The following is a 52686-nucleotide window of genomic DNA, read 5'->3' as shown; positions in this document are numbered from 1 at the left end:
CCACCCGACGGCGTCCGCCGCGGGCAGCGACCACGGTCAGGGACTGGTCCAGTTCGTCCTCGCCGCGCACGAGGGCCAGCGCAACACCCGCCTGTTCTGGGCGGCCTGCCGCGCCTACGAGAACGGCCTCGGCCCCGCGCTCGTCGCGCCCCTGGTCGACGCGGCGGTGACCACCGGCCTGACCGAACACGAGGCCCGCGCGACGATCACCTCGGCGGCCCGCATGACGACCCACCGCCCTTCGCCGTAAGCCCGGTCCCCACCCCCGGACCGACGGCAGCAGCCGGTGCAGTTGTTGTTGTTCTTGCGGGCGTCGACGTCGAGGTCGTAGCCGAGGCTGCCGGCACGGATGCCCTCGCGGTCGCCGTCACGGTGGAAGATCACGGGGTTCGTCTCGTTGCCGTTGACGATCGTGCAGGACAGGTCCCACGACAAGGCCTGGGTCCCCGACCGGTAGGACGCGGACGGGGTGCCTCCCGGTGGGAGACACCCCGTGCGGCGCGCGGCTGTCCGCGCCCCTCAGCCGATGGCGTACGCCCGGTACACCGTCTCCACCGAGCGGTCCCCGGCGGAGTCGGTCACCTCGGAGCGCAGCGCGACGGCACCGGAGGCCGGGTTGTGGACGGACGCCTGCCAGCCGGTGCCGGAGCGCTTGACCGTCGCCGCCTTCCAGGTCCTGCCGCCGTCGGCGGAGGACCAGACCCGGACGGACTTGGCGGTCACCTTGGTGAACTTCACGTCGGGGCCCTGGGAGCCGCGCAGGGCGCTCACGTCGACCGTCGTGGTCGTGTTCGGCGCGGCCTGGTTGCGGCTGTTCAGCCCGGCGGGCAGGAAACGGGTCAGGAACACGGGCGCGACCGTGGACTTGGCCGGGTCGGCCTTGAAGTACCAGTCGAGGGTGGTGCGCGAGGACAGCATCCCGGCGGGGAAGGTGATGCCGGGACGGTAGCGGTGCGCGTCGACGGTCAGCCGGTACCAGCCGGCCGAGCGGATCCGGGCGGAGAACGCGTAGTCGGAGGAGCCCCAGTTGGTCAGGGTCTGCTTCTTGACGGTGGTGCTCCCCTTGGACAGGACCACCGTCTCCTTCGTCGGGTCGGACCCGCCGGTGCCGAAGTCGGGGTCCGCGATCAGGGCGTCCGGGACGAAGTCGACGGACTTCTGCCAGACCGTCGGCAGGTAGTGCGCCGGACCCCACACGGCCCGGCCGAAGGACTGGGTGACGCTCTGCCCCGCCGCCAGCGTCCTGACCTTCGCGAAAGCGCTACTGACGTCGTCGCCGTTGCTCGCGAAGATGTCGTCGCGCGGCTGCCAGGTCCCGGGAGTCACATGCGCGACGGCGACGTACGGCGCGTTGTCGTTGCGGACCTCGGCCATCAGGTCGGTGGTGCAGTCGTCGACCTTCGGGTGGGGCTGGAGCGCGGTGTCGTGCTGCGTGGCCATCTGCGTACCGCTGCGTACCGAGAAACGCATCGTCGCCAGGCTCGACCGCTTGAACGACCCGCCGGGCGCGGTCGGGATGCCCGTGGTGTTCTTCGTGACGACGTAGCTGTCGTTGCCGGACCAGTTCGCCAGGTACCCGAACTTGAGCAGCTTGGAGGAGTTCGGGATGACGTAGAGGTGCCCCGCCTCGTTCCAGCCGCTCACGCCGTAGGCGGAGGGCATGTCGGTGACGGCGGCGCACACCTGCGCGTCGAGCCGCGCCGGGCCGGTCACGTCGGCGGGCGTGTCGAGCGACACCTTGACGGCCTTGCCCTTGCGCGCGTCGAGGGTCACCGACGCGCTCCCCGACACCTGCACGACCTGCGCGCCGAGCGTGTCGGTGCCCAGACTGTCCGTGGCGCTCTCGTAGATGTCGGTCATCGCGATGTAGCGCCCCGTCGGCAGGCTGATCCGCTTGCCGGACTTGACGGTGTACCTCGTGCCGGACGGCACGGCGACGACGGTGACGGTCGTCGAGACCTTGCTGCCGTGCCGCCCCAGCGTGGTGACGGCCAGTGAACCCGACGCCGCCTGCGCGGAAGCCGCCGAGACGACCAGGGGCGCCAGTGCAGCCACCCCGACGAAAGCGAGCGCCCTGCGTCGCACCCTCATCAACTTCCCCCTCCAGCGCCGAAGTCGGCACATCCTAGCCATGTCACGGACATGGCAGATCAAGGGGGGTCACAGGGGGGACAGGGCATGCAGAAGGGGTGCCTCTCGGTGAGAGGCACCCCTTCTGACCTGCAACGCTTATGACCTGCGCGGAGGTGGTGGGATTTGAACCCACGGTGACATCGCTGCCACGACGGTTTTCAAGACCGTTCCCTTCGGCCGCTCGGGCACACCTCCCCGCGTCGCCGGTCACCGGCGGCGCGGGGACAAGAGTAACGGGTTGGCACGCGCGCGCGAGTCGACCCGACGCGGTCAGCTGTCGCCGCTCCGGGATCCCAGGGTGACCTCGGCGGTGTGGGTCTTGCCGTCGCGCTCGTAGGTGATCGTCACCTGGTCGCCCGGCTTGTGGGTCCAGATCTCGCCGATCAGGGTGGGACCGCTGTCGATCACGTGGTCGTCGAGCTTGGTGATGACGTCGCCCGACTTCAGGCCCGCCTTGTCGGCGGGGCCGCCGGACTCGACGGAGGAGGCACCGCCGGCGCCCTGGTCGGTGATCTTCGCGCCGTTGGCCGAGTCCTGGAGGGAGACGGAGGCGCCGATCTTCGCGTAGACCGGCTTGCCGGTCTTGATCAGCTGCTGGGCGACGTACTTGGCCTGGTTGATCGGGATGGCGAAGCCGAGGCCGATCGAGCCGGACTGGCTGGTGCCGCCCAGACCGCCGCTGCCGGTGGACTGGATCGCGGAGTTGATGCCGATGACGTTGCCCTGGGCGTCGAGCAGCGGACCGCCGGAGTTGCCCGGGTTGATCGAGGCGTCCGTCTGGAGCGCGCTCATGTAGGACGCCTGGCTGCCGGAGCCGTCGCTGGAGGCCACCGGGCGGTCCTTGGCGCTGATGATGCCCGTCGTCACCGTGTTGGACAGGCCGAAGGGGGCGCCGATGGCGATGGTGGAGTCGCCGACGGCCACGTCGTCGGAGTTGCCGAGGGTCAGCGGCTTCAGGTCCGAGGGGGCGTTCTTGAGCTTGATGACCGCCACGTCGTAACCCTGGGCGTGACCGACCACCTCGGCGTTGTACTTCTTGCCGTCGGGGAACGTGGCCGTGAGCTTGCCGCCGTCGACCGCGTCGGCGACGACGTGGTTGTTGGTGACGATGTGGCCCTGGGTGTCGAACACGAAGCCGGTGCCGGTGCCGCCCTCGCCGTTGGTGGACTCGGCCTCGATGGTGACGGTGCTCGGCAGCGCCTTGGAGGCCACCGCGGCGATGGTGCCCGGGTCGCGCTTGACGGCGCCGCCGCTGGTGGAGGCGGAGACGGTCGTGGAGCCGCTGTTGTCGTCGTTCTTCGCCAGCGTGTAGCCGAGCCCACCGCCGAGACCGCCGGCGACCAGCGCCGCCACCAGGACCGCCGCGACGAGACCGCCGCGACCGCCGCCGGACTTGGGCGCGGGCGGCTGGTACGAGGCACCCCAGCCGGAACCCGCACCGCCGCCGTCGGCGTACGCGGGCGTGACCGGCGGCGGGGGCGGCCAGCCGCCCTCGGGCGCGGATCCGGTGTGCTGGGCCCCGTCGTACGGGCCGGCCGAGGCGTACGCGGGCGCGGGCGCGGCGTGCTCCGGCATTCCGGGCGCGGCCGGCGCCACCGGCGGGACCGGCGTCGTGGGCATGCTGTCGGGCGTGGTGGCCTGCGGGGAAGCCACGGGAGATTCCACCGGCACAGGAGGTGCTGACGGGGCCTGGGGAACCTCGGTGCCCTCGTTCTCGGTGCTCACAGCTCTTCTCCTCGATCCACGGCTGTTTGTTCTCGGTCGCACTCGGTCACGCTCGCTCACGCTTGTCGTCGACCCGGCGCGCTGCAGCTGTGCATGTGCATTTGTATGCGGACAGCTTTTCCCACGGGCCGTCAGAGCACCATAAGCGGTGGCTGTGGGAACGGGGCCATTCTTTATATCCGACATTCTGCCCTGCGTGGGACAGTCTTTCGGATGCCTCCCGCCCGACGCCCACCCCGCGCCGGTGACACCATGACGCGGTGACCCAAGCACGACAGCACCACATCCAAGTCGTCGCGCATCGCGGAGCCTCCGAGGATGCTCCCGAGCACACCCTGGCCGCGTACAAGAAGGCGATCGAGGACGGTGCGGACGCACTCGAATGCGATGTCCGGCTGACCGCCGACGGCCATCTCGTCTGTGTGCACGACCGCCGCGTCAACCGTACGTCCAACGGCCGCGGGGCGGTGTCCGCCCTGGAACTGGCCGAGCTCGCGGCGCTGGACTTCGGTTCCTGGAAGAAGCGGGACCTGTGGCACCTGCGCGACGAGGAGCCCGACTGGGAGGTCCGCCCCGAGGACCCCGAGGACACCTCCGTCCTCACCCTGGAGCGGCTGCTCGGGCTCGTCGCCGACTCGGGACGGCGGGTGGAGCTGGCCATCGAGACCAAGCACCCCACCCGCTGGGCCGGGCAGGTCGAGGACCGGCTGCTGCTGCTCCTGGGACGGTTCGGCCTGGACGCCCCGCCCACGCCCGAGGAGTCGGCCGTGCGCGTCATGAGCTTCTCGGCACGCTCGCTGCACCGCGTACGGGCCGCCTCGCCGACCCTTCCCACGGTGTCCCTCATGCAGTTCGTCTCGCCGCGGCTGCGCGACGGACGGCTGCCGGCGGGTGTGCGGATCGCCGGTCCCTCGATCCGGATCGTGCGCAGCAACCCGGCATACATCGAGCGCCTGAAGGGCGCCGGCCACCAGGTCCACGTGTGGACCGTGAACGAGCCCGCGGACGTCGATCTCTGCGTCGGCCTGGGCGTCGACGCCATCATCACCAACCGGCCGCGCGCGGTTCTCCAACAATTGGGGCGCTGACTCGGCTGTCCCATGAAACAACCCTTGACCCAGCCGTTTCGGTGAAGCATCCTCCGATCTCGGCCATACCGACGAAATCCAGCCACTCCTCGTTGGAAGTGCTCCGGCGCGTTCGCTCCGTGTTCGATCGCCTCGAGTGCGTCACGACACGTGGATCAGCCGGTTTCCGGTACAGGCCAATGGGGCATCCACACCGTGGCGTGGGGCGAAGGAGGTCTCGGGGGTGGCGTTGGTGGTGGCACAGGAGGTGCCCACGTCGTCGAGCATGGCCGTACCCCATGGCCCTGCGGGCGTAGGGGCTGCAAGACACCGGATGCGCGATCAGTTGCGCAGCGGCGGCGTAGCGGAATCGGTCATCGACGATGCCGTACTGATCCTTTCCGAACTTTTGAGCAATGCGTGCAAGCACGGCAGGCCACTGGGGGACGCACCCGCCGGGGACGGCGACGTCCGGGCCGCGTGGCGCGTCGACCAGGGCGGCCGGCTGATCGTCGAGGTGACGGACGGCGGCGGACCGACCCGCCCGGCCCCGGCCACCCCCTCGGTCACGGCGCACGGCGGCCGCGGGCTGAACATCATCACGGCGCTGGCCGACGACTGGGGCGTCCGGGACGACGCCCGGGGCGAGGTCACGGTGTGGGTCGTCGTCCACGACGACGTCCATGATCCCGACGCCGGGTACGGCCGGGCCGGCTTCGCCGCCCGGGTCGCGGCACCCGTCGTGCCGGCGATGCGCGACCTCTCCTTCGCGGACGCGTTCGACGACCTGGGCTGAGCCCCTGACGGCAGCCCCGTCGGACACCGGTGCCCGCCGTACGGGTCGGCCGTGGCGGGACACCGCCGCATGCGTTGTCCACAGGTCCCGTGGGTTCCCGTACGAGCGGCTAGGCTCCCGCCCGTACAGACGAGCCGTAACCGGGAGACACCCACGATGGCCAAGAAGCGACCCCAGACGACGGCCAGGCGGCCGCAGCCCAGTGATGCGGAGATCCCGGTCGTCGGCGCCCGCGAACCCTGCCCCTGCGGCAGCGGCCGCCGCTACAAGGCGTGCCACGGCCGGGCCGCCGCCCAGGCCGCGGCCGAGCTGGTGCACCGTCCCTTCGAGGGGCTCGCGGGCGAGTGCGACTGGGTCGCGCTGCGCGAACTGGTGCCCGCGGCCACGGTCGAGCTGCCCCTGAAGGACGGCCTGCCCGAGGGCGTCCCCTCGGTCACCCTGGCCACGGTCCTGCCGATGGCCTGGCCCGCGCTGCGCCGCGACGACGGTTCGGTGCTGCTCGGTCTCCAGAACGACACGGCGTCGGGCGACATCAGCCGCGACCTCGCCGACACGCTGCTGCGCGCGCTGGAGGCCCGACCCGGCACCCCGGTCCAGGGCCGCCGCGCCCCGGCGGACGGTCCCCGGCTCCAGGACCTCCTCGACCCCGAAGGCGCCTTCGAGCCAGTTGTGCACGAGGGCTTCGAGTTCTGGGTCCCGGACGCGGAGCACGCCACCCCCGAGGTGACCGCCTCCCTGGAGCGGGCCAACGACGCGGCCATCCCGACCGTGAAGCTGACCGGCGTGGACTCCGCCTACTGGTGCGAGACCCCGGACAAGAACCATCTGCGGTGGGTCATGCCGCACGCCGAGGAGCGCCTTCTGGACGCTCTGGCACGACTGCACGCGGCGGGCCGCTCCAGCCTCGGCGAGGGCACCCGCCTGGTGGGCTCCTTCCGCGCGCACGGCCTGACCGTGCCGGTCTGGGACCTGCCGAGCGGTGTCGGCGCGGACGAGATCGAGAAGCCGGCGGCCGAGTTCGCCGAGCGGCTCGCCGCGGCGCTGGCCTCGGACGCCCCGCTCACCCCCGACGAGCGTCGTGCACGCGGCGGACTCACCAACCGACAGGTGACACTCAGCTGACGTGCCGGTGCCGTCTCCCCTCGGGCTGACCGGTCGGTCAGCCCGAGGAATCGTCCGGCTGCCGTGACTCCAGCCACAACTCCCGCCGCACACAGGCCAGTCGGTGTCCGAATAGCCCTGTCATGGCCTACTGGGCGGTGTCCGAATAGCCAAGGGAAACAAGAGATCGAATTTGCGTAGGGCCGATCTCTTGTTACCGTTCGAGTAGCCCGGTTGCTGGTGCATCCCCCGTCGCCAGCAACCGGGTCTTTCCATGCCCGGCGCCGACCGGTACGCCCCGCCCCGGCGGGCCGCGCACGCCGGCGCGCCGTCCCGGCCGGTCAACCGGCCCGACGGAAGCCCGAGTTCCCGCCCGCGTCCGGCCCGGAGCCGCTTCCCCCGGCGCTCCCGGCGGTGTTCCCGACGGAACCCTCCACGCTGCTCCCGGCGCGCAGCAGCAGCGGACCGCGCCCGGACGATCCCGCGAACTCCACCACCGCCGTGTAGGCGTCCGACACGTCCCGGGTGGGCTCGCGGGGCGTCTCGCAGATCCCCGGCTCGACATCGGCGCCCACCGCGCAGTCGACCTGCACCGTGCGCCCGCCGGGCCCCATGAGGCTCAGCGCGGCGTCCAGATCGTCGCCGGTCGCGTTGCGGTAGTAGGTGCGCGCCCAGGTGTCCTCGCCCTGGGTCATGACACAGGTCTGCGCCTCGATGCCGTCCGGCGAGGTGAGTTCGGGGCCACAGCGGGCGGCGGTGGCCAGGCCCAGGCCGAGCAGCAGCGGAGAACGGCCGGGATCCGGGGACGGCGCCTTCTCGTCCTCCGACGAGCCCGCGGAGCCGGAGTCGGCCGGCCCACCCGGGCCGCCCGAGTCCGTGGAGCCGGTCGAGTTCATCGAGCCCGGCACCCCGAAAGCACCCGGGACACCCGGGAAACCGGCCGCACCGGAGGAACCCGAACCGCCGGAGCGCGAAGCACCGGGAGCCGAACCACCTGAAGCCGAAGCGTCGGAAGCCGCGGCGCCGGCCGCCTCACCGTCCGTCGACGAACGTACGACCGACCGTCCCGTGCCCGTGAGCTCCGTCTGCCCCGCGGACGCCATGGCCAGTGGCAGCACCACCGCACCTGCCACGACGCCCGCGAGGGCGAGAAGACGAACGTTCATGAACCGGAAGATAACGACCCGCGGCAGGCGCCCGGCACCGCGCACGCCCGACACCCCTACAACTCGGGCGCGCTCACACCCGTACGAGTGAGGGCCTCGACGACCGCGTCCACCACGGCCTCGACGTCGGGCACCCACGGTGCGGCGGAGCCGGGCAGCGGCGCGCGCTCCCAGCGGATGGCGCCCGGCCCGGTCTCGGACGGCGGCAGGGCGAGATAGCCGCCCTCGCCGTGGAAGCGGAGGGAGCCGGGGACGAAGTCCTGGGCGTACAGCAGTTCGCCCAGCTGTTCCATCGAGTAGGGCCGCACCAACAGCGCCCACCGGGTGGGCGAGGCCACCACCGGGCCGAGGCGCATCCCCTTGCGGTCGAGCGCGGCCAGCGCGTGCGAGGCCGCGAGGGCGGGCAGGCTCACCGCGCAGGGGGCCCGGCCGCCGGTGGCGAGGACGATCGGTGCCGTCGGCCGGTTGGTCCACCACCAGCGCACCATGCGCGCGTCGGTCGTGGCCGCGAGGAGGCCGGGGTCGAACGGATGCGCACCGGGCACCGTGCACTCCGGGTCCGGGCAGCCGCAGCGGGCGCGCCCCTGCGGATCCGCCGCCACTCCCGGGAGCACCGGCCACTGCCATTCCGTCGCGAAACTCAGGGCCGCGCTGATCAACTCAGGCCCCCCGCCATTGCGCTGGGACAGGAGCCTGCGTCGCCTTCCGAGGATCTCGCGCATGAGCGCTCGTTCCTTTCCGTTGCACGCCTGGCAACACCGAGGACCACATCACAACATGTGTCGATCACTTCACTGTGCGTACCTGTTGGCGCATCACACCCCTGCCCGAGGCAAGGGGAACCCCGCTGGGCCGAACGTTGGCTGCGTCCGCGGCCGTTCCGTCCACACTGCGTCTGACAAAAGCATGGGGCATGGCGGGGGGTGGCGAAGTCTGGCGTTTGCCGTTCCGCGTACTTCTCTCCGCCTCCGCCACGGGAGGATGGGGTTAGGTCGTCGGTGGCTATGACGCCCGGGTCGGTCACCAGGTTCCGGGTGGTCTCCAACCGCCCCTGGCCCTTACCGAGTACGTACCCATCACGACCGCTGTGACGCTCCGTCGAGCAAGGCCAGTCGACCGCAATCGCCCGTTACCCGAGTCAGTTTTAGGCCAACTTTGCTTTCCCGCAAGGGCTGGAGGAGGGACTCGTGAAAAGTTCCCGGAAACCTCTCGGACACCAGGAATCCCGGCAGGACAATGCTGGACATCTCCTCACGAGTGCGTGTACATGTGGAGACACTGCTGGCGGCGCAGAATGACATGGGGGTTTGCGATGCTTTTGAGCAATACGCACCGGTCGGAAAGCCGGACGACATGAACGCCCCTCACCCTCCGAAAGTGGCTGGAATCGATTCAACGGTTCCCGCACCCGCACACACTGTCGCGCCCGCGCCTGCCGCACCGGACAGCTCGCCCGTCCCTCCCGACATCGCCTGCCGCACACCGCCCGGCACCGTGCTCCAGGATCGGCTCGCCGGCTGGGTCTCGGACCTCACGACGCTGCACGAACTCACCGAACGGCTGATCCGCACGGGCACCCTGTCCGACGCGCTCCAGGAACTGCTGCGGGCCGGTGCCGCCCTGGTGGGCGCCCGGCGCGGACTCGTCGTCCTGGAACCCGACGACGGGCTCGGCCCCGACACCACCATCGGTCTGGGCCTCGGCCGCGCCGATCTCGGCCACATCGAGACCGTGCCGCGCGGCGCCCTGCCCCAGGGCCCACTTCTGGACACCGACGCCGGACTGCCCGGCGGCACGGGCGAGATCGTGCGCCCCGACCTGTTCGCCGAGGACGGGCTCGACCCCCGCCACCGCGAGGTGGCCGCCCGTCTCGGCTACGCCGCCAGTTACGCGCTCCCGCTGTCCACCGAGGCCGCGGGCCGCCTCGGCGCCGCCGTGTGGCTCTACGACGAGCCCGCCGAGCCGGGCGAGCGCGGACGTCACCTGGCCGGCCTGTACATCCGCTACGCCACCGAACACCTCGCGCGGCTCGTCGAGGTCGAGCGCACGCGCGCGTGCATGGCGACCATGTCCGAGGAACTGCTGCCCTCACGGCTGCCCCGGGTCTGCGGGGTCCGGCTCGCCGTCCGGCACCGCACCGGGCCGCGCGGCGGCGGCGACTGGTACGACACTCTGCCGCTGCCCGACGCCGCCCTGGGCCTGGCGGTCGGGTCCGTCAGCGGGTCCGGGCCGAGCGCCGTCGCCGCGATGGGCCGACTGCGTGCCTCCCTGCGGGCGTACGCCGTGATGGAGGGCGAGGATCCCGTCGCCGTCCTGTCCGACCTGGAGCTGCTGCTGCGGCTCACCGAGCCCGCCCGCTCCGCCACCGCCCTGTTCGCCTACTGCGAACCCGCCCTGCGCAAGATCACTCTGGCCGGTGCCGGACACTGCCCGCCGCTGCTGGTCGGCGACGGGCGCACGGAGTTCGTGGAGACCTCCGTGTCGGCGCCGCTCGGGATGCTCGCCTGCTGGGAGGCGCCCAGCGTGGAGTTCGAGACGGAACCGGGCGAGACGGTCCTGCTCTACACCGACGGGCTGCTGCACCGTACCGGCGACTGCGGGGACCGGGCCTTCGCCCGGCTGCACGCGGCGGCGGCGAGCGTCCCCAGGGCGCTGCGGACCGACCCGGACACGGTCGTGGAGCATGTGCTGCGCACCGTGCTGCCGGACGGACTGGACGCGGCGGACAGCACGGAGGACGTGGTGCTGCTGGCGGCCCGCTTCGACTGACGCCCCGCGGTCACCTCCGACGGTGACGCCCCGCGGTGACCCCCTTCGGTCCTCCCGGTGGCCCCCTCGGCCCTCCCCCCGGTGACCGTTCCCCGGCTCCCGGTGGGGCTCTTCCGGGCCCCGGACGCAGGTCGCCGGGCAAGGACTAAGGTCCTTCGGCCCTGGCCACCCGGGCATACCACCGTACGATGGACACGGTCCAGTGCCGTATCAAGGAGGATGACCGTGGCCGACGAGCTCACCCCGGAAACCCCGGAGACTGAGTCGGAAGAGCCGATCAAGCAGCGCAAGAACGGCCTCTACCCGGGCGTGTCCGACGAGCTGGCCGAGAGCATGAAGTCCGGCTGGGCCGACACGGAGCTGCGCGGCCTAGAGCCGATCGCGCAGGCCGCCGAGACCGCCGCCCGCCGCGCCGCGCTGTCCGCACGCTTCCCCGGTGAGCGCCTGGTCGTTCCCGCGGGCAATCTGAAAACCCGCTCGAACGACACCGAGTACGCCTTCCGGGCGTCGACCGAGTACGTGTACCTGACCGGCAACCAGACCGAGGACGGCGTCCTGGTCCTGGAGCCGACCGCGGACGGCCACCGGGAGACGATCTACCTCCTGCCGCGCTCGAACCGTGAGAACGGCGAGTTCTGGCTCTCCGGGCAGGGCGAGCTGTGGGTCGGCCGCCGGCACTCTCTCACCGAGTCCGAGGCGCTGTACGGCATCCCCGCCGCCGACGTGCGCGAGCTGGCCGACAAGCTGCGCGAGGCCACCGGCCCGGTGCGCGTGGTGCGCGGTCACGACGCCGGCATCGAGGCGGCGCTGACCGACAAGGTCACCGCAGAGCGCGACGAGGAGCTGCGCGTCTTCCTCTCCGAGGCCCGTCTGGTCAAGGACGCCTTCGAGATCGGCGAGCTCCAGAAGGCCGTCGACTCGACCGTGCGCGGCTTCGAGGACGTCGTGAAGGTCCTCGACAGGGCCGAGGCGACCAGCGAGCGCTACATCGAGGGCACCTTCTTCCTGCGCGCCCGCGTGGAGGGCAACGACATCGGCTACGGCACCATCGCCGCCGCCGGCCCGCACGCCTGCACCCTGCACTGGGTGCGCAACGACGGCCCGGTCCGCTCCGGCGACCTGCTCCTGCTGGACGCCGGTGTGGAGACGCACACGCTCTACACGGCCGACGTCACGCGCACGCTGCCGGTCAACGGCCGCTTCAGCGAGATCCAGAAGAAGATCTACGACGCCGTGTACGAGGCCCAGGAGGCCGGTATCGAGGCGGTCCGGCCGGGCGGCAAGTACCGCGACTTCCACGACGCCGCACAGCGCGTGCTGACCGAGAAGCTCGTCGAGTGGGGTCTCGTCGAGGGCCCGGTCGAGCGGGTGCTCGAACTCGGTCTCCAGCGCCGCTGGACGCTGCACGGCACCGGCCACATGCTCGGCTTGGACGTCCACGACTGCGCGGCCGCCCGGGTCGAGTCGTACGTGGACGGCACGCTGGAGCCCGGCATGGTCCTCACCGTCGAGCCCGGTCTGTACTTCCAGGCCGACGACCTGACGGTGCCCGAGGAGTACCGCGGCATCGGCGTGCGCATCGAGGACGACATCCTGGTCACCGAGGACGGCAACCGGAACCTGTCGGACGGCCTGCCGCGCCGCTCCGACGAGGTCGAGTCCTGGATGGCCTCGCTCAAGGGCTGACCCACGACGGCGAACGGCCGGGCACCGCAGCGGTGCCCGGCCGTTCGTGTGCCCGGAGCACGGGTCCCACCGGCCCGGGCGGTCTCGTGGACGACCGCCGGTCCGCGGTCTCAGCCGCGCGGGCCGACCGGCAGCGCGTCCAGGAACAGCGCGCCCGCCAGCAGTCCCGCACTGCCCCGGGGGCTCCACGCGCGGGCGTGCAGCTCGGCGTCGAGGGCGGCCAGGGCGTCCCGGCCCGGCCGCGTCGCGGTACCGCCCGCCGCCAGGACCTCACGGGCGCCGGCCTGGACGTGGCGCAGGCCCAGCGGGCCCGCGGTGTGCAGCAGTTCGGTGTCCTGGAGGGTGGACATCACCGTCAGCAGGGCGTCGAGCCGGGCCTGTCCCTCGTCGGCACCGGCCGTGCGCGCGGCTTCGAGCGCGTCCAACGCCCGCCGTACGTGCGGGAATCCGGCCTTCGCCTCACCGCGGGCGCCGGCCGCGCCGTACTTCGCCGACACCGACGACCCCCGTGAGGGCCGCCGCGGGGCGCCCCGGTCCCTGTGCGCGGCGATCCGTTTGGCGCCCGTCGCCACCTCGCGGGCTCCCGCGCCGGGATCGAGCGCGGCCGCCGCGACCAGCAGGCCGAGCGCCCACAGGGCGCCCCGGTGACCGCCGCCTGCCAGGCCCACCGAGTGCTCGGTGCACCGCCCTATCGAGCCCAGTTCGGCGCGCAGCTGCGGTGTGGGCTCACCGGTGCGGCGGGCGGCTGCGGCCATCGCCGCGAGCCCGGGCGTCAGCGCCTTGGCCGACCAGCGCAGCAGGCGGTGGTCACGGCGGGTGGCGCGGGCGGCGAGATCGCGCGGATCGGGCAGCCCGGGCTTGGGAACCAGTGCCAGCTGCCCGGTCAGCGCGTCCACCGCAGCCCGCGCCAGCGCCTCGTCCTCGCGGCATCGGGTGAGGGATCGGGTGCCGTGGTTTCCCGTCATGGACGTGAACGTAGGGGACGCGGACCTTCAGGGACATGGGGCGTAGCCAGGAACTGGCTGTGAATCCTGGGAAGGCATCCCGGGAGACCCGAACCGCCCGCCCCGGTCGCCCGAACCGCTACACCGCCATCAGCGGCGCGCCCTTCTTCCACTTGAGGATCTTGTCGAACCTCACCACCGCCCCGCTGCGCCCCGGCCGGTTGCCGAAGTGGACGTGGTCGGCGAGCTCATGGATGAGATGCAGCCCGCGGCCGTGTTCGGCGTCGACATCGGCGCACGGCACGTCGGAGTGCGCGGCGCGGGCGCCGTGGCCGTCGGGGGCGTCGGGGGCGTGGTGACCGTCGAAGTCGTCGCGGTCTCTGTGACCGTCATGGCCGTCATGGCCGTCATGGCCGTCATGGCCGTCATGGCCGCCGTAGTCGGCGTAGTCGCCATGGTCGCCGTAGCCGCCCGCGAAGCCCGGCCCCGAGTCGGCGACCTCGATACGGCACTTCTCGCCGTCGAGATAGGCGGTGACCCGGTACGCCTCCGGACAGCCGCCGTGCGGGGTGCTCCCGCCGTGCTCCACGGCGTTGGCACAGGCCTCGCTGAGGGCGACCGAGAGGTCGTAGGAGATGTCGGGATCGACGCCCGCCGTCTCCATCGTGCCGAGCAGCAGGCGCCTCGCGAGCGGAACGCTCGCAGCTTCGCACCGCAGATGGAGTGACCACCAGATGCTCATGCTCCAGCCTCCTGGCTGTGCCTCGACATACCGTTACGTATTGCCCCGAGTGCCGTTGCGTAAGCGCGCTTTTCATGTGATGCCGCCCATCCGGAGGATGCGCCGAAGGGATCAAACGGTGTATGTGCGACCCATTTGCATCAGCCGTGCCAGAAGGTGATCTTCCGCTTCCCGGGACCCCGGCTCTCGAGCCGCCCTGCCGTCGGGAACCGAGGGGGCCAGTGCGATGATGGGGCCGCCATGTCTGCCCCCCACCCACGCATCGCGCGCTCCGGAAGCGGTCTCCGGCTGCTGCGGGCCGCGGTGTTCGCCGCGGTCTGCGTCCTGCTGGCCGCCTGCGGCCACGCCCTCGCGTCCTGCGCGACGGTGCCGCTGTGGACGCTGGGTGCGGGGTTCCTGGGCGCGTTGGCGGTCGTGGCACCGCTCGCCGGCCGGGAGCGCTCGCTGGCCGGGATCACCGCACTGCTCGCCGCCGGCCAGACCGTGCTGCACATGCTGTTCGGCCTGGGACAGCACGGTGCCATGGGCTCCGCGTCCGCGTCGGCGTCCGGCGCCATGAGCATGAACTCCATGATGTCCATGGGGTCGGCGGGGTCCGCGACCGGATCGCTGTCCGACGCCGCGCTGATCCAGCGGGCCGCGCACATCCTGTGCGGAGGCACCGCCTCGGCGCTCAGCCCCGCCCAGGCCCAGCGGATCCTCGCCGACGCGCGGCTCTACCCGGGCACGGGGACCGGCGCGGCAACCGGCACCGCCGTCACGCACGACCCGGCGGACGCCCTGTCGACCACCGTCGGCTCCCTCGCCGCGCTGCTGCCCTCGCTGCCGATGCTGCTCGGCCACGCCCTCGCGGCACTCGCCGTCGGCTGGCTGCTGCGCCGGGGCGACTCCGCCGTGCTGCGGCTCGTCGAGCTGTCGGCGCAAGGAGTCACCGAGGGGGCGCTCGTACGTTCCCTGGGCAATGCGCTCGCGCTGGTGCGCGCCCTGCTCGCCGGACTGCCGGTCGCGCCGGAGGCGGGCCCGCGCCCGCCCCGCAGCGACGCGCCCGCCCGGCCCGAGCCACGCACCGCCGCCCTCCAGCACTCGGTGATCAGGCGCGGTCCGCCGGCCGCGACGGCACTCGCCCTCGCTGCCTGACACGACACGACCGACCCAGCCACTCCGCGGGAGTTCCGCGAGGCGAGAACGGCCGTCGTCGTGCGGCACGCGCGCGTGCGCCCGTGATGTCGTGATCTCCGGCCCGGAAATCACCCACCCGTACGCGCGCCCCTCGTCATCGCCATCGCCGGAATCCACCACCGGAATCCGCCGGACCCCATCGGGGCCCACCGGAACCCGTGGCGGATCCCGCGCCGGAACCACACGAAGTGGAGTGCTCCCTTTCATGCAGGCTTCTCGTATCGCCGCCGCCGTCGCCGTCGCCGGTTCGGCCGTTCTGGCCCTGTCCGCCCCGGCCTTCGCGCACGTCAGCGTGCAGCCGGAGGGCACGGCCGCCAAGGGCGGCTACGCCGTCGTCGACTTCAAGGTCCCCAACGAGCGCGACAACGCCTCGACCACCAAGCTCGAGGTCACCTTCCCCGCCGACCACCCGCTGGCCTCGGTGATGCCGCAGCCGATCGCCGGCTGGACGGTCCAGGTCACCAAGTCCAAGCTGGCCAAGCCGCTGGAGCTGCACGGCAAGAAGATCGCCGAGGCCGTCACCAAGGTCACCTGGACCGCCGACGGCAAGGGCATCGAGCCGGGCTACTTCCAGAAGTTCCCGCTGTCCGTCGGCACGCTCCCCGAGGACACCGACGAACTCGTCTTCAAGGCGGTCCAGACGTACTCCAACAACGACGTCGTGCGCTGGATCGAGGTGCAGGAGGACGGCGCGGAGGAGCCCGAGAACCCCGCTCCGGTGCTTCAGCTGTCCGCCGCCACCGAGGACGACCACTCCCACGGCTCGGCCACCGCCGAGGACGCCTCCGCCGAGCACGACGACTCCAAGGCGGCCGCGGGCAACAGCGCCGAGGCCGCGTCCGCCGCCGACAGTTCCGACACCACCGCCCGTGTGCTGGGCGTGGTCGGCATCGTCGTCGGCGTGGCCGGGGTCGCGTACGGCGTGGCCGCCGGCCGTCGGCGCGGCACCGACAGCAACGCCCGAGCCTGACCTTCACTGCTGTGCACCGGGGGTCGTACGGCCCCCGGTGCACGGCGCGGTTCACACATCTGGGACATTTCTCTATGCGCAAGAAGACGTTCGCGGCGGCCGCGCTGCTCGCCGCCGCCACGCTGACGCTCTCCGCCTGCGGCAGCGGTGACAAGGCCGAGGGCCCGGTCACCGTCGTCTCCGAGGAGACCTCGCAGCAGGCGGCCACCGTGCTCGACCAGCCCTTCGAAAAGCCGGACCTGGTCCTCACCGACACCCGGGGCAAGTCGTACGACCTCCGCAAGGAGACCGCCGGCCGGCCCACGCTGATCTACTTCGGCTACACCAACTGCCCCGACATCTGTCCACTGACGATGAACAACCTCGCCGTCGCCAAGAAGCAGCTGTCCAAGGCCGACCAGGACGAACTGCGGATCGTGTTCGTCACCACCGACCCGGAGCGGGACACCCCGGCCGCGCTCGGCGCCTGGCTCAAGGGCATCGACCCGCAGGTCGTCGGCCTGACGGGCGACTTCGCCACCATCCAGGCCGGTGCCCGCAGCGTCGGCATCACCGTCGAGGCGCCGCACAAGGACAAGAACGGCAAGACCGTCTCCACCCACGGCACCCAGGTCATCGCCTTCTCGCCGAAGACCGATGCGGGCTACCTGGTCTACAGCGACCAGGCCACCGTCGACGACTACACCAAGGACCTGCCCAAGATCGTGAAGGGGCAGAACCCGTGAGGCGGCCGGGCACCGCCGCGGCGATGGCGGCCGGGATGGTCTTCGGGGCGCTGACCCTGGCGGGCTGCGGCGGACCGGACTCCGGTGCGTCGGGCTCCTCGGGCACCTCGGGCGCCTCGGGCTCTTCGGGGGCCGAGCTGTCCGTCAGCTCCGCCTACATGCCGCAGCCGGTCTCCGCCTCGATGGCGGCGGGCTTCCTCACCATCGCCAACACAGGTGGCGCGAAGGACGAACTGACCTCCGTCACCAGCGACATCGCGGGCAGCGTCACCGTCCACGAAACGGTCGGCACCTCGATGCAGGAGGTGACCTCCCTCGACGTGCCCGCCCACGGCCGGCTCGTCTTCGAAAGCGGCGGGAACCACCTGATGTTCGAGAAGCTGAAGCACAGGCCCACACAGGGCCAGAAGGTGGCCGTCGTGCTGCACTTTGCCGAATCCGGCCCCGTCACGGTCGAGATACCGGTGAAGTCGGCGACGTACAACCCCAAGACCGGGCACTGAAGGAGGGACCCCTTGACACCGACCATCGCCCCACGCGTACGCACCCTGGTGCTGCTGTTCCTGGCCGTCATCGGCGCGAGCCTCGTCGCCGCCGGTCCGGCCTCCGCGCACGCCGCGCTGACCGGCAGCAACCCCGCGCAGGGGGTGGTGGTCGACAAGGCGCCGACGCAGATCTCGCTCACCTTCTCCGAGCAGGTCGCCCTGTCCGACGACGCGCTGCGCGTACTCGACCCCAAGGGCAAGCGCGTCGACACCGGCAAGCCGGCCAACACCAGCGGCACCACGTATGCCGTGGGGCTGCACAGCGGACTGCCCGACGGCACCTACACCGTCACCTACCAGGTCGTGTCGGCGGACAGCCACCCCGTCGCCGGCGCCTACACCTTCTCCGTCGGCGCGCCCTCGCGGACCGCCGTCTCCGCGGACGGGCCGACCGTCGGCGGCGGGGTGGTCGGCTGGCTGTACGGCTTCGGGCGGTATCTGTCGTACGCCGGTTTCATCGTGCTGACCGGCGGGGCCGCCTTCGTCCTCGCCTGCTGGCAGCGCGGCGCGGGGGTGCGGGCCGTGCAGCGGCTCGTCGTCTCCGGCTGGATCACACTCACCGCGGCCACCCTCGCCCTGCTGCTCCTGCGCGGCTCCTACACCGGCTCCGGCAAGGTCGGCGACATCTTCGACCTGAATCTGCTCGGCACGGTCCTCCAGACCAAGACCGGCGCCGCGCTGGTCTCCCGACTGCTGCTGCTCGCCGCGGCCGCGCTGTTCATCGCCGTGCTGTTCGGGGCCTACGACAAGCGCGAGGACGACGAGAAGCGGGACCTGACCTTCGGGCTCGCGATCGGCGGAACCGTCGTGGCCGCCGGGCTCGCGGCGAGCTGGGCGATGGCCGAGCACGCCTCGACCGGACTCCAGCCGGGCATCGCCATGCCGGTCGACGTCGTCCACCTGCTGGCCGTCGCCACCTGGCTGGGCGGGCTGGCGACCCTGCTCGTCGCGCTGTACCGGGCTCCCGCGCACAAGCCCGTCGACAGTGGGGCCGTACGCCGCTTCTCGGCGGTCGCCTTCGGCAGCGTCCTCGCCCTCGTGGCGACCGGCGTCTACCAGTCGTGGCGTCAGCTGGGCTCCTGGTCGGCGTTCACCGACACCGCCTACGGCCGACTGCTCCTCGTCAAGATCGGCCTGGTGGCACTGCTCGTCGGCATCGCCTGGCTCTCCCGCCGGTGGACGGCACGGCTGTCCGACGGGGTCGCGGCCGGGATCGAGATCGAGGCCGAGAAGGCCAAGGAGCCCGCGGGGGCACGGAAGAGTTCAGGATCCACGGCCGCTGTCGCGTCCACCGGGACCACCGACGCGACTGCTGCCGCGGCCACCGGGACCGTCGAGACGACCACTGCCGCGACCGCCGGGACGGCCGCCGCCGAGTCCGTCGGGACCGTGGACGGCGCGGAGCCGTCGGTCGCGGGCGCTCCCGAGCGCGCCGCCCAGCTCGCCCGGCAGCGCGCCGCGGTCGAGGCCGCCCGGCAGAAGCGGCTGCGCGACGCCGACCCCGAGCGCCACGGGCTGCGCCGGTCGGTGCTCGCCGAGGCGGGCGTCGCCGTCGTCCTGCTGGCCGTCACCACCGTGCTGACCCAGACCGAACCCGGCCGTACCGAGCAGGACGCCAAGGCCGCCACCGGGTCCTCGTCGTCCGCCTCCTCGGACTCGTCCGCCTCGGGTGCGGTGACCCTCGACATGCCCTTCGACACCGGCGGCAAGGACGGCAAGGGCGTGGTGACCGTCGACCTCGACCCCGCGCGGGTCGGCGCCAACGAGATGCACGTCTACGTGGAACGGCCCAACGGCCGCGGCTTCGACGTCCCCGAGGTGAAGGTCGCCTTCACCCTCGCCGCCAAGAGCATCGGCCCGCTGCCCGTCGTCCCCGACCACATCACCACCGGACACTGGGCGGCGAGCGGGGTACAACTCCCCATGGCCGGCGACTGGAAGATCGCCGTGACCGTGCGGACCTCCGACGTCGACCAGGTGACCGTCTCCAAGAACGCGCAGATCGGCTGAACCGCACCATGGCTGACCACCCGTCCGTCCCGCAGACCCGTACCCCCGAGACCGTTCCCGGGGCCCTCCCCGGGGCGGACGGCTCCGCACCGGCTGCCGCCGCCGAGGGGCTCACCCGGCGCAGGCTGCTCGGCACCGCCGGCGCCACCGGACTCGTCCTCGGCGCGGCGGGCGCGGCCGCGGGCTACGCCGCCGCGCCCGCCCAGGCCACCCCGCTCACCGCACTCGGCACCGGCCGGGCGATGTTTCACGGGAAACATCAGCCCGGTATCACCGAGGGCCTCCAGGCCCGCGGCCATCTCGTCGCCTTCGACCTGACGGCCGGGGCGGGCCGCAAGGAGGCGGCCGCGCTGCTGCGCCGCTGGTCGGTCACCGCCGAACGGCTGATGTCCGGCGCGGCCGCCGCGCACGACGACACCGGCGTGGCCCGGGACGCCGGTCCGTCCTCGCTGACGCTGACCTTCGGGTTCGGCCACAGCTTCTTCACCCGGACCGGGCTGGAGAAGCAGCGCCCGGTCTCCCTCGACCCGCTGCCCGACTTCTCCTCCGACCACCTCGACAAGTCCCGCAGCGACGGTGACCTGTGGGTGCAGATCGGTGCCGACGACGCCCTGGTCGCCTTCCACGCGCTGCGCGCCGTCCAGAAGGACGCGGGCGGCGCGGCGCGGGTCCGCTGGCAGATGAACGGCTTCAACCGCTCGCCCGGCGCCACCGCCCACCCCATGACCGCCCGCAACCTCATGGGCCAGTTGGACGGCACCCGCAACCCCAAGCCCGCCGAGTCCGACTTCGACCGGCGGATCTTCGTGCCCGCGTCCGGCTCGAAGGACCCGGCGTGGATGTCCGGCGGCTCCTACGCCGTCGTACGCCGTATCCGCATGCTCCTCGACGACTGGGAGCGGCTCTCGGTCGCGGCCCAGGAGCAGGTGATCGGGCGGCGCAAGGACGACGGCGCGCCGCTGTCCGGGGGCGGCGAGACGACCGCGATGGACCTGGAGAAGCGGGACTCCGCGGGCGATCTGGTCGTGCCGCTCGACGCCCACGCGCGGATCACCCGCCCCGACACCAACGGTGGCGCGGCCATGCTCCGGCGCCCCTTCTCGTACCACGACGGCATCGACCCGGACGGCGCGCCGGACGCGGGGCTGCTCTTCGTCTGCTGGCAGGCCGACCCGCTGCGCGGTTTCGTACCGGTGCAGCGCAAGCTCGACCGGGGCGACGCGCTGTCGAAGTACATCCGCCACGAGGCCAGCGGGCTGTTCGCGGTCCCGGGCGGCGCGGCCGAGGGGGAGTACGTGGGGCAGCGGCTGCTGGAGGGATGAGCCCCGGCCACCGGTCGAGACGGGCACGCCTGTTGCCCGCACGGCCCACTAGGGTGAGGCCATGCCAGCCAGCTATGCGTATCTCGGCCCCGAAGGCACCTTCACCGAAGTCGCCCTGCGGACCCTCCCGGAAGCGGCGACGCGGGAGCTGATCCCGTACGTGTCCGTGCAGTCCGCGCTCGACGCGGTACGCACCGGCGAGGCCGAGGCCGCGTTCGTACCGATCGAGAACTCCGTCGAGGGCGGCATCACCACCACCCTGGACGAGCTGGTCGCGGGCGCGCCGCTGATGATCTACCGCGAGGTGCTGCTGTCCATCACCTTCGCGCTGCTGGTCAAGCCCGGCACCCGGCTGTCCGACATCAAGACGGTCACCGCCCACCCGGCCGCCCAGCCGCAGGTGCGCAACTGGCTGAGGGCCAACCTCCCGAACGCGGTCTGGGAGTCGGCCGCCTCGAACGCGGACGGCGCCCGCCTGGTCCAGGAGGGTCGCTACGACGCGGCTTTCGCGGGCGAGTTCGCGGCCGCCCGCTACGGCCTCGAACCGCTGGAGACCGGCATCCACGACGCCGAGAACGCCCAGACCCGGTTCGTACTGGTCGGCCGTCCCGCCCGGCCCGCGGCACCCACCGGCGCGGACAAGACGTCCGTCGTGCTCCGGCAGCGCGACGACCACCCCGGTGGACTGCGCGACCTGCTGGGCGAGTTCGCCACCCGCGGCATCAACCTCATGCTGCTCCAGTCCCGTCCGACCGGCGCCGGCATCGGCAACTACTGCTTCTGCGTCGATGCCGAGGGGCACATCTCCGACCGGCGGGTGGCGGAGGCGCTGATGGGGCTGAAGCGGATCTGCCTGGAGGTGCGGTTCCTCGGTTCCTACCCGCGCGCGGACATCGGCGTCGAGGAGGTACGCGCGCTGCCCCGGGGGACGTCGGACGGGGAGTTCGTGGAGGCGGCCGACTGGGTGGCGCGTTGCCAGGACGGCCGTTTCTAGTCAGGTCCGTTCGTTCTCCGCCGCATTTTGGTTATCCACAGGCGTTATCCACAGGTTCCCATCTCGACCTGGGGACAAGTCGACAGTGAAGCAGCATTCAGTCGACAAATCGGCCCACAGGGCCCAAGTGCGCCCTCACCCTGATGGACCACCCTTCGTCCACCCTTTTCCTTCGATCAACCCTTTGGGGCGAACTCTTTCCACTCGAAAGTGTGGGGAAAAGGGGTTTACGCCGAGAAACCGGAGCCCCGCCGAACGAGCCGAAGTGATCAATTCCAACATCCACAGATCATCCTCACAGCCTGTGGATAACTCTCCGGGGGTGTGGACACCTGTGGACAGTCGCGTTCCAAACTCCCGTCCTCCACAGGGCAATCCGGTCAACCGCCCGCCCGGGACCTGCCCGGCCCGGGCGGGCGGGTCACTCTTTATTGACACGCAAGATATTTCGCCCATGAGTCAACGTAAGCGGCGAATCGCATCCGCCGGAATCTGAGTCGTATCCGGCAACCGCGCACCGGTAGCCTTGAGCGCGTGATTGACCTTCGCCTGCTCCGTGAGGACCCTGACCGTGTGCGCGCCTCCCAGCGTGCCCGTGGAGAGGACGTCGCGCTCGTCGACGCTCTCCTGTCTGCCGACGAGAGGCGCAGGTCGTCCGGCGTCCGCTTCGACGAGCTCCGCTCCGAGCAGAAGGTGCTCGGCAAGCTGATCCCCAAGGCCTCCGGCGACGAGAAGGCCGAGCTGCTGGCCAAGGCCGGCAAGCTGGCCGCCGACGTCAAGGCGGCGGACGCCGAGCAGAACGAGGCGGACGAGAAGACCAAGAGCCTCCTGCTCCAGCTCGGCAACCTCGTGCACCCGGACGTCCCGGTCGGCGGCGAGGAGGACTTCGTCGTCCTGGAGACGCACGGCACGATCCGCGACTTCGGCGCCGAGGGCTTCGAGCCCAAGGACCACCTGGAGCTCGGCGAGGCGCTCGGCGCCATCGACGTCGAGCGCGGCGCCAAGGTGTCCGGCTCGCGCTTCTACTACCTGACCGGCGTCGGCGCGCTCCTGGAGCTCGCCCTCGTCAACGCGGCGATCGCGCAGGCCACCGAGGCCGGCTTCACCCCGATGCTCACCCCGGCGCTGGTCCGCCCGCGCGCCATGGAGGGCACCGGCTTCCTCGGCCAGGCCGCGGAGAACGTGTACCACCTGGAGAAGGACGACTACTACCTGGTCGGCACCTCCGAGGTCCCCCTCGCCGCCTACCACATGGACGAGATCCTCGACGCCGACAAGCTCCCGCTGCGCTACGCCGGCTTCTCGCCGTGCTTCCGCCGGGAGGCCGGCACGTACGGCAAGGACACCCGCGGCATCTTCCGCGTGCACCAGTTCGACAAGGTCGAGATGTTCTCGTACGTGGCCCCCGAGGACGCCGAGAACGAGCACCGGCGGCTCCTGGAGTGGGAGAAGCAGTGGCTGACCGGCCTCGAACTGCCGTTCCAGGTCATCGACGTCGCCTCCGGCGACCTCGGCGCCTCCGCGTCCCGCAAGTTCGACTGCGAGGCGTGGATCCCGACCCAGGGCAAGTACCGCGAGCTGACATCGGCGTCCAACTGCGACGGCTTCCAGGCCCGCCGGCTGTCCGTGCGGATGCGCGACGGCAAGAAGGTGCAGCCGCTCGCGACGCTCAACGGCACGCTGTGCGCCGTACCGCGCACGATCGTGGCGATCCTGGAGAACCACCAGCTGGCCGACGGCTCGGTGCGCGTGCCCGAGGTGCTGCGGCCCTACCTGGGCGGCCGTGAGGTCCTGGAGCCGGTCGCCAAGTGAGCACCACCCCGGACTTCCCGTACCGGCTGATCGCGACCGACCTCGACGGAACGCTTCTGCGTTCCGACGAGTCGGTGTCGCGGCGCACCCGTGACGCGCTCACCGCGGCCACCGCGGCGGGCGCCGCGCACATCGTGGTGACGGGACGGGCGGCCCCGTGGACCCGGCACATCCTCGACGACCTCGGCTACCGCGGCCTCGCGGTCTGCGCCCAGGGCGCGCAGGTGTACGACGCCGGCGCGCACCGGCTGCTGACGTCGGTGACCCTGGACCGTCAGCTTGCGGCGCTGGCCCTGGCCAAGATCGAGGCCGAGGTGGGCCCGCTGTTCCTGGCGGCGAGCCGCGACGGCCTGGACGGCGAGGTGCTGGTGGGCCCCGGTTACGCAGTCACGGGCAAGCTGCCGGCCACCCCGTTCACGGACGTCTCCGACCTCTGGAGCGCCCCGTTGAACAAGATCTACATACAGCACCCGACGCTCACGGACGACGAGCTCGCCGAGGCGTCGCGCCAGGCCGCGGGCGGTTTCGTGTCGGTGGCGATGGCGGGGCAGGGCATTGTCGAGCTGCTCCCGCTGGGGCTGTCCAAGGCGACCGGGCTGTCGCTGGCGGCCCGTCGGCTCGGGCTGAAGGCCGCCGAGACGATCGCCTTCGGCGACATGCCCAACGACATCCCGATGTTCGCCTGGTCCTCGCGGGGCGTGGCGATGGCCAACGCCCACGTGGAGCTGAAGGCGGTCGCCGACGAGGTGACGGCCTCCAGCGAGGAGGACGGCATCGCGGTGGTACTGGAGCGGTTGCTGGGCTGAGCTTTCGGGCTTCTCGGTTCTCTCGGGCTTCTCGGTCCTGCGGAGGATGCACGGATCGAACGTGCGCGGGGGGACACCCCGACCTCGGCTTAGCAAGCCGGTGCCTTGCCTCTCGGCCAATCCTCCGGGTGGGCGGCCCACGCGAGTGCGATTCGCGTGCTCGAAGCGGCCGCCCCGGGCAGCTCACCAGCAGGGCGGGACCGACGGAGGTGACTACTCCGGATTCCGCCGCACGCTGCCCTGTCGGGAGCTGGACGTACTGTCGTACTCGGACATCGTCCCGCTCCTCTCCCAGATCGTGGCGCCGGCTCCGGCCGGCCGCTCGAACACCACCACTGTGCCCGACCGCCCGAACCGGGCGCCACCGAATTTCGGGGCCGGTGCGGCCGCTACCGGCGCCGCCATCTGCGACGCCGGGCCTTGCTGAAGAACCATCCGGCGGGCGGCTCGTCGGAGCGCCAGGGCTGCGGCTCGGGCGCCTCGGCCCGCCAGCGGGCGGCCAGCATACGGGCCCGCGCCGACGGCTCGGCCGTCTCCGCGGCCCGGACGAACCCCTCGTCGAGGACGAGGCCGTCCCAGCCGTCCCCGTCCGGCATGTCCCGGCCCCGACCGTCGTCCTCTTGCCTCTCCTCTTCCATCCCCGGCCCTCCCAGCTGTGCCGTACGACCGTTCCGTCCAGTGTGCTCCGGCCGGGATGAAGCCGCCGTCAGGGCCGGGGCCCTGCCGCTACTCCTCCCCGGCGAGGGTCAGCGTGCGCAGCTTGCGGCCCGCGTACCAGGTGGCCAGCACGGTGACCACGACCAGCAGGGTCGTCGCCGTGGTCAGCCCGACGTCGGAGGTGACGAGGTCCCCGCCGGCCACCTTGTGGGCGACGGCCAGCGACCACTGCTGGACGCTGAGCGTGCGCGCGCCCGGCACCAGGGAGCCGAACAGCGCCTCCCAGACCAGGGCGTAGACGAGACCGAAGACCACCGCGTGCCGGGACACCGTGCCCAGCAGCAGGAAGAGCGCCGCGTAGGCGATGGAGGCGACCAGCGCGGCCACCGTGTAGGCGACGGCGATCTGCTGCCCGTTGCCGTTCAGGATCAGCCCGGCGAGCAGGGTCGGCAGCGCCGAGAACACCATGGTCACCGCGATCGCCACGATCAGCTTGGTGAAGATGATCGTGGGCCGCTTGAGCGGCTTGGACAGCAGGTACACCACCGAGCCGTCGTCGATCTCCGGGCCGATCGCGCCGGTGCCCGCGATGACGCCGATGATCGGCACCATCGTGGCGAGCGCCAGCCCGCCCAGCACGTCCGCCGCGGTCTGGTCGTCGGCTCCGGTGAGGGCCCGGACGGCGATGGAGATCACGATCAGCAGCAGCGGCAGCGCGCCGAGGACCAGGGCCCTCTTGCGGCCGAGCAGGGCCCGGTAGGTGAGCCGGGCGACTGTGGGGTCGTACATGTTCGGCCTCCTACGCCGCGACGAGATACGAGAAGACGGACTCGAGGGACTCGTCGGACGGCGAGACCGTGAGCAGCCGGATGCCGTGTTCCCTGGCCACCCGGGGCAGCAGGGTCGTGAACCGGCCGAAGTCGACGGCCTGGACGCGCAGCGCGCCCTCGGCGAGATCGACCTCGATGCCGGACGTCGACGGATCGGCGATCAGCGCGGCCGCGAGGGCGCGGTCGTCGCTGGAGCGCACCAGATAGCGGTGCGGGCGGTCGGTCATGAGGCGGCGGATGCGGCGGAAGTCGCCGCTCGCCGCGTGCCGGCCGGCCACGATCACCTCGATGTGCCAGGCGAGTTGCTCGACCTCCTCCAGGATGTGGGAGGAGAACAGCACCGTGCGGCCCTCGTCGCCCATGCGCCGCAGCAGGTCCATGAGCTGCATGCGCTGGCGCGGGTCCATGCCGTTGAACGGCTCGTCGAGCAGGAGCAGGGACGGCTCGTGGACCAGCGCGGAGGCCATCTTCACGCGCTGGCGCATGCCCTTGGAGTAGGTGGAGATCTTCCGGTCCTGGGCGTACTCCATCTCGACGGTGGCCAGCGCCTGCCGGGCGGCCTTGTCGCCCAGCCCGTGCAGCTCGGCGTTGGCGACGACGAACTCGCGCCCGGTGAGGAAGTCGTACATCGCCTCGCGTTCGGGGACGATGCCGATCTGCCGGTAGATCTGCTCGTTGCGCCACACCGGCCGGCCGTCGAGGGTGACGGACCCGGTGGAGGGGGCGAGGAAGCCGCCCATCATGTTGATGAGGGTGGACTTGCCGGCGCCGTTGGGGCCGAGCAGACCGGTGACGCCCGGGCCGATGGTCATGGTGATGTCGTTGACGGCGACCACGTTGCCGAACCAGCGGGAGACGTGGTCGATGCTGAGCGTGGTCACAGTCCGGCCTTTCGGTAGCGGCGCATCAGAAGGCCGTAGCAGGCGGCGCTCAGGCCCAGGACGGCGAGGACGTACACCACGCCCTGCCCGTGCGAGGGGCCGACGCCTCCGGGGAACGACGAGGTCGCGCCGAGGAACGCGGACTGCACCCCGTCGATGAGCGTGATGGGTGAGAACAGGCCGACCCAGGGGATGACGTTCGCGCTGTCCTGGACGTCGGCGATCGCCTGGAGCGTGGAGACCGCGCCGTAGGAGATGGTCAGTACGGCGATGACGGCGGCGATGCCGAAGCCGCGGCGCGGGGTCAGGGCGGCGATGACCAGGCCGATGCCGGCGAACAGCACCGAGAGCAGGGCCACGGCGAGGAGCCCCTGGGCGAATCCCTGGGTCTGGTCGCCGAAGTCGAGCTTGGCCAGCAGCGCGCCTACGTACAGCACGAGCAGCGGGGCGGCGGTGAGGGCGAACAGCGCCGAGGCCAGTGCCGCGTACTTCGCGAGGACGTAGTCGGAGGTCTCGATCGGCCGCGAGAAGTACAGCGGGACGGTCTTGAAGCGCAGGTCGCGCGAGACGGACTGGGGTGCCTGCGAGGCGACGTACAGGCTGATGACGGCCTGCATGACGATCGCGTAGCGCGTGTAGTCCAGCGGCAGGTCCTTGGCCTTGGTGAAGACGGCGACGGCGACCATGATGGCGGCCGGCACGCACATCACCACGAACAGCAGCATCGGCAGCACCTTGGACTTCACCGAGCGGCCGAGGCCGTACGCGCCGCGCAGGGACTGCGAGTACAGGGAGCGGCGGGCGTAGCCGCGGCCCAGGCGCGGGCCGTCGTAGCTGCGGTAGCCGATGTCGTGGATACGGGTCTGGTCACCCGCCGGGACGGGTGCGACGGGATGCTCAACCGTCATGGCCGACCGCCTCCTTGCGCTGTGTGTCGCTGTCCGTGTCGTTCTTGAAGACCTCGGAGATGTGGTGTCTGCGCTGTTCCATGCGCACCAGGCCGAGCCCGAGGTCGGCGACGACGTCACGGACCAGGTCGTAGGTCTGCTCGCCCTGGGCGGTGAGCAGCAGGACGTGGCCGGCGCCGGGCAGTCCGCCGCTGCCGTCGACGACCTCCGCGCCGCGCGCGTGCAGTGCCTCGCGCACCGCGCGGGTGCCGTCGGGGTGCTCGTCGGTGTCGGTGACCTCGATGGCGAGCGTGGTGGTGGTCTGGGTGAAGTCCGTGGTGGAGCTGGAGCGCAGCAGTTTGCCGCCGTCGATGACGACGACGTGGTCGCAGGTGCGTTCCAGTTCGCCGAGGAGGTGCGAGGTGACCAGGACCGAGATGCCGAAGTCCGTGTGGATGCGGCGGATCAGGCCGAGCATGTCGTCGCGGCCGACCGGGTCGAGACCGTTGGTCGGCTCGTCGAGGAAGACCAGCTGCGGGTCGTGGACCAGGGCCTGGGCGAGTTTCACCCGCTGCTTCATGCCGGTGGAGTAGCCGCCGATCGGGCGGTAGCGCTCCTCGTACAGCCCGACGTGGCGCAGGGTGTCCGCGGTGCGCTCGCGCGCGGCGGTGGGCGGCAGGCCGGACATGCGGGCCATGTGCACGACGAACTCGGTGGCCGAGACGTCGGGCGGCAGGCAGTCGTGCTCCGGCATGTAGCCGACGCGCTCCCGGATGGCGGCGCCTTCGGTGGCGACGTCGAGGCCGAACACCTCGGCGCGGCCCTCGGTGGCGGGGGACAGACCCAGCAGGATCTTGATCAGTGTGGACTTGCCGGCTCCGTTGGCTCCGACGAGCCCGGTCACACCCGGGCCGACGTCCACGGAGAGCCGGTCAAGCGCGGTCACCCGGGGGAACCGCTTGCTCAGGCTTTCGGTCACGATCACAGTCACGCCCACGACCGTAGTGACCCGTGCCACGCGGGTCGTCACCCCGCAGAGTTGTCTTGGTGTCGGTCTGGAGTCGTACGGGAATCTCAGGGTCACCCTGAGGTCGCCCTCGTCCGCCCGGCCGGATCCTTCCCCCGGGCGTGCCGGACCATCCGCCTCCCTCCCTATTGACGATTTCTCTAACAACTGCGAGATTCGCGGGTGCAGCACCTTCCGACTGGACGACGATCTACCGCGCATGCGGCGCTGGGCGAAGGACAGGTGACGCGGGTGGCACGGGTGACACGGGTGACACAAGTGACGACGCTGAAGGACGCGCGGGAGCGTCGGGTGCGGACCGGCGGGGTCGAGTTGTGCGTGGCCGAGCTGGGCGACGCCGGGCAGCCGACGGTGGTCCTGGTGCACGGCTACCCGGACAGCAAGGAGGTCTGGTCGGAGGTCGCCGTCCGTCTCGCCGACCGCTTCCACGTGGTCCTGTACGACGTCCGGGGGCACGGCCGGTCCACGGCACCGCGCCCGCTGCGCGGGGGCTTCACCCTGGAGAAGCTGACGGACGACTTCCTGGCGGTCGTGGACGCGGTCAGTCCGGACCGGCCGGTGCATCTGGTCGGGCACGACTGGGGGTCGGTGCAGGCCTGGGAGTTCGTCACGGTCGGCCGCACCGAGGGCCGGATCGCGTCCTTCACCTCCATGTCCGGACCCTCGCTCGACCACTTCGGGCACTGGATCAAGTCGCGGGTGAGGCGGCCGACGCCCCGCCGGGTGGGCCAGCTCCTCGGTCAGGGCGCCAGGTCCTGGTACGTGTACCTGCTGCACACGCCCGTGCTGCCCGAGATGGCCTGGCGCGGGCCGCTGGGCAGCCGCTGGCCGTCGCTCCTGCGCCGGCTGGAGAAGGTCCCGGCGGGCGACTACCCGACCTCTTCGCTGCCCTCGGACGCCGCGCACGGCGCGTGGCTGTACCGGGACAACGTCCGGGCCAGGCTGCGCAGCCCGCGCCCGGACGCCCGCGCGCACGCGCCCGTGCAGCTCGTGACGCCCCTCGGGGACGCGTTCCTGTCGCAGCGGCTCTACGACGAACTGGAGCAGTGGGCTCCACGGCTGACCCGGCGCACCCTCCCCGCGGGGCACTGGATCCCCCGCACCCGGCCCGATCAGCTCGCCGCCTGGATCACCGAGTTCGCGACCGATGTGGAGCGGGGGCGCCAGGAGCGGCAGGCCACCGGCCGGTACGCCGACCGCTTCGGCGGGCAGCTCGTCCTGGTCACCGGCGCGGGCAGCGGGATCGGACGGGCGACGGCGCTCGCGTTCGCCGAGTGCGGCGCGCGCGTGGTGGCCGTCGACCGGGACGGGGAGGCGGCTGCCCGCACCGCCGAACTGGCCCGGCTGACCGGCGCCCAGGGCGCCTGGGCCGAGACGGTCGACGTCTCCGACGAGCAGGCCATGGAGAAGCTCGCCGAGCGGGTCGCCGCCGAGCACGGCGTGGTCGACGTGCTGGTGAACAACGCCGGCATCGGCCTGTCGGGCTCCTTCTTCGCGACGACACCGGACGACTGGCGCAAGGTCCTGGACGTCAACCTCTGGGGTGTCATCCACGGCTGCCGTCTGTTCGGCCGGCAGATGGCCGAGCGCGGCCAGGGCGGCCACATCGTCAACACCGCGTCCGCGGCGGCCTACCAGCCCTCCCGAGCCCTGCCCGCCTACAGCACCTCCAAGGCGGCGGTCCTGATGCTCAGCGAGTGCCTGCGCGCCGAACTGGCCGGGCAGGACATCGGCGTGACGGCCGTCTGTCCCGGCATCGTCAACACCGGCATCACCTCGACGGCGACCTTCGCGGGCGTGGACGCGCAGGAACAGCAGCGCCGGCGGCAGCGGGCCACGCGTCTGTACGGACTGCGCAACTACCCGCCCGAGAAGGTCGCCGAGGCGATCCTGCGCGCGGTGGTCCGCAACGAGGCGGTGGTCGCGGTGACCCCGGAGGCGCGGGGCGCGCGCCTGCTGACGCGATGGGCGCCCGGGGCGTTGCGGGCACTGGCCCGCGTGAAGCCACCAGTCTGACCGCCGGTCCAGCCGCAGGTCCAGCCGCCGGGGACGCCTGCCGGGGGCGCCTGCCTCCCGTGTCGGGCCCGGACACCCCGGGTCGGGTGGTCGCAAGTCGCCCCGCATCAGTCGATCTTGACGAAACCTCCTGAATCGACAAGCAGTTGTCCACAGATCGCTCAATTCATCTGTGGATAACTAGAGTTGGCTGTGGACCAAACATCCACGGCAAAACAAAGTGCGTGATCCGCGTCTCTCACGCCATGCTGTCGAGATGGACGAAAGACGCACCGTGAAGGTGTCGAAGTACCTCTCGAAGCACTTGCGCCATCAGCCCGAGCGCATCGGTCTGACCCTCGACGACGGGGGCTGGGTCGAGATCGAGACCCTGATGGCGGCAGCCGCCGCCCACGGATTCCGCTTCACCCGCGACGAGCTGGACCACGTGGTCGCCGTGAACGACAAGAAGCGCTTCGCGATCGAGGGCACCCGGATCCGGGCCAGCCAGGGCCACAGCATCGAGGTCGACCTCGGGCTGCCGCCGACCACCCCACCGCCGTACCTCTTCCACGGAACCGTGGCCCGCCATCTGGACGCGATCCGCGCCGAGGGCCTGCGGCCCATGAACCGGCACGACGTACACCTCTCGGCCGACCGCGAGACGGCGACCCGCGTCGGCGCCCGCCGCGGACGGCCTGTCGTGCTCTCCGTGGACACCGCCGCGATGCACCGCGACGGCCATGTCTTCCAGGTCAGCGCGAACGGCGTGTGGCTGACGAAGGCCGTACCCCCGCAGTATCTGCGGTTTCCCCAGCCGCACTGAAGGCGTGCGACCATGCCGGCCGATTCCCCCGGCTTCCCGAATGCCGTCCGCTTTCCCCGGCCTCCCCGGCATGATCAGTGGAATGGACCACCTGCCCACCACCGAGGCCGCCGTCACAGCCCTTCGCGCGATCGCCGCCACCTACGCGCGCGAGATCGAGGTCACCCACGACATCGGCGCCGACCGCACCTCGCGACGCAGTGCCGCGGGCGTCGGCGTCACCACCGACCCGGACGGCTCCCTGCCTCACGAGGCCTACGTCGAATTCGGCGGCCTCCCCCGGGTGAGCGTGCGCCTCTACCCCGAGGACGACGCCCTGATCACGGTCGAGGGCGTCGAATGCCCCGACATCCCGCGCGAGGGCGTGCCCGCGTTCCTCCGCTCCGTCTTCGACGGCCTCGCTCACGTCAAGACGCGCCGCTTCCCTCCCGGTTACTTCCTGATCGTGCCGATGCCCGGCGACCGAGCGGTCAAGGAGTACGTACCGATGCTCACGCTCAGCCCGTGGCTGAGCGGACGCGTGCGGTCTCCGTTTCACGTGAAACGGAGACCGGCGCTTACGCTCGATCCATGAGTCTGCGCCTGAGCACTGTGATCCTTCCGTACCTTCGCTGGCACGAAGGCGGCCGCACGGCATGGACACGCGCCGAGGACCTCGGTTTCCACACCGCGTACACCTACGACCATCTGTCCTGGCGCACCTTCCGGGACGGCCCCTGGTTCGGCGCGATCCCGACGCTGACGGCCGCCGCGACCGTGACCGAACGTCTGCGTCTGGGCACCCTGGTGACCTCGCCGAACTTCCGGCATCCGGTGACCCTCGCCAAGGAACTCATCTCCCTGGACGACGTCTCCCGCGGCCGGGTCACGCTCGGAATCGGCGCGGGCGGCACCGGATTCGACGCCACCGCCCTCGGGCAGGAGCCCTGGACCCCGCGCGAGCGCGCCGACCGGCTGGCCGAGTTCGTCCCCCTGCTCGACCGGCTCCTCACCGAGGACTCGGTGTCGTACGAGGGCGACTTCTACTCGGCGCACGAAGCGCGCAACATCCCCGGATGCGTGCAGCGTCCGCGGCTGCCCTTCGCCGTGGCCGCCACCGGCCCGCGCGGACTGAAGCTCGCCGCACAGTACGGGCAGGCGTGGGTGACCACCGGCGACCCCAAGCTGTACGAGAGCGGCACCCCGGAGGAGTCGCTGCGAGCCCTCCGCGGCCAGGCCGACAAGCTGGCCGACGCCTGTGCCGAGCTCGGCCGGGACGTGGACGAACTGGACAAGATTCTGCTCACCGGCTTCACCCCGGACCGCGGCCGTCCGCTGGAGTCGCTCGACGCCTTCGTGGACTTCGCCGGCCGGCATCAGGAGCTGGGCTTCACCGAGCTGGTCGTCCACTGGCCCATCCCCGAATCCGACTTCGCCGCGGACATGAAGGTCTTCGAACGGATCGCCATGGAGGCCACGGCACAGCTGGGCTGACCCTCGGCACCACGTCATCCGTGTCTCACCCGTACGCACATCGGCACACCTGTGCGGGCATGCGCGAGAATGACCGGGTGACCTCAGCGACCAGAGCATCCGCGTCCCAGGCCGCCGCCGTTCCGCCACGGCTGATCGCCACCGATCTCGACGGCACCCTGCTGCGCGACGACAAGTCGGTGTCGCCGCGCACGGTCGCCGCCCTCACCGCCGCCGAGGAGGCGGGTGTCGAGGTCTTCTTCGTCACCGGCCGCCCGGCCCGCTGGATGGACGTCGTCAGCGCCCATGTCCACGGGCACGGCCTGGCGATCTGCGGAAACGGCGCCGCCGTGGTCGACCTGCACGGCGGCCCCGGCGCGCACCGGTTCGTGAAGGTGCGGGAGCTGGCCCGGCAGAACGCGCTGGAGGCCGTACAGCTGCTGCGCGACGCGGCCCCCGGCACGGTGGTCGCCGTCGAGCAGACCTACGGCTTCTTCCAGGAGCCCGCCTATCCGAAGCTGCACATGGAGACCCCCGACCATCTCGCCCCGGCCGAGGACCTGCTGGCACCCGACGGCCCCTGTGCCGGCGAGCCGGTGCTGAAGATCCTCGCCTACCACCCCGACCTCGACCCCGACGACTTCCTCGACGTCGGCCGCCTCGCGATCGGCACGCGCGCCAGCGTCACCCGCTCCAGCCCGAGCGCCCTGCTGGAGATCAGCGGCCACGGCGTCTCCAAGGCCAGCACCCTCGCCCTGTGCTGTGCCGAGCGCGGTATCTCCCCCGCCGAGGTCGTCGCCTTCGGGGACATGCCCAACGACGTCGAGATGCTGACCTGGGCGGGCCGGTCGTACGCCATGGGCAACGCCCACCCGGCCGTGGTCGCCGCGGCCTCCGGACGAACGGTCGCCAACAACGACGACGGAGTGGCGGTCGTGATCGAACGGATGCTGGCGGAGCGGTTCTAGGCCCTGTCGGACAGGCCCTAGCCGGACCGTCCCACCGGCACCCCGCGGCCTTCGAGCCAGGGCAGCGGGTCCAGTGCCGAGTCCGACTCCGCACCGGCCCGCACCTCGAAGTGCAGGTGCGGGCCGGTGGAGTTGCCGGTGGTGCCCGACTGGCCGATCCACTGGCCGGTCGTCACCCGGTCACCGGGGTCGATGGCGACGGCCGCCAGATGGGCGTACTGGGTGCGGTAGCCGCCGTCGTGGCGGATGACGACCTGGATGCCGAAGGCGCCTCCGCAGGCGACCTTCACCACCCGGCCCGCGCCGACGGCCCGGACCGGGGTACCGATCGGCACGGCGAAGTCCTGCCCGGTGTGCCGGTGCGCCCACCGCTCGCCGGAGCTGCCGAAGCTCGCGGACAGCCGGTACTCCGCCACGGGCGCCACCCACGCGCTCGTGACGGTCTCGGGCGGACTGCCGAGCCGGACCGGACCGCCGCAGCGGCCCGCGGCGACCGAGGCGGCGGCCTGCGCCTGCAACCGTTCCCGGGCCTCGTCCAGCTTCGCCCCGATGTTCTTCCTCACCTCGGCCAGCACGCGGTTGCGCCTCTGCGCCGACTGCCATCGCGCGGTGGCCTTCACCTGGTCGGCTGCCAGCCGTGCCTCGGCCCGCCGGCTCCTGACGATCGCGTCGTCGACGACCCGCTCCGCCCCGGAGGGGCCGGGCCGGCCGTCTTCCTGTCTGCCCGGGCGGGGCGCCCCGGCGAGCCGCGCGACCGCCCGTGGAGCTCCTGCGTCGCGGGGGCGGCCGGTCCGGTCCCGGTCCTGGCGCAGCGCGGCGCCCACCCGGCGTTCGCGGTCCAGGAGCAGCCCGGCCCGCCGCACCCCGGCCAGCAGCTCCTCGGCCTCGCGCCGCCCCGCCGCGTACTGCCGCGCCACCGCCACGTCCGCCCGGTACAGCCGCGCCACCTCCGCACCGACACCCGAGCCCTGGATTCCCGCTGCCTCCCCGGCATCCCCGCCGGTTCCCGTGGAGTGCGCCACGAACACCGCCAGTGCGCACAGCAGCACCGGAACCAGCAGCGGGCGACGGCGAGATGAGCGCATGTCAGTGATCATCACCGGGCCTCGGGGACCCGGTCCTGTTCAAGTCGTACGCATGGGGGATCCATCGCCCCGGACGGCTCAGTACGCAGAGTCCGGTGCGGACGGCCCGATATGGGCGGCCCTCGGTGCGGGGGAGCGGTCGTCGGCCGGCGCGGCGGGCGACCGCCGGTGCCGGTTCGGGCTCAGTACGGCGCCTCCCACACCAGCGTCGTGCCGCGGCCGCCGGGTCCGGTGCCCGGCCCGTACCGGCTGCCGCCGCCGAGCGACTCGGCACGCCGCGCGAGATTGCGCAGACCGCTGCGCCGGCCCCCCTCGGGGATTCCGACGCCGTCGTCCGCGACCGTCAGCCGGACGCCGGGCCGGCCGTCCGGGAGGGTCACCGTCGCGTCGACCACGACATCGATCCGAGATGCCCCGGCGTGCCTGAAGGCGTTGGAAAGCGCCTCCCGCAGCGCGGCGACGAGGTTCGTCCCGGTGAGGTCGCCGACCAGTTCGTCGACCTCACCGACGAATCGGTGCGCGGGCCGGAAACCGAGCGGTACGGCGGCCGTGTTGATCTCGCGCAGCACGCGCGTACGCAACCCCGACGCGGCCGTGCCGAGGTCCTGCCGGAGCGCGAAGACCACGCTGCGGATCTCCTGGATGGTGACGTCGAGCTCGACGGCGGCCCTGCCGACCCGCTCCCGCACCTCGGGCACGACGGACCCGCGCCGGGCCCGCTCCAGCATCGCCCCCGCCGCGAACAGCCGCTGGACGACGAGATCGTGCAGATCGCGGGCGATGCGCTCGCGGTCCTCGTACACAGCCAGCCGCTCCCGGTCGCGCTGTGCCTCCGCCATCATCAGGGCGAGCGCGGCCTGCGCGGCGAACCCGGCCGCGCGGGTGCGCTCGGTCCGCGTGAACGGCCGCTCCCCGCGGGCGCGTGGGGTGACGAGGGCGCCGAGAACGCGCCCGTCGCTCTTCAGCGGCAGCATCATCGTCGGCCCGTAGCCGCGCACGAACCCGGTGGACAGACGTGGGTCGGTGGCCGCGTCGTCGACGAAGACCTCCTGCCCGTCGAGGAGTTCGGCGACGACCCTGTTGTCCGGCGGGACGACCACCCCCAGCAGGGCCGACGGCGGACGGGAGGCCACGGCGACGATCTCCAGGCCGCCTTCGTCCGCGGGCAGCAGCACCGCGCCGACGGCCGATCCGGCCAGCCGGCGGGCCTGTTCGGCGACGACCTGGAGGGCGTCGTCGGCGTCACCGCCGGACAGCAGTGCGGTGGTGACGGCGACCGAACCGTCGATCCAGCGCTCACGCTGCCGAGCGGCCTCGTACAGGCGGGCGTTGCCCACCGCGATGCCCGCCTCCACGGCCAGCACCCGGACCACGTCGAGGTCGTGATCGTGGAAGGGTCCGCCACCCTGCTTCTCGGTCAGATAGAGGTTGCCGAAGACGGCTCCGTGGACGCGGATGGGGACACCGAGGAAGCTGCTCATCGGCGGATGGTGCGCGGGGAAGCCGCAGGAGCGCGGGTCCGTGGCCAGGTCCGCGAGCCGTACCGGTTCCGGGTCGCGGATCAGCGCGCCCAGCAGCCCCTTTCGCCCGTCGGGCCGCCGTCCGATCCGGCGGACGGTCGCCTCGTCGACCCCGCGGTACACGAAGTCGGAGAGCCCCTCACCGTCCTCGGCGATGACACCGATGGCCGCGTACCGGGCTCCGGTCAGGTCGGCCGCCGTCTCGCAGATGCGGTCCAGGGTGGAGTGCGGCTCCAGGCCCGTGGCGACGAACCGCATGGCCTCCAGCAGCCGCAGGACCCGTCCCGCCGGTTCGGCCGGCGGACCCGACAGGGGTTCGCGGGGCGACGCGGTGGTCATGCCCCGAGCCTAATGAGTCCCCTTTTGTCCCGAAAGTCGAGAGCCTCGGCCGATCAGCGCACGGCGGCCTGCGGTCGGCCGATCATCCCGCCGCCACCAGGAGCTCCGACTCCGCCTCCCGCCGCGCCATCCTGCGCAGCGGCCCGGCCGTGGCCGCCAGTTCCGCATAGGTCCCGCGTTGCACCACCCGTCCCTCGTCCAGTACGAGCACCTCGTCCACGGCTTCGAGTCCGGCCAGCCGATGGGTGATCAACAGGGTCGTACGGCCCTCGGTGGCGGCCAGCAGATCGGCGGTGAGCGCGTCGGCCGTCGCCAGGTCGAGATGCTCGGCGGGCTCGTCGAGCACGAGCACGGGGAAGTCGGCGAGGAGCGCCCGGGCCAGCGCGAGCCGCTGCCGCTGCCCGCCGGACAGCCGGGCCCCGTGCTCGCCGATCAGTGTGTCCAGGCCGTCGGGCAGGCTGTCCGCCCAGTCCCACAGACGGGCCCGCACGAGCGCGTCCCGCAGGTCGTCCTCGGTCGCGTCCTTCCTCGCGAGGAGCAGGTTCTCGCGCACCGAGCTGTCGAAGAGGTGCGCGTCCTGTGCGCACAGTCCGACCTGCCGTCGTACGTCGTCGCCGTCCAGCGCCTGCGCGTCCACACCCGCCAGCGTGTACGAGCCCGCGTCCGCGTCCAGGAAACGCAGCAGCACCTGCGCGAGCGTCGTCTTGCCGGATCCGGACGGCCCGACCACGGCGATCCGGCGCCCCTGCGCCAGCGTGAGGTCGACCCCGCGGACCGCGTCCCGGTCCTGTCCGGCGTGCCGGGCGGACAGCCCCTTCAGGACGACCGGGAACGGCGACACCGGTGCCTGCCGGGGCCGTTCCGGCTCACGAACGGGCTCGGGGGCGTCGAGGACCTCGTACACGCGCTGTGCGCTCCTGCGGACCCGCTGCCGGAACTGTGCGGCGAGCGGCAGCCCGAGGACGGCCTCGAACGCGGCCAGCGGCGTCAGGACGACGACGGCCATCGCCACCCCGTCCAGCCGCCCGGCGGCGACCGCCTGGGCGCCCACGGCGGCACTGGCGGTCACGGTCAGACCGCAGAGCAGCGCGGTCAGGCCGTCACCGAGCGCGGTGGCGGCCGCGGCCCGCGAGGCGATCCGGGTGAGTGCTCCGTCGGCCCCGCGGACCTCCTCGGCACGCACGGGCAGGGCACCGGCGACGGTCATCTCCGCGGTGCCGGTGAGCAGGTCGGCCACCCGGGTGGCGAGCAGGCCGCGGGCGGGGGCGAGGCGGTGTTCCGCCCGCCGGGCCACGGCGGCGGTCACCAGCGGCACCCCGGCCCCGGCCGCGAGCAGTCCGGCCGCGAGCACCGCGCCCGCCTCGGGCAGCAGCCAGGCCGTGAACGCGACGGATCCGGCGAAGACGAGCACGGCGGCTCCGGCCGGCAGCAGCCAGCGCAGCCAGTAGTCCTGAAGGGCGTCGACATCGGCGACGAGCCGCGCGAGCAGGTCGCCCCGGCGGGTTCGGCGCAGCCCGGCGGGCGCCAGCCGTTCCAGCCGTCGGTACACGGCGACCCGGGTGTCGGCCAGCATCCGCAGCACGGCGTCGTGCGACACCAGCCGCTCGGCGTAGCGGAAGACGGCCCGCCCGATCCCGAAGGCCCGGGTCGCGGTCACCGCCACCATCAGGTACAGCACGGGCGGCTGTTGCGAGGCCCGGGAGATGAGCCACCCGGAGGTGGCCATCAGTCCGACGGCGCTGCCGAGCGCGAGACCGCCGAGCAACAGCGCCAGGACGAGCCGTCCCCGCCGTGGGCCGGCCATGGCACGCACCCGGGTCAGGGTGCCGCGGGTGCTCGTCGTGACGCGCTCCGAGGCGTCGTCGGCGGCGGCGGACGTCTCCCCCGGCCCCGGCTCGACAGGACGTGCCGGGGTGCTCCCGGTCCCGGCCGCCTCGGGAACGGCCGACCCGGCGGGTTCCAGGCGCACCACCCGGTCCGCCACCGCCAGCAGGGCCGGCCGGTGCACCACGAGGAGCACGGTCCGCCCCACCGCCAGCCGCCGCACCGCCTCGACGACCTCGGCCTCGGTCGCGCCGTCGAGCGCCGCCGTCGGTTCGTCGAGCAGCAGCACGGGCCGGTCGGCGAGGAACGCGCGGGCCAGCGCGAGCCGCTGCCGCTGTCCGGCGGACAGACCCACGCCGTCCTCACCGAGCACCGTGCCGGTCCCGGCCGGCAGGGCGTCGACGAAGTCCAGCGCTCCCGCGTCCCGCAGCGCCCGGCGTACCGCCTCGTCGTCCGCCTCGGGGCGGGCCAGCCGTACGTTCTCCGCGATCGTCCCGGCGTACAGATGCGGCCGCTGCGGCACCCAGGCGATCCGGGACCGCCACTGTGCGAGGTCCAGGCCGGCCAGGTCGGCCCCGCCGATCAGGATCCGCCCCTCGGCCGGGTCCACGAAGCCGAGCAGGGCATGGAGCAGCGTCGACTTGCCCGCGCCGCTCGGCCCCACGAGCGCGACCGTCTCCCCGGCCTCGACGGCGAAGGAGGCCCCGGTGACGGCGTCCGCGGAACGTCCGGGGTACCTGACGGTCACTTGCTCGAAGGCCACCCCGCCCGTCGGCACGGCGGCCGTTCCCGTCGTCGGCACCGGAGTCTCCAGCACGGCGAAGATCTCCTCGGCCGCCGCGAGCCCCTCCGCCGCCGCGTGGTACTGCGCCCCCACCTGGCGCAGCGGCAGATACGCCTCGGGGGCGAGCACGAGGATGACCAGACCGATGTACAGGTCCATCTCGCCGTGGACCAGCCGCATGCCGATCGTCACGGCGACCAGGGCCACCGAGAGCGTCGAGAGCAGTTCCAGCGCGAACGAGGAGAGGAAGGCGATCCGCAGGGTGCGCATGGTCGCCTGGCGGTACTCGCCGGTGATACGCCGGATCGAGTCGGCCTGCGCCTTGGCGCGCCCGAACACCTTCAGCGTCGGCAGTCCCGCGACCACGTCGAGGAAGTGCCCCGAGAGCCGGGACAGCAGCCGCCACTGCCGGTCCATCCGGGACTGGGTGGCCCAGCCGATCAGCATCATGAACAGGGGGATGAGCGGCAGCGTGCCGACGATGACGGCGGCGGAGACCCAGTCCTCGGTGACGATCCGCGCGAGCACGGCCACCGGTACGACCACGGCCAGACCCAACTGCGGCAGACAGCGGGCGAAGTAGTCGTCGAGGGCGTCGACTCCCCGGGTGGCGAGGGCGACCAGCGATCCGGTGCGCTGACCGCTCAGCCATCCCGGACCGAGTGCCGCCGCCCGCTCCAGCAACCGCATCCGCAGTTCCGACTTCACGGCCGCGCTCGCACGGTGGGCCGCCAGTTCGGTGAGCCAGGCGACCGAAGCACGTCCGCCCGCGACGGCCGCCAACAGCATCAGGGGAGTGCCGAGTTCACCGATCGTCAGCCCGTGCTGGAACGCGCCGACCACCACCTCGGCGATGAGCATCGCCTGCGCGATGACCAGTCCTGCCCCGAGGGCACCCAGGCCGACGACCGCCACCAGGAAGAAGCGTGTGGCGCGGGCGTAGCGCAGAAGACGCGGATCGATCGGTTTCACGTGAAACATGCCCTTCGGACCAGAAGGGTGTGTTTCACATGAAACACACCCCTGATCGGACTCAGTGCGCGGCTTCGGCGAGGTGCTGCGTGCCGATCCGCTTGCGGAACACCCAGTAGGTCCAGCTCTGGTAGAGCAGGACGATCGGTGTGGCGATCGCCGCACACCACGTCATGATCTTCAGCGTGTACGGGCTCGACGAGGCGTTGGCGACCGTGAGGCTCCAGTCCGCGTTGAGCGAGGACGGCATGACGTCCGGGAAGAGCGACAGGAAGAGCATGGCCACGGCGGCCACGATGGTGAGACCGGAGAAGGCGAACGACCAGCCTTCACGACCCGCCTGGTTCGCCGCGAGCGCCGCCACCAGGGCCACCACGGCCACGACCAGGGCCACCAGACTCTTGCCGTCCCCGCTGTCGACCTGCGTCCACAGCAGGAAGACCAGCGCCAGCACGGCGGTCACCAGACCGACCACGAGCGCCAGCTTCCGCGCCCGCTCCCGGATGTCCCCGACGGTCTTGAGCGCGGTGAACACCGCGCCGTGGAAGGTGAACAGCGTCAGCGTCACCAGACCGCCGAGGATGGCGTACGGGTTGAGCAGATCCCAGAAGTTGCCGACGTACTCGAAGCTCTGGTCGATCTTCACTCCCCGCACGATGTTGCCGAAGGCCACACCCCACAGGAACGCCGGGATCAGGGAGGTCCAGAAGATCGCCGTCTCCCAGTTGCGCTGCCAGTTCTCCTCCGGCCGCTTGGCCCGGTACTCGAAGGCGACACCCCGGACGATCAGGCAGACCAGGATGATCAGCAGCGGCAGGTAGAAGCCGGAGAACAACGTGGCGTACCACTCGGGGAACGCGGCGAAGGTCGCACCACCCGCCGTCAGCAGCCATACCTCGTTACCGTCCCAGACGGGCCCGATGGTGTTGATCAGCACCCGCTTCTCCGGGCGGTCCCGGGCGAGCAGCTTGGTGAGGATGCCCACCCCGAAGTCGAAGCCCTCCAGGAAGAAATAACCGGTCCACAGGACGGCGATCAGGACGAACCAGACGTCGTGCAGTTCCATGACTGTGCAGCTCCCTCGGCCTAGTACGAGAAGGCCATCGGCTTGTCGGCGTCACGGTGGTCGCCGCCGATCTTCGTGGGCGGGTTGAGGTCGTCCTCGGTGAGCTCCGGCGGCCCTGCCTTGATGTACTTCACCAGCAGCTTGACCTCGACGACGGCGAGGATGGCGTACAGCGCGGTGAAGACGATCATCGAGGTGAGCACCTCGCCCTGGGAGACACCGGGGGAGACCGCCTGCCGGGTCTGGAGCACGCCGTAGACGACCCACGGCTGACGGCCCATCTCGGTGAAGATCCAGCCCCAGGAGTTGGCGATCAGCGGGAAGCCCAGGGTCCAGATCGCCACGAGCCAGTACAGCTTGCCGAGCTTCGGGCTGAGCGCCTTGTTCTTGAAGAGCACCAGGTGCGGCACCTCGTCCTCGCCGACCCTGAGGTGCTGGGCCAGCATGAACTTCTTGCGGGTCAGCCAGAGCCCGACCAGCCCGATGGCGAAGGACGCCATGCCGAAGCCGATCATCCAGCGGAACGCCCAGAAGGTGACGGGGATGATGGGCCGGTAGTCGCCGGGCCCGTACTTCAGCTGCTCGGCCTTGTTGGTGTCGTTGATGCCGGGGACGTACGAGTTGAAGTCGTCGTCGGCGAGGAAGGACAGTATCCCCGGGATGGACAGCTCGACGGTGTTGTGGCCCTTGCTGACGTCTCCGTAGGCGAAGATCGAGAACGGCGCGGAATCCTGGCCGTCCCAGAGCGCCTCGGCGGCGGCCATCTTCATCGGCTGCTGCTTGAACATGACCTTGCCGAGGGTGTCACCGCTGATCGCGGTGAGCAGGCCGGCGATGACCACGGTGACGAGGCCCAGCCGCAGCGAAGTCTTCATCACGGAGACGTGCTTCTTGCGGAACAGGTGGAAGGCCGCGATACCGACCATGAACGCGCCGCCGGTCAGGAAGGAGGCGGTGAGCGTGTGGAACGCCTGGGCGAGCGCGGTGTTCTGGGTCAGGACGTGCCAGAAGTCGGTGAGTTCGGCACGCCCCCTCACCTTGTTGATCCGGTAGCCGACGGGGTGCTGCATCCACGAGTTGGCCGCGAGGATGAAGTACGCCGACAGGATCGTCCCGACGGCGACCATCCAGATGCAGGCCAGGTGGATCTTCTTGGGCAGCCTGTCCCAGCCGAAGATCCACAGACCGATGAAGGTGGACTCGAAGAAGAAGGCGATCAGGGCCTCGAAGGCCAGGGGAGCACCGAAGATGTCACCGACGAATCGCGAGTAGTCCGACCAGTTCATACCGAACTGGAACTCCTGCACGATGCCGGTGACGACACCCATCGCGATGTTGATCAGGAAGAGCTTGCCCCAGAACTTCGTCGCCCTGAGGTATTTCTCGTTCTCGGTGCGCACCCAGGCGGTCTGAAGACCTGCGACAAGAGCGGCGAGCGAGATCGTCAGGGGGACGAACAGGAAGTGGTAGACGGTGGTGATGCCGAACTGCCAGCGCGCCAGCGTCTCCGGCGCCAAAGCCAATTCCACGTCGTCAGTCTCCTTACGTTGCCGCGATGTAGCGGCAGTTTGCCCCATTTGTCACATAAACCAGTGGAACAATCGGGACACGCTTGTGAACGCGTTCACATTCACAAGCAAGTATGGCGCATACCCGTTCGACGCGTGAGGGCCGGGGGGTCCTCAAGGGAGTCCCACCGGCCCGACCGTCCAGAGCCGTTCGGCCCCATCGAGGAGCACTACGACGTGAGGGGCGTCTGTTCCACGTGGAACAGACGCCCCTCACGTCGGCAGTTGAGCCGTCGAGCCGTCGAGCCGTCGAGCCGTCGAGCCGTCGAGCGGGAGCCCTACAGGTCCCTGCGGAATCCTTCCGCCACCTTCAGGAAGATGTCGTTCGCCTCGTTCTCCCCGATCGTCACCCGCACACCCTCGCCGGCGAACGGCCGCACCACGACGCCCGCCTGCTCGCACACCGCCGCGAAGTCGACGGTGCGCTCGCCCAGCCGCAGCCACACGAAGTTGGCCTGGGTCTCGGGCACCGTCCAGCCCTGGGCACGCAGCGCGTCGACCACGCGCGTGCGCTCGCACACCAGGGAGCCGACCCGCCCGAGCAGTTCGTCCTCGGCGTTCAGCGAGGCGACCGCCGCGTCCTGCGCGAGCTGGCTCACCCCGAACGGGACCGCCGTCTTGCGCAGCGCCGCGGCGACCGGTTCATGGGCGATGGCGAAACCGACGCGCAGGCCCGCCAGGCCGTACGCCTTGGAGAACGTCCGCAGCACACAGACGTTCGGGCGGTCGCGGTACAGCTCGACCCCGTCCGGCACCTCGGTGTCGCGGATGAACTCCCGGTACGCCTCGTCGAGCACCACCAGCACATCGCCGGGCACCCGGTCCAGGAAGCGTTCCAGCTCCGCCCGGCGCACCACCGTGCCCGTCGGGTTGTTGGGGTTGCAGACGAAGATCAGCCGGGTGCGGTCGGTGATCGCGTCCGCCATCGCGTCCAGGTCGTGCACGTCGCCCGGCGTCAGCGGGACCTGCACCGACGTGGCACCGTTGACCTGCGTGATGATCGGGTACGCCTCGAAGGACCGCCACGCGTACATCACCTCGTCGCCCGGTCCGGCGGTCGCCTGGATCAGCTGCTGGGCGACACCGACGGAACCGGTGCCGGTCGCCAGATGGGAGACCGGGACGCCGAAGCGGTCGGCCAGCTCGTTCATCAGGGCCGTGCACGCCATGTCCGGGTAACGGTTGAAGGCGGAGGCCGCGGCCGTCACGCTCTCCATCACACCGGGCAGCGGCGGGTACGGGTTCTCGTTGGAGGACAACTTGTACGCCACCGGACCGTCGGCCGCGGCGGGCCTGCCCGGCTTGTAGGTGGGGATCCCCTCCAGCTCGGCGCGCAGCTTGGGGCTCGTCTCGCTCACCGCAGTCCTCCTTGTGACCACCACCGCTTCCAATACTTCTCACCTTATGAGGATTCGGCGCGGCTGCGCACGGGTGATGCCCGACCTCTTCGCCATCGGAGCCGTCGGACGGGCTGAGCCCAAGCGTCACGGGAGTATCAGAGGCGTCACCGGACAGAGGCGCGCGCTCCAAGGGGGGCGTGTCGTACATATATCTACGCGCCGGTGGCTCACGCCGTGGCGCGCATCCCTCGTGAAGGTGAGTTGAGACCTCTTCGAGACATCGAGCACTTGGCAGGTCGGCGCACCCCGGCAAGTCACGTACTGCCCCTGAATCGATCAACTGACTTGCTTTCTAAGGCAGTTACCTGCGTACGACCTTGCAGAAACGTGCCTGTCAATACGTGCATATGCGCCCGCCCTACCCCACCGCATGAGCCCTACTATCGGCTCGCCATGACAGCAGCAGGGAAGCACCAGGTGAGCCGCGCGGAAACCGCACGCCGCGGCAGTCGGCCGGGCCGGGCGGGCATCAGGGATGTGGCCGCCGCCGCCGGGGTTTCCATCACGACCGTCTCCGATGCCCTCAACGGCAAGGGCCGGCTCCCCGACGCCACCCGACGCCATGTCCGCGAAGTCGCCGACCGACTGGGCTACCGCCCTTCGGCCGCGGCCCGAACCCTCCGTACCGGCAAGTCCGGCCTCATCGGCCTGACGGTGACGACGTACGGGGATGAACCTTTCACCTTCACGGAGTTCGCGTACTTCGCGGAGATGGCCAGAGCCGCCACCTCCGCCGCGCTCGCCCGCGGCTACGCCCTGGTGATCCTGCCGGCGACCTCGCGCCACGACGTGTGGTCGAACGTGGCCCTGGACGGCACGGTCGTCATCGATCCCTCGGACCAGGATCCGGTGGTCAGCGAACTGGTCCGCCAAGGGCTGCCGGTCGTCTCCGACGGCCGCCCGGCCGGCTCGCTGCCGGTCACCGCCTGGGTCGACAACGACCACGAGGCCGCCGTCCTCGGCATCCTCGACCACCTGGCCGACGCCGGCGCCCGACGGATCGGCCTGCTCACGGGTACGACCACGGACACCTACACCCGTCTGTCCACCACCGCGTACCTGCGCTGGTGCGAGCGCGTCGGCCAGGACCCGGTGTACGAGGCGTACCCGGCGCACGATCCGTGCGCGGGCGCCGTCGCCGCCGACCGGCTGCTCGCCCGCCCCGACCGCCCCGACGCGGTCTACGGCCTGTTCGACCCCAACGGCACCGACCTGCTGGCCGCCGCCCGCCGCTACGGGCTGCGCGTCCCGGACGACCTGCTGCTGGTCTGTTGCAGCGAGTCCACCGTGTACGCCAACACCGAGCCGCCCATCACCACGCTCTCGCTGAAGCCCCGTCGCATCGGCACAGCGGTGGTCCAGCTGCTCATCGACGCCATCGAGGGCGTGGAGTCGGACCTGCCGGTCGAGCAGGTGATACCCACCGAGCTGATCGTGCGTACCTCCTCGCAGCGGCGCCCGCCACGCACCACGGTCAGTCCGCCGAGGACTCCCGACCGGCGATAGCGAGCGCTCATGGGGCGGGCCGGGGCCCCTCGGGGCGCCTCGGCCGCGCGACGCCGCCGTGCGGCCCGCACAGGGGACGGGCCGCACCGGAGGCGGACCGCGCAGGGGAGCGGACCGGACCCGGGATCGGCCGCGGCGGCACTGCCGGCCGCGGTCGTCGCCCGGCCCCGGAGCGGTGGGCGGAGGCACCGGCCCGCTCCCCCGGCGCGACGCGTGAACCTGCCCGTCCCCGGCCCGGGAGAAGCGGAAGAAGGATCTGTTGACCGCCATGCCCCGGCCGCGGCCCGCCGGGAGCCCTCGCACCCGGCAGGCCAAGTCCGTCCACGGGGGTTCCCGATCCTGGGACAGAGCTGTGACATCGGCACCCGGCCCCTTTCGTGGACCGGCGGACGTCCTTGCCGACAGGCGGCCGAATACCGGACCAATCGGAGCAAAAGCCTCGGCGGACCGGAGTCCTGTTCTGATTCACCACCCCTGGGTCATCACACGGCACGATCCGCATTCCTATGATGGGCCCACGGCACCGTGGGCCACTGCGACCAGGCAGTCCGAAACGGTGCAGATGCGGCGCGATGGTGGAGGGGTCTGATGACTCAGGGGGCCGGTCAGGGACCCGAGGTGGAGCGGACGGCGACGTTGCGCGACTTCCGGGTGCCCGCGTACGTCCATGAGACCGGTCCGTACGCCCATGACGTCCACGCCGGCGAGGGCGTCGTACCCGTGGAGGAGCCGGTGGAGCATCCCGACGGGTACACGCCCACCCAGCGCGACCTGCCGGTGATCAACCGGGGCGACACCCTTCAGGTCGCCGTCGAACCGGCGTCCGCCACCGTCCCGCAGCCCGCCGACGGACCCGGCCCGCTGTACGTCGTCGGCGATGTGCACGGCTATCTCGACGAGTTGGTCGCCGCTCTCCAGGCCAAGGGCCTGATCGACGCGGCCGGCCAGTGGTGCGCGGGCACCACACGGCTGTGGTTCCTCGGCGACTTCACCGACCGCGGCCCGGACGGCATCGGCGTGATCGACCTCGTGATGCGGCTGTCCGCGGAGGCCGCCGCGGCCGGCGGCTACTGCAAGGCCCTCATGGGCAACCACGAACTGCTGCTGCTCGGCGCCAAGCGGTTCAACGACACCCCCGTCAACTCCGGCGCGGGCACGGCCACCTTCCAGGCGGCCTGGCTGCTCAACGGCGGCCAGAAGACCGACATGGACCGCCTCCAGGACCATCACCTCCAGTGGATGGCCCGCCTCGACGCCATCGAGGAGGTCGACGGCCATCTGCTCGTCCACTCGGACACCACCGCCTACCTCGACTACGGCGACTCGATCGAGGCGGTCAACGACACCATCCGCGAGGCCCTCACGCGCAACGACGCGGACGAGGTCTGGGACCTGTTCCGCAAGTTCACCAAGCGCTTCTCCTTCCGCGACGAGGGGGGCGCGGACGCCGTCCGCTCCCTGCTCGACATGTACGGCGGCACCCGCATCGTCCACGGCCACAGCCCGATCCCCTATCTGCTGGGCGAGGTCGGCTCCGAGGACGACGAGGACGGCAGCCGCCCCGTGGTCGACGGACCGCACGTCTATGCCGAAGGTCTCGCGATCGCGATGGACGGCGGTGTGACCATGGCCGGAAAACTGCTGGTCCAGCAACTTCCGCTGCCGGTCTGAGCGTTCGCGGGGCTCATCTCCGGCAGACGGCGCCTCTACAGGACGGCACCCAATTCTGGAAACCCTCTGTCAACCTGAGCCATGGCCGCTCTACTATCGGCTTATCCGTAGCAGGCTCCCCTCCGTTTCTGCCCGACGGCTCGTCGCCATGCGAGCCTCAAGCCCTACGGAGCATCGGGGGATGCACATGAACAGCGTTCCGCAGCACCTGCTGAGCGAGGACCGCCAGGAGTACGAGCGGGTCCTCGGCGAGGCGCTGCGCTCCGCACCACACCGCCCGGAACTCGCCGCTGTCGGACAGCGGCTCAACCCCGAACAACTGCGCACCATGGCGCTCAACGCCACCGCGCTCATCACGGCGGCCGCGGCGACCGAATACCAGCACTACGTGAAGGTCCGCGAGGAACTGCGCCAGCCGGCGCCGTCCACCCCTTCGTCGCCCATGTCCGTGTCCGGCTCCGCGGAGCCGGGGGCGGGCGCGATGGGGCTCGCCGCCACCATGGGGGAGGTCGCGGAGACCACCGGCGCAGGCGCCGTCGCCGTCGTCGCGGTCCTCGCCCCCGTCCTCGCCGGAACCGCCGCGGCGATCTTCCTGCTCGTGGGCTACATACTCAAGATGCTCGACCCCGAGCCGACGATCGCCCAGACCATGATCACCGCCGGATGGGTGTTCGGTGCCATGACGGCGGCCGCGATCCTCGTGGCCACCGTCGGTCTGCTGCTCACCGCGCTGCGCAACCGGCCCTCACTCGAAGCGGAATCGCAGGCCGCGCTCAACGAGGAACTGACCCGGGCCAGGGAGGCCTGGTGCGAGGCCCTCCTGGAGCGGGGCATCCTGCCGTTCCTGCGAGAAGCACTCGCCGAACCCGGCACGGCGGTCGCGGGACACCGCACCGCCCCGTCGGCGCCGACCGGCCGCATGCCCCGCCTCGGCTACGACCGTCCGGGCTTCACCAGCCCCGACGACGGCCCCGCCGCGGGGCCGCGCCCGAGCTACACGAGCCCGGACTTCACCAGCCCGGACTTCGGCGGCCCGGAGCACCAGCCGGAATAGCCCCTCGGCTTGCGCCCTCGCAGGGAAGGCGCAGGCCGAGCATCCGGCCATGTCCCGACGCGAGCACCGGCACCCGCGGCCGGTCGGAGCACGGACGATACGTTCGGACCTCAGTCCGCGATCGGCAGGTACACCCGGTTCCCGCTCGCCGCGAACTCCTTCGATTTCTGGAGCATCCCCTCGGCGATCTCCGCGGACGACGCCCCCTCGGCCGCCGCCCCGCCGAACCGCTCCGTGATGCTCTGGCTGATCTTCATCGAGCAGAACTTGGGCCCGCACATCGAGCAGAAGTGGGCCGTCTTGGCCGGCTCGGCCGGCAGTGTCTCGTCGTGGAACTGCCGTGCCGTGTCCGGGTCGAGAGCGAGGTTGAACTGGTCCTCCCACCGGAACTCGAACCGGGCGTCGGACAGCGCGTCGTCCCAGTCCTGGGCACCGGGATGGCCCTTGGCGAGATCGGCCGCGTGGGCGGCGATCTTGTAGGTGATGACACCGGTTTTGACGTCGTCACGGTTGGGCAGGCCCAGGTGCTCCTTGGGCGTGACGTAACAGAGCATCGCCGTGCCCCACCAGGCGATCATCGCGGCGCCGATGCCGGAGGTGATGTGGTCGTACGCCGGTGCGACGTCCGTGGTCAGGGGGCCGAGCGTATAGAACGGAGCTTCATCGCAGATCTCCTGCTGAAGGTCGATGTTCTCCTTGATCTTGTGCATCGGGACATGGCCCGGGCCCTCGATCATCGTCTGTACGTGGAAACGCTTCGCGATCCGGTTGAGTTCCCCGAGGGTCCTCAACTCGGCGAACTGCGCCTCGTCGTTGGCGTCGGCGATCGATCCCGGCCGCAGGCCGTCGCCCAGCGAGTACGTGACGTCGTAGGCGGCGAGGATCTCGCACAATTCCTCGAAGTTCTCGTACAGGAACGACTCCTTGTGGTGCGCGAGACACCAGGCCGCCATGATCGAGCCGCCGCGCGAGACGATGCCCGTCTTGCGGTTCGCCGTGAGCGGTACGTACGGCAGCCGGACGCCCGCGTGGACGGTCATGTAGTCCACGCCCTGCTCGGCCTGTTCGACGACGGTGTCCTTGTAGATCTCCCAGGTCAGTTCCTCGGCCCTGCCGTCGACCTTCTCCAGGGCCTGGTAGAGCGGCACCGTGCCGATGGGAACGGGGGAGTTGCGCAGCACCCACTCCCGGGTGGTGTGGATGTTGCGGCCGGTGGACAGGTCCATGACCGTGTCGGCGCCCCAACGGGTCGCCCAGGTCATCTTCTCCACCTCCTCCTCGATGGAGGAAGTGACGGCGGAGTTGCCGATGTTGGCGTTGACCTTCACCAGGAATCGCTTGCCAATGATCATCGGCTCGATCTCGGGATGGTTGACGTTCGCGGGCAGCACCGCCCGGCCCGCCGCGATCTCCTCGCGGACCACCTCGGGGTCCACGTTCTCCCGGATGGCCACGAACTCCATCTCGGGCGTGATCTCGCCGCGGCGCGCGTAGGCGAGCTGGGTGACCGCCCGGCCGTCGCGGCTGCGGCGGGGCTGGCGTGGCCGTCCGGGGAAGACCGCGTCGAGGTTGCGCAGCCCACCGCGCGGTGAGGTGTGCTTGATTCCGTCGTCCTCGGGACGGACGGGTCGGCCCGCGTACTCCTCGGTGTCTCCACGTCCGACGATCCAGTTCTCCCGCAGGGGTTGCAGGCCCCTGCGGACATCGGTCGCGTGGAACGGATCGGTGTACGGGCCCGATGTGTCGTACAGCGTGACCGACTGCCCGTTGGTGAGGTGCACCTGACGAACCGGCACCCGCAGGTCGGGGCGTGAGCCCTCGACATACGCCTTGTGCCAGCCGATCGACGTTCCGGCCTCCTGGGGCTGTTCGCCCTGATCGGAGGCAGGAGTGCGCGCGTCCTTGTTGGTCATGAGACCTACTCCCTACGCCGGCATTACCCGGTAACAGGTTCAGCGGTCGACGCAGCGGCTTCCGTCAACAGAAGTTTCATGTGAAACATCACTCGTTCCACGTGAAACATCGCAAAGACGGAGGTCAGCGCCCTCTCAGCCCGGTGCTCCGAGCTCCCGCGTGTGCAAAGGTGCCTCCACGCTAGCGTCATGTGTGGCGCGGTGAACAGTGGGCCTCCGCCGTTCTTGCGATGATCGGGCGGTGACCACGACCCAAGAGCCTCCGTACCCCCTTCCCGAGCCGCCGCGCAGGCCCGGCGTCGGCCACGGCAATGGGAGCGGTGGCAGCATCGGTCCGGGGCGCGCTCATGACTTCAGCGAGGGGCAGCACTACGAGCGGAGCTCCGAGCACGGGCAGATCCACGGACGGGGGCAGGGCCCGGACCACGGTCCCGGCGACGGTCACGGTCCCGGCGACGGTCACGGCCACGGCCACGGCCACGGCCACGGCCACGGCCACGGCGACAACGAGCGGAACCCGGGTTCAGGCGGCGGACACGGCCATACGCACAGCCATGGGCCGGCCGCCCCCGTCTCCAAGCACCTGCGGAAGGTCATCGCGGCGGTCCTCGTGCCCTTCGCGGCCGCGGTGGTGGTCGGGCTGATGGTGCTGTGGCCCGGTGGCGCTCCGGCGCACGAGCGCACCGGCGTCGGGTTCGACCGGCAGACCCAGCAGGCCACGGTCACCCAAGTGGTGAACGTGAGCTGCGCCTCGGTGAACGCCTCGGGCGGCGGCGGCACCTCGACCGGTGGCGGTTCGGCCGCCGGGGGCTCGTCCGCCCAGCAGAAGTCGAACAGCACCTGCAAGAAGGCGACGATCCAGGTCGGTACCGGTTCGGACAAGGGCCGCACCTTCACCGAGATCATCCAGCCGGACCAGTCACGGCAGTTGCACGAGGGCGAGAAGGTCGTGGTCGCCTACGAGCCCTCCGCGCCGAAGGACCTCCAGTACTCGGTCACCGACGTCAACCGCCGGATCCCGGTCACGGTGCTCGCAGGCATCTTCGCCCTCGCCGTGGTGGTCGTCGGACGGCTGCGGGGCGTGATGGCGTTGGTGGCACTGGCCATCAGCTTCATGATCCTGAACTTCTTCATCCTGCCCGCCATCCTCCAGGGTTCGAACCCGCTGGTCGTGGCGGTGGTGGGGTCGAGCGCCATCATGCTGATCGCCCTGTACCTGTGCCACGGACTGTCGGCGCGTACCTCCGTGGCGGTGCTCGGCACCCTGATCTCGCTGCTCCTGATCGGCGTACTCGGCTCGCTGTTCGTCGACTGGGCCGCGCTCACCGGCAACACCGACGACAGCACCGGCCTGATCCACGGCCTGTATCCGTCGATCGACCTGAGCGGTCTGCTGCTCGCCGGCGTCATCATCGGCTCGCTCGGTGTCCTCGACGATGTGACGGTGACACAGACCTCGGCGGTCTGGGAGCTGCACGAGGCGAATCCGTCGATGGGCTGGCGGGGCCTGTACCGCGCGGCCATCCGCATCGGCCGCGATCACATCGCGTCCGTCGTGAACACCCTGGTCCTCGCCTACGCGGGCGCGGCCCTGCCGCTGCTGCTGCTGTTCTCGATAGCGCAGAGCAGCATCGGGACGGTCGCCAACAGCGAGCTGGTCGCCGAGGAGATCGTGCGCACGCTGGTCGGCTCGATCGGTCTGGTCGCCTCGGTGCCGGTCACCACGGCGCTGGCGGCCCTGGTGGTCGCCGCGGACCGGCAGGGCCTGGAGAGCGCCGCGGCAGCGGTTCCGGCGGGTGACCAGCCGAGCGTTGCACGCGGTGGACGGGGGCGTCGGCGCAAGCGGTGACCCCGCTCGGGATCACCCGGTCGGACGGCGGCCGGAAGGCCCCACGAGCGCCCCGGCCCGACGGTGGCACCGGCGCACCTCCCGAGCCCCACGGAAGCGTTCCTACGGGCCCCCACGCCC

The 52686-nt window shown here is 71.3% G+C and carries 42 protein-coding genes and 2 tRNA genes; 24 read left to right on the top strand and 20 right to left on the bottom strand.

The features are described 5' to 3' along the window. Positions 1 to 250 (top strand): primase alpha helix C-terminal domain-containing protein (locus tag FNH09_RS12295; RefSeq protein ID WP_202919651.1); only part of this gene is annotated, 250 nt, incomplete at its 5' end. A gap of 269 nt (positions 251 to 519) precedes the next feature. Here the strand turns inward: FNH09_RS12295 and FNH09_RS12290 are convergent. From FNH09_RS12290 to FNH09_RS12280, 3 genes are all read right to left on the bottom strand, one after another. Continuing rightward, a complete protein-coding gene (locus tag FNH09_RS12290) occupies positions 520 to 2091 on the bottom strand; it encodes a hypothetical protein (RefSeq protein ID WP_152887080.1) in 1572 nt (523 codons plus the stop codon). A 150-nt stretch (positions 2092 to 2241) separates the two neighbouring features. Further along, positions 2242 to 2328, bottom strand: a tRNA-Ser gene (locus FNH09_RS12285). Between the two features lie 75 nt (positions 2329 to 2403). Further along, entirely contained in the window at positions 2404 to 3858 is a 1455-nt protein-coding gene (locus FNH09_RS12280) for a trypsin-like peptidase domain-containing protein (RefSeq protein WP_162468465.1), read from the bottom strand. 260 nt (positions 3859 to 4118) lie between these two features. Between FNH09_RS12280 and FNH09_RS12270 the strand changes: the two genes are divergently transcribed. From FNH09_RS12270 to FNH09_RS12255, 3 genes are all read left to right on the top strand, one after another. Then, complete coding sequence (locus tag FNH09_RS12270; RefSeq protein ID WP_162468464.1) at positions 4119 to 4946, top strand: glycerophosphodiester phosphodiesterase family protein; 828 nt, start codon at positions 4119 to 4121, stop codon at positions 4944 to 4946. Positions 4947 to 5169: 223 nt separating this feature from the next. Further along, positions 5170 to 5721, top strand: coding sequence for an ATP-binding protein (locus tag FNH09_RS12260; RefSeq protein WP_162468463.1), 552 nt, complete (start codon positions 5170 to 5172; stop codon positions 5719 to 5721). Between the two features lie 156 nt (positions 5722 to 5877). Next, the gene (locus FNH09_RS12255; RefSeq protein ID WP_152887074.1) at positions 5878 to 6843 is read left to right on the top strand and encodes a DUF5926 family protein; all 966 of its coding nucleotides are present in this window, start codon (positions 5878 to 5880) and stop codon (positions 6841 to 6843) included. A 320-nt stretch (positions 6844 to 7163) separates the two neighbouring features. On the opposite strand, the gene FNH09_RS12250 is transcribed toward FNH09_RS12255, so the two are convergent. Next, the gene (locus FNH09_RS12250) at positions 7164 to 7988 is read right to left on the bottom strand and encodes a hypothetical protein (protein WP_238426627.1); all 825 of its coding nucleotides are present in this window, start codon (positions 7986 to 7988) and stop codon (positions 7164 to 7166) included. 56 nt (positions 7989 to 8044) lie between these two features. Further along, entirely contained in the window at positions 8045 to 8710 is a 666-nt protein-coding gene (locus FNH09_RS12245) for a bifunctional DNA primase/polymerase (RefSeq protein ID WP_152887072.1), read from the bottom strand. A 514-nt stretch (positions 8711 to 9224) separates the two neighbouring features. On the opposite strand from FNH09_RS12245, the gene FNH09_RS12240 reads away from it, so the two are divergent. Both FNH09_RS12240 and FNH09_RS12235 read left to right on the top strand, forming a co-directional pair. Beyond that, a complete protein-coding gene (locus FNH09_RS12240; protein WP_152887070.1) occupies positions 9225 to 10757 on the top strand; it encodes a PP2C family protein-serine/threonine phosphatase in 1533 nt (510 codons plus the stop codon). Positions 10758 to 10976: 219 nt separating this feature from the next. Beyond that, the gene (locus FNH09_RS12235; RefSeq protein WP_152887068.1) at positions 10977 to 12443 is read left to right on the top strand and encodes an aminopeptidase P family protein; all 1467 of its coding nucleotides are present in this window, start codon (positions 10977 to 10979) and stop codon (positions 12441 to 12443) included. A 110-nt stretch (positions 12444 to 12553) separates the two neighbouring features. Here FNH09_RS12235 and FNH09_RS12230 read toward each other — a convergent pair whose 3' ends face one another. Both FNH09_RS12230 and FNH09_RS48435 read right to left on the bottom strand, forming a co-directional pair. Then, complete coding sequence (locus tag FNH09_RS12230) at positions 12554 to 13408, bottom strand: triphosphoribosyl-dephospho-CoA synthase (protein ID WP_152887066.1); 855 nt, start codon at positions 13406 to 13408, stop codon at positions 12554 to 12556. A 118-nt stretch (positions 13409 to 13526) separates the two neighbouring features. Beyond that, entirely contained in the window at positions 13527 to 14129 is a 603-nt protein-coding gene (locus FNH09_RS48435; RefSeq protein WP_152887064.1) for an ATP-binding protein, read from the bottom strand. Positions 14130 to 14369: 240 nt separating this feature from the next. Between FNH09_RS48435 and FNH09_RS12220 the strand changes: the two genes are divergently transcribed. From FNH09_RS12220 to FNH09_RS12180, 9 genes are all read left to right on the top strand, one after another. Continuing rightward, positions 14370 to 15266 (top strand): hypothetical protein, encoded by an 897-nt coding sequence (locus tag FNH09_RS12220; RefSeq protein ID WP_152887062.1) that lies wholly within the window; start codon positions 14370 to 14372, stop codon positions 15264 to 15266. Between the two features lie 247 nt (positions 15267 to 15513). Further along, on the top strand, positions 15514 to 16278 hold the full coding sequence (locus FNH09_RS12215) for a YcnI family copper-binding membrane protein (RefSeq protein WP_152887060.1): 765 nt from the start codon (positions 15514 to 15516) through the stop codon (positions 16276 to 16278). Between the two features lie 74 nt (positions 16279 to 16352). Beyond that, the gene (locus tag FNH09_RS12210; protein WP_152887058.1) at positions 16353 to 17003 is read left to right on the top strand and encodes an SCO family protein; all 651 of its coding nucleotides are present in this window, start codon (positions 16353 to 16355) and stop codon (positions 17001 to 17003) included. Continuing rightward, positions 17000 to 17506 (top strand): copper chaperone PCu(A)C, encoded by a 507-nt coding sequence (locus FNH09_RS12205; protein ID WP_162468462.1) that lies wholly within the window; start codon positions 17000 to 17002, stop codon positions 17504 to 17506. Before FNH09_RS12210 ends, FNH09_RS12205 begins: the two co-directional genes overlap by 4 nt. 12 nt (positions 17507 to 17518) lie before the next feature. Further along, on the top strand, positions 17519 to 19558 hold the full coding sequence (locus FNH09_RS12200; RefSeq protein WP_152887056.1) for a copper resistance CopC/CopD family protein: 2040 nt from the start codon (positions 17519 to 17521) through the stop codon (positions 19556 to 19558). A gap of 8 nt (positions 19559 to 19566) precedes the next feature. Further along, positions 19567 to 20880, top strand: a complete 1314-nt coding sequence (efeB, locus tag FNH09_RS12195) for an iron uptake transporter deferrochelatase/peroxidase subunit (RefSeq protein WP_152887054.1) — start codon at positions 19567 to 19569, stop codon at positions 20878 to 20880. A 61-nt stretch (positions 20881 to 20941) separates the two neighbouring features. Then, entirely contained in the window at positions 20942 to 21874 is a 933-nt protein-coding gene (gene pheA, locus FNH09_RS12190) for a prephenate dehydratase (RefSeq protein WP_152887052.1), read from the top strand. 534 nt (positions 21875 to 22408) lie between these two features. Beyond that, entirely contained in the window at positions 22409 to 23686 is a 1278-nt protein-coding gene (serS, locus tag FNH09_RS12185) for a serine--tRNA ligase (RefSeq protein WP_162468461.1), read from the top strand. Next, positions 23683 to 24492 (top strand): Cof-type HAD-IIB family hydrolase, encoded by an 810-nt coding sequence (locus FNH09_RS12180; RefSeq protein ID WP_162468460.1) that lies wholly within the window; start codon positions 23683 to 23685, stop codon positions 24490 to 24492. The genes serS and FNH09_RS12180 overlap by 4 nt, the downstream gene beginning before the upstream one ends. Positions 24493 to 24532: 40 nt before the next feature. On the opposite strand, the gene FNH09_RS12175 is transcribed toward FNH09_RS12180, so the two are convergent. The 6 genes from FNH09_RS12175 to FNH09_RS12150 all read right to left on the bottom strand — a co-directional run bounded on the left by FNH09_RS12175 (position 24533) and on the right by FNH09_RS12150 (position 28732). Continuing rightward, positions 24533 to 24618, bottom strand: a tRNA-Ser gene (locus FNH09_RS12175). Positions 24619 to 24881: 263 nt separating this feature from the next. After that, on the bottom strand, positions 24882 to 25130 hold the full coding sequence (locus FNH09_RS12170) for an SGM_3592 family protein (RefSeq protein WP_202919650.1): 249 nt from the start codon (positions 25128 to 25130) through the stop codon (positions 24882 to 24884). Positions 25131 to 25218: 88 nt separating this feature from the next. Next, the gene (locus FNH09_RS12165) at positions 25219 to 25938 is read right to left on the bottom strand and encodes an ABC transporter permease subunit (RefSeq protein WP_152887047.1); all 720 of its coding nucleotides are present in this window, start codon (positions 25936 to 25938) and stop codon (positions 25219 to 25221) included. A gap of 10 nt (positions 25939 to 25948) precedes the next feature. After that, the gene (locus FNH09_RS12160) at positions 25949 to 26860 is read right to left on the bottom strand and encodes an ATP-binding cassette domain-containing protein (RefSeq protein WP_162468459.1); all 912 of its coding nucleotides are present in this window, start codon (positions 26858 to 26860) and stop codon (positions 25949 to 25951) included. Beyond that, positions 26857 to 27768, bottom strand: a complete 912-nt coding sequence (locus tag FNH09_RS12155) for an ABC transporter permease subunit (protein ID WP_152887043.1) — start codon at positions 27766 to 27768, stop codon at positions 26857 to 26859. Before FNH09_RS12155 ends, FNH09_RS12160 begins: the two co-directional genes overlap by 4 nt. Beyond that, positions 27758 to 28732, bottom strand: coding sequence for an ATP-binding cassette domain-containing protein (locus tag FNH09_RS12150; RefSeq protein ID WP_162468466.1), 975 nt, complete (start codon positions 28730 to 28732; stop codon positions 27758 to 27760). The genes FNH09_RS12155 and FNH09_RS12150 overlap by 11 nt, the downstream gene beginning before the upstream one ends. A 300-nt stretch (positions 28733 to 29032) precedes the next feature. Between FNH09_RS12150 and FNH09_RS12145 the strand changes: the two genes are divergently transcribed. The 5 genes from FNH09_RS12145 to FNH09_RS12125 all read left to right on the top strand — a co-directional run bounded on the left by FNH09_RS12145 (position 29033) and on the right by FNH09_RS12125 (position 34015). After that, the gene (locus FNH09_RS12145) at positions 29033 to 30790 is read left to right on the top strand and encodes an SDR family oxidoreductase (RefSeq protein WP_338017545.1); all 1758 of its coding nucleotides are present in this window, start codon (positions 29033 to 29035) and stop codon (positions 30788 to 30790) included. Between the two features lie 256 nt (positions 30791 to 31046). Then, positions 31047 to 31595 (top strand): RNA 2'-phosphotransferase, encoded by a 549-nt coding sequence (locus FNH09_RS12140; RefSeq protein ID WP_152887041.1) that lies wholly within the window; start codon positions 31047 to 31049, stop codon positions 31593 to 31595. Positions 31596 to 31665: 70 nt separating this feature from the next. Then, a complete protein-coding gene (locus FNH09_RS12135) occupies positions 31666 to 32169 on the top strand; it encodes a hypothetical protein (protein ID WP_152887038.1) in 504 nt (167 codons plus the stop codon). Further along, positions 32166 to 33068 (top strand): LLM class flavin-dependent oxidoreductase, encoded by a 903-nt coding sequence (locus FNH09_RS12130; protein ID WP_152887036.1) that lies wholly within the window; start codon positions 32166 to 32168, stop codon positions 33066 to 33068. The genes FNH09_RS12135 and FNH09_RS12130 overlap by 4 nt, the downstream gene beginning before the upstream one ends. A gap of 59 nt (positions 33069 to 33127) precedes the next feature. Then, a complete protein-coding gene (locus tag FNH09_RS12125; RefSeq protein WP_152887034.1) occupies positions 33128 to 34015 on the top strand; it encodes an HAD hydrolase family protein in 888 nt (295 codons plus the stop codon). Between the two features lie 17 nt (positions 34016 to 34032). On the opposite strand, the gene FNH09_RS12120 is transcribed toward FNH09_RS12125, so the two are convergent. The 6 genes from FNH09_RS12120 to hisC form a co-directional block, all read right to left on the bottom strand. Next, entirely contained in the window at positions 34033 to 35100 is a 1068-nt protein-coding gene (locus tag FNH09_RS12120) for a M23 family metallopeptidase (protein WP_152887032.1), read from the bottom strand. Positions 35101 to 35282: 182 nt separating this feature from the next. Next, positions 35283 to 36959, bottom strand: coding sequence for a sensor histidine kinase (locus tag FNH09_RS12115; protein ID WP_152887030.1), 1677 nt, complete (start codon positions 36957 to 36959; stop codon positions 35283 to 35285). Between the two features lie 82 nt (positions 36960 to 37041). Beyond that, a complete protein-coding gene (gene cydD / locus FNH09_RS12110; RefSeq protein WP_152887028.1) occupies positions 37042 to 40548 on the bottom strand; it encodes a thiol reductant ABC exporter subunit CydD in 3507 nt (1168 codons plus the stop codon). 52 nt (positions 40549 to 40600) lie between these two features. Beyond that, positions 40601 to 41605 carry a cytochrome d ubiquinol oxidase subunit II gene (cydB, locus tag FNH09_RS12105; RefSeq protein ID WP_152887026.1) on the bottom strand — a complete coding sequence of 335 codons (1005 nt, stop codon included), beginning with the start codon at positions 41603 to 41605 and terminating at the stop codon, positions 40601 to 40603. A 20-nt stretch (positions 41606 to 41625) separates the two neighbouring features. Beyond that, on the bottom strand, positions 41626 to 43134 hold the full coding sequence (locus FNH09_RS12100; protein WP_162468456.1) for a cytochrome ubiquinol oxidase subunit I: 1509 nt from the start codon (positions 43132 to 43134) through the stop codon (positions 41626 to 41628). A gap of 317 nt (positions 43135 to 43451) precedes the next feature. Continuing rightward, on the bottom strand, positions 43452 to 44531 hold the full coding sequence (hisC, locus tag FNH09_RS12095) for a histidinol-phosphate transaminase (RefSeq protein WP_162468455.1): 1080 nt from the start codon (positions 44529 to 44531) through the stop codon (positions 43452 to 43454). Between the two features lie 435 nt (positions 44532 to 44966). Between hisC and FNH09_RS12090 the strand changes: the two genes are divergently transcribed. The 3 genes from FNH09_RS12090 (at position 44967) to FNH09_RS12080 (ending at position 48804) form a co-directional block, all read left to right on the top strand. After that, entirely contained in the window at positions 44967 to 46079 is a 1113-nt protein-coding gene (locus tag FNH09_RS12090; protein WP_152887020.1) for a LacI family DNA-binding transcriptional regulator, read from the top strand. A 588-nt stretch (positions 46080 to 46667) separates the two neighbouring features. Then, positions 46668 to 47750 carry a metallophosphoesterase gene (locus FNH09_RS12085; RefSeq protein ID WP_152887018.1) on the top strand — a complete coding sequence of 361 codons (1083 nt, stop codon included), beginning with the start codon at positions 46668 to 46670 and terminating at the stop codon, positions 47748 to 47750. A gap of 181 nt (positions 47751 to 47931) precedes the next feature. After that, positions 47932 to 48804 carry a hypothetical protein gene (locus FNH09_RS12080; protein ID WP_152887015.1) on the top strand — a complete coding sequence of 291 codons (873 nt, stop codon included), beginning with the start codon at positions 47932 to 47934 and terminating at the stop codon, positions 48802 to 48804. Positions 48805 to 48914: 110 nt separating this feature from the next. Here the strand turns inward: FNH09_RS12080 and thiC are convergent, their stop codons facing one another. Continuing rightward, complete coding sequence (thiC, locus tag FNH09_RS12075; protein ID WP_152887013.1) at positions 48915 to 50717, bottom strand: phosphomethylpyrimidine synthase ThiC; 1803 nt, start codon at positions 50715 to 50717, stop codon at positions 48915 to 48917. Between the two features lie 241 nt (positions 50718 to 50958). Here thiC and FNH09_RS12070 point away from each other — a divergent pair, with 241 nt between their 5' ends. Continuing rightward, a complete protein-coding gene (locus tag FNH09_RS12070) occupies positions 50959 to 52566 on the top strand; it encodes a YibE/F family protein (protein ID WP_162468454.1) in 1608 nt (535 codons plus the stop codon). The last annotated feature ends 120 nt before the right edge of the window (positions 52567 to 52686 follow it).

Origin of the sequence: Streptomyces adustus (genome assembly GCF_009377175.1) — a bacterium.
GTDB classification, from domain to species: Bacteria; Actinomycetota; Actinomycetes; order Streptomycetales; family Streptomycetaceae; genus Streptomyces; species Streptomyces adustus.
The sequence above is the reverse complement of the archived record's forward strand: the minus strand, read 5'-3'. Positions and strand labels throughout refer to the sequence as shown.

What these genes read in the sequence shown, in the direction of transcription:
- FNH09_RS12290 (WP_152887080.1), bottom strand. Translation starts at nt 2,091, where the DNA reads ATGAGGGTGCGACGCAGGGCGCTCGCTTTCGTCGGGGTGGCTGCACTG.
- FNH09_RS12255 (WP_152887074.1), top strand. Translation starts at nt 5,878, where the DNA reads ATGGCCAAGAAGCGACCCCAGACGACGGCCAGGCGGCCGCAGCCCAGT.
- FNH09_RS12250 (WP_238426627.1), bottom strand. Translation starts at nt 7,988, where the DNA reads ATGAACGTTCGTCTTCTCGCCCTCGCGGGCGTCGTGGCAGGTGCGGTG.
- FNH09_RS12245 (WP_152887072.1), bottom strand. Translation starts at nt 8,710, where the DNA reads ATGCGCGAGATCCTCGGAAGGCGACGCAGGCTCCTGTCCCAGCGCAAT.
- FNH09_RS12240 (WP_152887070.1), top strand. Translation starts at nt 9,225, where the DNA reads ATGCTGGACATCTCCTCACGAGTGCGTGTACATGTGGAGACACTGCTG.
- FNH09_RS12235 (WP_152887068.1), top strand. Translation starts at nt 10,977, where the DNA reads ATGACCGTGGCCGACGAGCTCACCCCGGAAACCCCGGAGACTGAGTCG.
- FNH09_RS12230 (WP_152887066.1), bottom strand. Translation starts at nt 13,408, where the DNA reads ATGACGGGAAACCACGGCACCCGATCCCTCACCCGATGCCGCGAGGAC.
- FNH09_RS48435 (WP_152887064.1), bottom strand. Translation starts at nt 14,129, where the DNA reads ATGAGCATCTGGTGGTCACTCCATCTGCGGTGCGAAGCTGCGAGCGTT.
- FNH09_RS12220 (WP_152887062.1), top strand. Translation starts at nt 14,370, where the DNA reads ATGTCTGCCCCCCACCCACGCATCGCGCGCTCCGGAAGCGGTCTCCGG.
- FNH09_RS12215 (WP_152887060.1), top strand. Translation starts at nt 15,514, where the DNA reads ATGCAGGCTTCTCGTATCGCCGCCGCCGTCGCCGTCGCCGGTTCGGCC.
- FNH09_RS12210 (WP_152887058.1), top strand. Translation starts at nt 16,353, where the DNA reads ATGCGCAAGAAGACGTTCGCGGCGGCCGCGCTGCTCGCCGCCGCCACG.
- efeB (WP_152887054.1), top strand. Translation starts at nt 19,567, where the DNA reads ATGGCTGACCACCCGTCCGTCCCGCAGACCCGTACCCCCGAGACCGTT.
- pheA (WP_152887052.1), top strand. Translation starts at nt 20,942, where the DNA reads ATGCCAGCCAGCTATGCGTATCTCGGCCCCGAAGGCACCTTCACCGAA.
- FNH09_RS12170 (WP_202919650.1), bottom strand. Translation starts at nt 25,130, where the DNA reads ATGGAAGAGGAGAGGCAAGAGGACGACGGTCGGGGCCGGGACATGCCG.
- FNH09_RS12165 (WP_152887047.1), bottom strand. Translation starts at nt 25,938, where the DNA reads ATGTACGACCCCACAGTCGCCCGGCTCACCTACCGGGCCCTGCTCGGC.
- FNH09_RS12155 (WP_152887043.1), bottom strand. Translation starts at nt 27,768, where the DNA reads ATGACGGTTGAGCATCCCGTCGCACCCGTCCCGGCGGGTGACCAGACC.
- FNH09_RS12140 (WP_152887041.1), top strand. Translation starts at nt 31,047, where the DNA reads ATGGACGAAAGACGCACCGTGAAGGTGTCGAAGTACCTCTCGAAGCAC.
- FNH09_RS12135 (WP_152887038.1), top strand. Translation starts at nt 31,666, where the DNA reads ATGATCAGTGGAATGGACCACCTGCCCACCACCGAGGCCGCCGTCACA.
- FNH09_RS12130 (WP_152887036.1), top strand. Translation starts at nt 32,166, where the DNA reads ATGAGTCTGCGCCTGAGCACTGTGATCCTTCCGTACCTTCGCTGGCAC.
- FNH09_RS12125 (WP_152887034.1), top strand. Translation starts at nt 33,128, where the DNA reads ATGCGCGAGAATGACCGGGTGACCTCAGCGACCAGAGCATCCGCGTCC.
- FNH09_RS12120 (WP_152887032.1), bottom strand. Translation starts at nt 35,100, where the DNA reads ATGCGCTCATCTCGCCGTCGCCCGCTGCTGGTTCCGGTGCTGCTGTGC.
- FNH09_RS12115 (WP_152887030.1), bottom strand. Translation starts at nt 36,959, where the DNA reads ATGACCACCGCGTCGCCCCGCGAACCCCTGTCGGGTCCGCCGGCCGAA.
- cydD (WP_152887028.1), bottom strand. Translation starts at nt 40,548, where the DNA reads ATGTTTCACGTGAAACCGATCGATCCGCGTCTTCTGCGCTACGCCCGC.
- cydB (WP_152887026.1), bottom strand. Translation starts at nt 41,605, where the DNA reads ATGGAACTGCACGACGTCTGGTTCGTCCTGATCGCCGTCCTGTGGACC.
- FNH09_RS12090 (WP_152887020.1), top strand. Translation starts at nt 44,967, where the DNA reads ATGACAGCAGCAGGGAAGCACCAGGTGAGCCGCGCGGAAACCGCACGC.
- FNH09_RS12085 (WP_152887018.1), top strand. Translation starts at nt 46,668, where the DNA reads ATGACTCAGGGGGCCGGTCAGGGACCCGAGGTGGAGCGGACGGCGACG.
- FNH09_RS12080 (WP_152887015.1), top strand. Translation starts at nt 47,932, where the DNA reads ATGCACATGAACAGCGTTCCGCAGCACCTGCTGAGCGAGGACCGCCAG.
- thiC (WP_152887013.1), bottom strand. Translation starts at nt 50,717, where the DNA reads ATGACCAACAAGGACGCGCGCACTCCTGCCTCCGATCAGGGCGAACAG.